The organism is Acetonema longum DSM 6540 (assembly GCF_000219125.1).
In the GTDB taxonomy this organism is placed as follows: Bacteria; Bacillota; Negativicutes; order Sporomusales; family Acetonemataceae; genus Acetonema; species Acetonema longum.
The window spans coordinates 1-57,671 of sequence record NZ_AFGF01000234.1 but is presented as its reverse complement, the minus strand read 5'-3'; the positions used below and the strand labels follow the sequence as shown (position 1 = coordinate 57,671).

The 57,671-nt window shown below is 48.7% G+C and carries 55 protein-coding genes and 2 pseudogenes (1 of these 57 running past the window's edge); 8 read left to right on the top strand and 49 right to left on the bottom strand.

Annotated elements, in window-relative coordinates:
* The 15 genes from pseG to ALO_RS17810 all read right to left on the bottom strand — a co-directional run.
* Window positions 1-210, bottom strand: the 5' portion of a protein-coding gene (pseG, locus tag ALO_RS17885; RefSeq protein ID WP_238528323.1) for a UDP-2,4-diacetamido-2,4,6-trideoxy-beta-L-altropyranose hydrolase. Its footprint begins 837 nt before the window's first position; only the first 210 of its 1,047 coding nucleotides appear in the window; it begins with the start codon at window positions 208-210; its stop codon lies beyond the left edge, outside the window.
* Window positions 107-1,033: a cytidylyltransferase domain-containing protein gene (locus tag ALO_RS17880; protein ID WP_004098943.1), complete on the bottom strand. Its 927-nt coding sequence runs from the start codon at window positions 1,031-1,033 to the stop codon at window positions 107-109. Before ALO_RS17880 ends, pseG begins: the two co-directional genes overlap by 104 nt.
* On the bottom strand, window positions 1,030-2,193 hold the full coding sequence (gene pseC / locus ALO_RS17875) for a UDP-4-amino-4,6-dideoxy-N-acetyl-beta-L-altrosamine transaminase (protein ID WP_040293838.1): 1,164 nt from the start codon (window positions 2,191-2,193) through the stop codon (window positions 1,030-1,032). The genes ALO_RS17880 and pseC overlap by 4 nt, the downstream gene beginning before the upstream one ends.
* A gap of 2 nt (window positions 2,194-2,195) precedes the next feature.
* Window positions 2,196-3,179 carry a UDP-N-acetylglucosamine 4,6-dehydratase (inverting) gene (pseB, locus tag ALO_RS17870; RefSeq protein ID WP_004098939.1) on the bottom strand — a complete coding sequence of 328 codons (984 nt, stop codon included), beginning with the start codon at window positions 3,177-3,179 and terminating at the stop codon, window positions 2,196-2,198.
* 54 nt (window positions 3,180-3,233) lie between these two features.
* Window positions 3,234-3,509 (bottom strand): hypothetical protein, encoded by a 276-nt coding sequence (locus tag ALO_RS17865; protein ID WP_004098937.1) that lies wholly within the window; start codon window positions 3,507-3,509, stop codon window positions 3,234-3,236.
* 7 nt (window positions 3,510-3,516) lie between these two features.
* On the bottom strand, window positions 3,517-5,283 hold the full coding sequence (locus ALO_RS17860; RefSeq protein WP_004098934.1) for a motility associated factor glycosyltransferase family protein: 1,767 nt from the start codon (window positions 5,281-5,283) through the stop codon (window positions 3,517-3,519).
* A 204-nt stretch (window positions 5,284-5,487) separates the two neighbouring features.
* Window positions 5,488-6,759 (bottom strand): flagellin N-terminal helical domain-containing protein, encoded by a 1,272-nt coding sequence (locus ALO_RS23620; protein WP_004098932.1) that lies wholly within the window; start codon window positions 6,757-6,759, stop codon window positions 5,488-5,490.
* Between the two features lie 249 nt (window positions 6,760-7,008).
* On the bottom strand, window positions 7,009-7,236 hold the full coding sequence (csrA, locus tag ALO_RS17850; protein WP_004098930.1) for a carbon storage regulator CsrA: 228 nt from the start codon (window positions 7,234-7,236) through the stop codon (window positions 7,009-7,011).
* A 4-nt stretch (window positions 7,237-7,240) separates the two neighbouring features.
* Complete coding sequence (fliW, locus tag ALO_RS17845; RefSeq protein WP_004098929.1) at window positions 7,241-7,702, bottom strand: flagellar assembly protein FliW; 462 nt, start codon at window positions 7,700-7,702, stop codon at window positions 7,241-7,243.
* Window positions 7,703-7,834: 132 nt separating this feature from the next.
* Window positions 7,835-8,401: a DUF6470 family protein gene (locus ALO_RS17840; RefSeq protein ID WP_004098926.1), complete on the bottom strand. Its 567-nt coding sequence runs from the start codon at window positions 8,399-8,401 to the stop codon at window positions 7,835-7,837.
* A gap of 65 nt (window positions 8,402-8,466) precedes the next feature.
* Complete coding sequence (flgL, locus tag ALO_RS21100; protein ID WP_004098925.1) at window positions 8,467-9,741, bottom strand: flagellar hook-associated protein FlgL; 1,275 nt, start codon at window positions 9,739-9,741, stop codon at window positions 8,467-8,469.
* A gap of 12 nt (window positions 9,742-9,753) precedes the next feature.
* Complete coding sequence (gene flgK / locus ALO_RS17825; protein ID WP_004098922.1) at window positions 9,754-11,652, bottom strand: flagellar hook-associated protein FlgK; 1,899 nt, start codon at window positions 11,650-11,652, stop codon at window positions 9,754-9,756.
* Window positions 11,653-11,707: 55 nt separating this feature from the next.
* On the bottom strand, window positions 11,708-12,193 hold the full coding sequence (locus tag ALO_RS21095) for a flagellar protein FlgN (protein ID WP_004098918.1): 486 nt from the start codon (window positions 12,191-12,193) through the stop codon (window positions 11,708-11,710).
* 14 nt (window positions 12,194-12,207) lie between these two features.
* Window positions 12,208-12,507 (bottom strand): flagellar biosynthesis anti-sigma factor FlgM, encoded by a 300-nt coding sequence (flgM, locus tag ALO_RS17815; RefSeq protein ID WP_004098915.1) that lies wholly within the window; start codon window positions 12,505-12,507, stop codon window positions 12,208-12,210.
* Between the two features lie 100 nt (window positions 12,508-12,607).
* Entirely contained in the window at window positions 12,608-13,024 is a 417-nt protein-coding gene (locus ALO_RS17810; RefSeq protein WP_004098914.1) for a hypothetical protein, read from the bottom strand.
* Between the two features lie 402 nt (window positions 13,025-13,426).
* Here ALO_RS17810 and ALO_RS17805 point away from each other — a divergent pair, with 402 nt between their 5' ends.
* Window positions 13,427-14,092, top strand: a complete 666-nt coding sequence (locus ALO_RS17805; protein WP_083821146.1) for an HD domain-containing phosphohydrolase — start codon at window positions 13,427-13,429, stop codon at window positions 14,090-14,092.
* Here the strand turns inward: ALO_RS17805 and ALO_RS17800 are convergent.
* From ALO_RS17800 to ALO_RS17785, 4 genes are all read right to left on the bottom strand, one after another.
* Window positions 14,037-14,792, bottom strand: coding sequence for a ComF family protein (locus ALO_RS17800; protein WP_139025442.1), 756 nt, complete (start codon window positions 14,790-14,792; stop codon window positions 14,037-14,039). The two genes, ALO_RS17805 and ALO_RS17800, sit on opposite strands and share 56 nt — an antisense overlap.
* Window positions 14,786-16,945, bottom strand: coding sequence for an SF1B family DNA helicase RecD2 (recD2, locus tag ALO_RS17795; RefSeq protein WP_004098909.1), 2,160 nt, complete (start codon window positions 16,943-16,945; stop codon window positions 14,786-14,788). Before recD2 ends, ALO_RS17800 begins: the two co-directional genes overlap by 7 nt.
* Window positions 16,946-17,573: 628 nt before the next feature.
* Complete coding sequence (locus ALO_RS17790; protein WP_004098905.1) at window positions 17,574-18,143, bottom strand: RNA polymerase sigma factor; 570 nt, start codon at window positions 18,141-18,143, stop codon at window positions 17,574-17,576.
* Between the two features lie 289 nt (window positions 18,144-18,432).
* Window positions 18,433-20,352 carry an ABC-F family ATP-binding cassette domain-containing protein gene (locus tag ALO_RS17785; protein ID WP_004098902.1) on the bottom strand — a complete coding sequence of 640 codons (1,920 nt, stop codon included), beginning with the start codon at window positions 20,350-20,352 and terminating at the stop codon, window positions 18,433-18,435.
* A 193-nt stretch (window positions 20,353-20,545) separates the two neighbouring features.
* Between ALO_RS17785 and ALO_RS17780 the strand changes: the two genes are divergently transcribed.
* On the top strand, window positions 20,546-21,130 hold the full coding sequence (locus ALO_RS17780) for a hypothetical protein (RefSeq protein WP_004098900.1): 585 nt from the start codon (window positions 20,546-20,548) through the stop codon (window positions 21,128-21,130).
* A gap of 124 nt (window positions 21,131-21,254) precedes the next feature.
* Here the strand turns inward: ALO_RS17780 and ALO_RS17775 are convergent, their stop codons facing one another.
* From ALO_RS17775 to ALO_RS17755, 6 genes and pseudogenes are all read right to left on the bottom strand, one after another.
* Window positions 21,255-21,695 (bottom strand): glycosyltransferase family 2 protein, encoded by a 441-nt coding sequence (locus ALO_RS17775; RefSeq protein WP_004098898.1) that lies wholly within the window; start codon window positions 21,693-21,695, stop codon window positions 21,255-21,257.
* 307 nt (window positions 21,696-22,002) lie between these two features.
* Entirely contained in the window at window positions 22,003-22,674 is a 672-nt protein-coding gene (locus ALO_RS17770) for a response regulator (protein ID WP_040293829.1), read from the bottom strand.
* Window positions 22,675-22,878: 204 nt separating this feature from the next.
* Complete coding sequence (locus tag ALO_RS17765; RefSeq protein WP_004098895.1) at window positions 22,879-23,067, bottom strand: hypothetical protein; 189 nt, start codon at window positions 23,065-23,067, stop codon at window positions 22,879-22,881.
* A 225-nt stretch (window positions 23,068-23,292) separates the two neighbouring features.
* Window positions 23,293-23,427 (bottom strand): annotated as a pseudogene (locus ALO_RS23615) (hypothetical protein); the annotation flags it as partial.
* A complete protein-coding gene (locus ALO_RS17760) occupies window positions 23,428-24,633 on the bottom strand; it encodes a MalY/PatB family protein (protein ID WP_004098890.1) in 1,206 nt (401 codons plus the stop codon).
* Window positions 24,634-24,651: 18 nt separating this feature from the next.
* Window positions 24,652-25,989, bottom strand: a complete 1,338-nt coding sequence (locus tag ALO_RS17755; RefSeq protein ID WP_040293803.1) for an SLC5/6 family protein — start codon at window positions 25,987-25,989, stop codon at window positions 24,652-24,654.
* A 571-nt stretch (window positions 25,990-26,560) separates the two neighbouring features.
* Here ALO_RS17755 and ALO_RS21565 point away from each other — a divergent pair.
* On the top strand, window positions 26,561-26,782 hold the full coding sequence (locus ALO_RS21565; RefSeq protein ID WP_004098888.1) for a helix-turn-helix domain-containing protein: 222 nt from the start codon (window positions 26,561-26,563) through the stop codon (window positions 26,780-26,782).
* Window positions 26,783-27,255: 473 nt separating this feature from the next.
* On the opposite strand, the gene ALO_RS17745 is transcribed toward ALO_RS21565, so the two are convergent.
* From ALO_RS17745 to ALO_RS17640, 24 genes are all read right to left on the bottom strand, one after another.
* Window positions 27,256-28,731, bottom strand: coding sequence for a hypothetical protein (locus tag ALO_RS17745; protein WP_004098887.1), 1,476 nt, complete (start codon window positions 28,729-28,731; stop codon window positions 27,256-27,258).
* 72 nt (window positions 28,732-28,803) lie between these two features.
* The gene (galU, locus tag ALO_RS17740; RefSeq protein ID WP_004098886.1) at window positions 28,804-29,739 is read right to left on the bottom strand and encodes a UTP--glucose-1-phosphate uridylyltransferase GalU; all 936 of its coding nucleotides are present in this window, start codon (window positions 29,737-29,739) and stop codon (window positions 28,804-28,806) included.
* A gap of 58 nt (window positions 29,740-29,797) precedes the next feature.
* The gene (locus ALO_RS17735; RefSeq protein WP_004098884.1) at window positions 29,798-31,183 is read right to left on the bottom strand and encodes a mannose-1-phosphate guanylyltransferase/mannose-6-phosphate isomerase; all 1,386 of its coding nucleotides are present in this window, start codon (window positions 31,181-31,183) and stop codon (window positions 29,798-29,800) included.
* A gap of 229 nt (window positions 31,184-31,412) precedes the next feature.
* Window positions 31,413-32,708: an N-acetylglucosamine-6-phosphate deacetylase gene (gene nagA, locus ALO_RS17730; RefSeq protein ID WP_004098882.1), complete on the bottom strand. Its 1,296-nt coding sequence runs from the start codon at window positions 32,706-32,708 to the stop codon at window positions 31,413-31,415.
* Window positions 32,709-32,750: 42 nt separating this feature from the next.
* Entirely contained in the window at window positions 32,751-33,653 is a 903-nt protein-coding gene (gene murQ / locus ALO_RS17725; protein WP_004098880.1) for an N-acetylmuramic acid 6-phosphate etherase, read from the bottom strand.
* A 9-nt stretch (window positions 33,654-33,662) separates the two neighbouring features.
* On the bottom strand, window positions 33,663-34,748 hold the full coding sequence (locus ALO_RS17720; RefSeq protein ID WP_004098878.1) for a DUF871 domain-containing protein: 1,086 nt from the start codon (window positions 34,746-34,748) through the stop codon (window positions 33,663-33,665).
* A gap of 11 nt (window positions 34,749-34,759) precedes the next feature.
* Entirely contained in the window at window positions 34,760-36,115 is a 1,356-nt protein-coding gene (locus ALO_RS17715) for a PTS transporter subunit EIIC (protein WP_004098876.1), read from the bottom strand.
* A gap of 84 nt (window positions 36,116-36,199) precedes the next feature.
* Window positions 36,200-37,102, bottom strand: coding sequence for an aldose epimerase family protein (locus ALO_RS17710; protein WP_072031877.1), 903 nt, complete (start codon window positions 37,100-37,102; stop codon window positions 36,200-36,202).
* Window positions 37,103-37,171: 69 nt separating this feature from the next.
* Window positions 37,172-38,539: a phosphohexomutase domain-containing protein gene (locus tag ALO_RS17705; protein WP_004098872.1), complete on the bottom strand. Its 1,368-nt coding sequence runs from the start codon at window positions 38,537-38,539 to the stop codon at window positions 37,172-37,174.
* Entirely contained in the window at window positions 38,532-39,665 is a 1,134-nt protein-coding gene (locus tag ALO_RS17700) for a glycosyltransferase family 4 protein (protein ID WP_004098870.1), read from the bottom strand. Before ALO_RS17700 ends, ALO_RS17705 begins: the two co-directional genes overlap by 8 nt.
* A 23-nt stretch (window positions 39,666-39,688) precedes the next feature.
* Entirely contained in the window at window positions 39,689-40,561 is an 873-nt protein-coding gene (locus ALO_RS17695) for a glycosyltransferase family 2 protein (RefSeq protein WP_004098868.1), read from the bottom strand.
* Between the two features lie 28 nt (window positions 40,562-40,589).
* On the bottom strand, window positions 40,590-41,426 hold the full coding sequence (locus ALO_RS17690; protein WP_004098866.1) for a glycosyltransferase family 2 protein: 837 nt from the start codon (window positions 41,424-41,426) through the stop codon (window positions 40,590-40,592).
* Window positions 41,427-41,496: 70 nt separating this feature from the next.
* Window positions 41,497-42,426: a GDP-L-fucose synthase gene (gene fcl, locus ALO_RS17685; protein WP_004098865.1), complete on the bottom strand. Its 930-nt coding sequence runs from the start codon at window positions 42,424-42,426 to the stop codon at window positions 41,497-41,499.
* A gap of 35 nt (window positions 42,427-42,461) precedes the next feature.
* The gene (gene gmd / locus ALO_RS17680) at window positions 42,462-43,547 is read right to left on the bottom strand and encodes a GDP-mannose 4,6-dehydratase (RefSeq protein ID WP_004098863.1); all 1,086 of its coding nucleotides are present in this window, start codon (window positions 43,545-43,547) and stop codon (window positions 42,462-42,464) included.
* 106 nt (window positions 43,548-43,653) lie between these two features.
* Window positions 43,654-44,763 (bottom strand): glycosyltransferase family protein, encoded by a 1,110-nt coding sequence (locus ALO_RS17675; RefSeq protein ID WP_004098861.1) that lies wholly within the window; start codon window positions 44,761-44,763, stop codon window positions 43,654-43,656.
* Window positions 44,764-44,821: 58 nt separating this feature from the next.
* Window positions 44,822-45,925, bottom strand: a complete 1,104-nt coding sequence (locus tag ALO_RS21090; RefSeq protein ID WP_202945812.1) for a glycosyltransferase family 2 protein — start codon at window positions 45,923-45,925, stop codon at window positions 44,822-44,824.
* Between the two features lie 37 nt (window positions 45,926-45,962).
* Entirely contained in the window at window positions 45,963-47,474 is a 1,512-nt protein-coding gene (locus ALO_RS23320; protein WP_004098857.1) for a glycosyltransferase, read from the bottom strand.
* Window positions 47,475-47,518: 44 nt separating this feature from the next.
* Window positions 47,519-49,711, bottom strand: a complete 2,193-nt coding sequence (locus ALO_RS17660; RefSeq protein ID WP_004098856.1) for a polysaccharide pyruvyl transferase family protein — start codon at window positions 49,709-49,711, stop codon at window positions 47,519-47,521.
* Window positions 49,712-49,746: 35 nt separating this feature from the next.
* On the bottom strand, window positions 49,747-51,120 hold the full coding sequence (locus tag ALO_RS22630) for an ABC transporter ATP-binding protein (protein WP_040293802.1): 1,374 nt from the start codon (window positions 51,118-51,120) through the stop codon (window positions 49,747-49,749).
* 51 nt (window positions 51,121-51,171) lie between these two features.
* On the bottom strand, window positions 51,172-51,972 hold the full coding sequence (locus ALO_RS17650) for an ABC transporter permease (protein ID WP_004098853.1): 801 nt from the start codon (window positions 51,970-51,972) through the stop codon (window positions 51,172-51,174).
* Window positions 51,973-52,027: 55 nt separating this feature from the next.
* Window positions 52,028-52,495, bottom strand: a complete 468-nt coding sequence (locus ALO_RS23315) for a sugar transferase (protein WP_004098852.1) — start codon at window positions 52,493-52,495, stop codon at window positions 52,028-52,030.
* A complete protein-coding gene (locus tag ALO_RS23310; RefSeq protein WP_083821143.1) occupies window positions 52,492-53,508 on the bottom strand; it encodes a hypothetical protein in 1,017 nt (338 codons plus the stop codon). The genes ALO_RS23315 and ALO_RS23310 overlap by 4 nt, the downstream gene beginning before the upstream one ends.
* A gap of 294 nt (window positions 53,509-53,802) precedes the next feature.
* The gene (locus tag ALO_RS23860; protein ID WP_413788509.1) at window positions 53,803-54,087 is read right to left on the bottom strand and encodes an IS30 family transposase; all 285 of its coding nucleotides are present in this window, start codon (window positions 54,085-54,087) and stop codon (window positions 53,803-53,805) included.
* Window positions 54,039-54,842, bottom strand: coding sequence for an IS30 family transposase (locus ALO_RS17640; RefSeq protein WP_050807046.1), 804 nt, complete (start codon window positions 54,840-54,842; stop codon window positions 54,039-54,041). The genes ALO_RS23860 and ALO_RS17640 overlap by 49 nt, the downstream gene beginning before the upstream one ends.
* Here ALO_RS17640 and tnpA point away from each other — a divergent pair.
* The 5 genes and pseudogenes from tnpA (at window position 54,819) to ALO_RS23850 (ending at window position 57,168) form a co-directional block, all read left to right on the top strand.
* Window positions 54,819-55,190, top strand: a complete 372-nt coding sequence (gene tnpA / locus ALO_RS23855; RefSeq protein WP_004098848.1) for an IS66 family insertion sequence element accessory protein TnpA — start codon at window positions 54,819-54,821, stop codon at window positions 55,188-55,190. The genes ALO_RS17640 and tnpA overlap by 24 nt on opposite strands.
* Window positions 55,184-55,540: an IS66 family insertion sequence element accessory protein TnpB gene (tnpB, locus tag ALO_RS17630; protein ID WP_004098846.1), complete on the top strand. Its 357-nt coding sequence runs from the start codon at window positions 55,184-55,186 to the stop codon at window positions 55,538-55,540. Before tnpA ends, tnpB begins: the two co-directional genes overlap by 7 nt.
* An 8-nt stretch (window positions 55,541-55,548) precedes the next feature.
* Window positions 55,549-55,731: a hypothetical protein gene (locus ALO_RS22940; RefSeq protein WP_202945811.1), complete on the top strand. Its 183-nt coding sequence runs from the start codon at window positions 55,549-55,551 to the stop codon at window positions 55,729-55,731.
* Window positions 55,732-55,755: 24 nt separating this feature from the next.
* A pseudogene (gene tnpC / locus ALO_RS23305) lies at window positions 55,756-56,567 on the top strand (IS66 family transposase); the annotation flags it as partial.
* Window positions 56,568-56,604: 37 nt separating this feature from the next.
* Window positions 56,605-57,168, top strand: a complete 564-nt coding sequence (locus tag ALO_RS23850) for an IS66 family transposase (RefSeq protein ID WP_004098839.1) — start codon at window positions 56,605-56,607, stop codon at window positions 57,166-57,168.
* The last annotated feature ends 503 nt before the right edge of the window (window positions 57,169-57,671 follow it).

The window sequence follows — 57,671 nt, the reverse complement described above, 5'->3', positions numbered from 1 at the left end:
TTCGCGGACGTCGTCCGCCCAATTGATATCAGGCCAAATTTTATCTGCATTAATCTGTCCCGAAACCGGTTGTGGCAGCGCTGGGAGCCAACGTACAGTAAAACCTCTATCGTTGATCTGTCGGCCGATATGATCCGGCCAGTCGCGACAAATAAACGTAGGCCTGAAGCCCATTGATCCCAATATTTCGGCCAAAGTGAGGCAGCGCATAACATGGCCTGAACCAATGACATGAGAGGAATCGGCGCGGATAGCTATGGTTTTCCTTGCTGCATCTTTCATCGCAAACTCTCCGTTGAATACTAAACTTTTTTTGTTCAATATGACGGTTGATTAACGCCCAATTCGGGTGCGCCGCAAGTGTTTGCAGACAATCTTTCAGAGAAAAAGTCGGCTTCACCGGATACAAAGATTCCAGCATGCGTCTGATCAGTTCGAAGTCTTCCGGTGTGTCAACGGTCCAACGATGAATACTGTGATCCTGCGAACAGGATATATTAGCGGTCCTGTCCGGCTGGTGCAGTCGCAGGATGTATGGGGTAACATGCTCACGATCCGGTGGCATATCCGCCTGCTTATTCGCCTCTGCCAGCGACGCAAAAGAGAAAACTTCCGTATCCATTCCCCGGGGGTAGGTTCTGGGGAACACATTCGATACATAGCCACAGTCAGGATAACCTTCGTGAAAGCGATGAATCATATTGGAAATGATCTCCGGATCAATCAGCGGGCAGTCGGAGGTCACCCGCACCACGGCTTCAGCCCGGAATAAACTGGCCGCTTCATAATAGCGTGACAACACATCCGCTTCTGACCCACGATAAAACGGAATATCCATTTTTGAACATAGATCCACAATGGGCTGATCGGTTTCATTGGTTGTAGTAGCGATTACGATTTCAGCGGCTGCAGTCACTCGTCGCAGTCGTTCTATCTGATAGGCCAGCAGCGGTTTCCCCAGAACGGGCAATAAGACTTTCCCTGGCAGGCGAGTGGAGGTCATACGAGCCTGAACAATAATGACAGTCCTCATTGTATTGCCTCTTGCAGGGCCTGAATCACCCGATCCTGCATCGCGTCGGTTAAGCCAAAATACATGGGCAAACTAATTGCTTCCTGATAGTACTGTTCCGCCCGGGGAAAATCGCCGGGTTTAAATCCTAAGCGTTGATAGTACGGCTGAGTATGAACCGGGATATAGTGCAGGTTCACGTTAATGCCGGCGCCAACCAATTCTTCAAAGATCTGCCGGCGAGTTTTCCGAAGCTTGCCTGTATGCAAGCGGATGACATAAAGATGATAGGCTGAATAGGCATCAGGATGCTGGTAAGGTATGGTCAAAGGCAGCCGGGATAAAGCCTGATTGTATCTTGCCGCCAGAACCTGCCGGCGGGCTACGAACTCGTCAATTCGCTGCAGCTGACTGCAACCGAGAGCTGCCTGCAAGTCGGTCAAACGATAGTTAAAGCCTAGATCAACTTGCTGATAATACCAGGGACCGTGAGAGTCCCCTACCATCTTGGCCGGATTCCGGGTAATGCCGTGGCTGCGCAGCAACAGCAGCTTTTCGTAGAGGTCCTCCCGATTGGTCAAAACCATGCCGCCTTCGGCTGTGGTAATGATCTTTACCGGATGAAAACTCAGTACGGTCATGTCGGAAAACTGGCAAGAGCCCACTTTGTTATCCTGATAGCAGCCGCCAATAGCGTGGGACGCGTCTTCGATCAGAGTAAAGCCATACTCCTTGGCAAGCTCCCGGATGGACTTCATTTCACAGGATTGACCGGAAAAATCCACCGGGATCACCACTTTCGGCAAGGTTCCCTGCTGCCGGGAGCGGTTGAGTTTTTCTGCCAGCTCAGCTACACTCAGATTGTAGGTCCGCGGGTCTATGTCGACAAAATCTGCCGTCGCACCGCAGTATAAGCCGCAATTTGCAGAAGCGACGAAAGTGTTGGGGGATGTCCATAAGATGTCGCCGGAGCCTAATCCCGCCGCCATGCAGGCAATATGCAATCCCGATGTGGCGCTGTTCACAGCAACGGCGTATTTGGCGCCGCAATAGGCAGCCACTGCTTGTTCAAATCTTTCCACTGCCGGTCCCTGGGTCAAAAAATCAGACTGCAGAACCTGGATGACGGTCTGAATGTCGTCCTGATTGATATTTTGCCTGGCATAAGGGATGCGTTGCATCATCAGATCAACTCCCTAATTGCTTCAACGGTCAGCATATGGGGATTGGTGCCCGAATTGTATTCAAAATCCTGGGATACCGGCCGGCCTGTTTCCCCCAGGCAGTTGGCGCTGTAGTCTACCGGCGATGTGAATGTGATCGCTGGACGAATGACGTAATGGTCGTGAAACTCCAGGGTCAGATGGGAATCGTCAGCCGGGCACATGATCTCGTGTAATTTTTCACCGGGCCGGATCCCGACGATCTTGGTCGGCAGGCCGGGGGCAATGGCTTCGGCTAAATCGACAATACGGCTGGAGGGAATCTTAGGGACGAAGACTTCGCCTCCCTGCATCCGCGCAAACGCCTTTAAAACAAACTGCACGCCCTGGGGCAGGGTAATCCAGAACCGGGTCATACGAGGATCGGTCACCGGCAGTTCCGTGGCGCCGTTAGCCAGCAGTTTCCGGAAAAACGGCACCACCGAGCCGCGGGAACCTACCACATTGCCGTAACGGACGACGGCGAAGCGGGTCCGGCGGCCGCCGGCGATATTATTGGCGGCAACGAACAGTTTGTCGGATACCAGTTTGGTCGCGCCGTACAGGTTGATTGGATTGGCGGCTTTGTCGGTGGACAGGGCCACCACTTTTTCCACTTCATTGTCAATGGCCGCATTAATGACATTCTGGGCACCATCAATGTTGGTCTTGATGCATTCCATGGGATTGTATTCCGCCGCCGGCACCTGTTTCAGCGCTGCGGCGTGAATGACAAAGTCCACGTCCCGCATGGCCTGTTTTAACCGGCTGCCGTCCCGGACATCGCCGATAAAGTAGCGCATGGCCGGCGCAGCGAATTCCTGCTGCATCTCAAACTGTTTCAGTTCATCCCGGGAATAGACGATCAGCCGCTTGGGCTTGTATCGTTCCATAATCATCCTGACGCACTGCTTGCCGAAGGAGCCTGTCCCACCGGTGATCAGCACCGATTTATTATTAAGCATACTGCACCTCTTTCTAAACGCGATCCGTTGCGCCGCATCTTCCAATGGCCAAAGTTATAACTTTTTTAACAGGGGCATCAAGTCATACCATAATACGTCCCGCAACAGGACGTTATCCTTTTTTTCCATGGCTTGCATGGCCTGGGCCAGATGCGGCTGCAGCCGCCGGGCGTAAGGCTTGCCCAGATAAAGCGACAATTGTTCCATATGCTGAAAAAAAGACAGCAAAAAAGGCAGGCAACGCTCGGGCGGCAGTTTAAAACCGGCCCAGTAGTAATTTTCGATGTCGCTCAGCGCCGCTGACGCCAACTCTTTTTTTGTATTTCCCATGGATCGTCTACTCCCTTTCGCCTTCCGGTTGCTCGCCGTCTATTCCCCGCCGTGCCGCTTCGACCAGCGGGGTCAATTCACCAAACAGAATCTCCAGGTTTTTCAGGATTACCTGATAGGCGCAAAACAGACGCGCCGGACTCGGATCGTCTTGATACTCATAAGCCAGCATCTTGATCATCGGCTCAATGTAATATAGGCAATAAGGGTAGGCTTTTAACTCCTTGATCCCGTCAATATATGCCTTCAGATCCCGGTTCAGCCGGTCCAGCGCTTCGCCCCCGTCTTTGATGCTGTCTCTGGCCTGATCGACCATGGACATGCATTCCCGGTTCCGTTCCCGGCTGTCGTTTATCGCTGCACTGATCCCGGCCAGCAGGGCGACTATTTCCGTCTGATTGGCTGACTCGGTCGGGGTGGCTAATTTCTTTACCGTAGCGGCGAAGTCATATTCTGCAGTCAGATGTTGCCCGGCCGCCTCCTGAAGGGAGATGTGCGCCGCTCCGGGAATATAGGCGCCGCCTTCGGTGGCATTTATGAAGGTACGCTCGGGAAAGGCTTTGAAAATATCGGTAAGATAGGCGATAATATCCTTGAACATCAGGTCGGTCTGTACTGTGCCGCCGTAATAGCCGGGAACAAAGGTGACGTTTTCTTTGGGCGACGCCTGCATAACGGTCTGAACGCCGTCGGCATGGTGGGATTCGGAAGTATAGGCCAAATCCTGGCCGATGCAAATCACCGGATTCGCGCCGGTAAATGCCGCAAAATTGAAGGCGGCTGTAGCCACGCTGAAATTAGCCGGAATAACGGCGCTCGGTGACAGCAACCGCCGCACTGCCGCCGGGAAATCATCGGCTGAGTTGGTCGGTATGTAGGACAGAAGCGGACCGGGATGGCAGCGCACCACGTCGTGTCTGACTGATGGACTGGCCAGCAAGGTCATATCAGGCTGCAAGAAATCTTTTACCGCCGTATACATGATCGGCCAAGGGTCCAGAGCAGCCATGACATGAGGGGTGATGCCGTGTTTATGCAGCGCCCCCACCGCCGTGCCTGAGGCAATAATCAGCGCCTTGCCGGTCAGTTCCTTCAGCAGATGGATATTTTTATTAAGGGAAGGGCCGGCGGAAACGATGATGGCCGGCCGGTTGGCGAAAACGTTATAAAAAGCTGCAATGCCAGGGCTTTTATAGAAATAGGGCAGATTGCGCCAAATGTTCTCTATACGGTCAATGATGCCGCCGGTTTCATTACCATCCCGCACCCGGAAATACTCCCTGGATGATTCCATGAATAATTCTTCTATTTCCCGGAAGAATTCCGGCTGCATCGCCATGGAAGGATAGTGCCGGCAAAGGGTGAGCCGTTTTAAATAATGCTGGTTCATGAGAACAACGGTCGCATTGGCTGCGTGCCGGGCCGGCGCGGCAATACTATGGATGCGGACATCGCTGCACCAGCCGTACTGTCCGGGAAAATTTCGGGGCAGGGACTCAGCCAGACACTGGGTCGAGTCCTGCTCCAGCACGACGATGATTGAGTTGTCCGGCAGTTTGTCCAGCAAGACCCGGACATGATAGCCCAAGCCAAAACCCAGCACGATATAGGCGGTATTGGGCAGGAGCTCGAATTGCTTCAGCCAGTCCCCGGCCTCGGCGACCGGGTCATAGGTGCTGTGCAGATGGTAGGCCGCACCGTCGGTTAACGTGACAAAGGCTGTATTATCGCCATTTTTGGCGGGTTTGATGTGAATATTAGACAACTGGGTCATGCTGACACCATCCTGTAGTGAAATCAGTCTAATTCAAATTCAATTCCAACATTGTGTTAAAATTCGCTAAAAAACTGCATTTTTCCTTTCGCTTTGCTATGGTTTTGCTGTTAAAATTCCGATCATAGATTACTTTTCTCCTCAATACAACAAAATGGACCGGCAAATGCCGGTCCATTACAAACAAATGGATTGATAGCGCGCTTATTGCAGCAGTTGCAATACGCTTTGCGGGGTTTGGTTGGCTTGGGCCAACATGGCAGTAGCCGACTGCACCAGGATGTTGTCCTTGGTGAACTGAGTCATTTGCTTGGCCATGTCTACGTCGCGGACGCGGGACTCGGAAGCGCCGAGGTTCTCGCTGGTGGTGCTGAGGTTATTGACAGTGTGCTCCAGACGGTTCTGAGCGGCGCCCAGAGAAGCCCGGATGCCGGAGATCTTTTCGGCCGCCTGGTCAACCAAGGTCAAAGAAGCGCTGGCAGCGTACTTAGTGGTAAGGTTAATCTTATTGTCGCCGGTTTCGGCTTTGAGTTTCAGAGCGGTAGCGCTGGTATCAGCGAAACCGACATTCATGGTCTGACCGGAGTTGGCGCCGATCTGCAGGGTCATGGCTTTTGCAACATCACCCTCAGCCGCTTCTCTTGCCGTGGTGACAATGCTGAAGCTGTCGCCGGCTTTGAATTTGCTAATGCTGCTCAGGTGAACTGTTACAGCGCTGCCGGAAACCAGGCTAGCACCTGCGGCAATTGTAATGGTAACAGAAGAGCCGGCACCAATACTAGCACCGCCATAAGTAATGGTAACGTTGCCACTAACTTTATTGCCCCACTGGTCGCGAATATCCCACATAGAGGCACTGCCGGTGGCTACTTCAATCGATGCTTGAGTATTGGCAGAACCAGTACGGGTAATTGTAAATGCACCGTGACCGACAGCACCTTTTGCAACTACCGTGTTTTCAGGACCACCAACGGAAGCTCCAACACTAAAGGTAATATCAGCTGCGGTGTTTTTGGAAATATTCATGGTGCCTTTGACTTCGTCATGAATGGAAACCACTTCGCCGCTCAGCAGCTTGCGAGTATTGAACTCAGTGGTATTGGAAACACGATCAATTTCGTCCAGTAACTGGTTAACTTCGTTCTGCAGGTGAGCCCGGTCGCTGTCAGTATTAGTGTCGTTGCCGGCCTGTACAGCCAGTTCGCGCATACGGAGAAGCATAGAGTGAACTTCATTCAGGGCACCTTCACCGGTTTGAATCAGTGAAATGCCGTCCTGCGAGTTGCGGACTGCCTGATCCAGGCCACGGATCTGGCCGCGCATTTTTTCCGAAATCGCCAAACCGGCAGCGTCGTCGCCAGCGCGGTTGATGCGGAGACCGGAAGACAGTTTTTCCAGGGATTTGCTGACCTGAGAGTTGTTGAAAGTCAAGCGGTTGTAAGTGTTCTGGGCAGGAATATTGTGGTTGATAATCATGAGATTGCTTCCTCCTTGAATTTTATTGCCAGGCATCCGTGCCCGGTTTGATGAATATCCGGACAGGTCAGCCATCGGCCGCCAGATGACCTGTCCATGTATATTCTCAATAAATATATCGTGAGACCCTTCCGGTCTATTAAGTCAGGTTATGGGTAAAATTTTGCTAATTTCGGTCAAATTGTCCGCTATATTTTCTTTTTCCGTGATCATACGTCAATTTAAGACATATTTCAAGATTGCTGCATTCTATTTCCGAAACTGTTTCAAAAGACCCAGGTCTTCCCGCTGCAGGGTTGTGGCGGCTTGTTTATTTTCTGCCGCAATAGCGTCGTAAAGTTCGCCCCGGTATATTTTCACGTCTTTCGGCGCGTCGATGGCCAGGCGGATGTTATCGCCCTTGACGTCCACCACCGTGATGACGATTTCGTCGCCGATGACAATTCTCTCACCAATTTTTCGCGTCAAGGCCAACATTTTTTTACTCTCCCCCCTTGGGCCACTGAGTGCCTTCAGGAAAAATGCGGTGGCGGGTAGTGTAGGGGGATTTCTCCAAGACATACTGCACCGCCAGCCGGTCCCGCCAGTTGACGATGACCGGCGCCAGCAGGTTTGCGGTCATGTCGGCGGGGTTGGCCGGCACCGTTACGATGTTGAATATCTGGGGGGTATTGTCAGCGGACAGCCCCATCTCCGCGCCTAGCCGGTCATCAATTTCAAAGCTGTAGTCCCGGAACACCGGGAAGGCTTCTACCAGCAAAAAGGTCAGCTGAGGTTCCGTGACAGACTGCAAAAAGACAAAGGGGCTGTCGGGACCGTAAGGTAGGACGGCAAATTGTTTTTCCTCGGGAAATCCTGGCATACCGTGGGGGAATTTCAGGATGGTTTCCTGGGGGACTTCGATGTCGCCGAAGCGGGCGGAACGAATCCGCGTCAGACTCATATTGTTCACCTCGTATAAATGATCGTTCTTTGCATTTTTATGGCATATCCTATCCGCTATTATACCTTACCTAAGATCGAACAGCCAGTAAAAAATACAAGGAAGACGGGTCCTGTCGACCCGCCTTCACGTTCATGTCTGAATATCCAAAGATCCCTTGCTTTCCACTGTCCAGATCCGAACATCGGGACGCGGGTTGACCTCTCCCCGCACATCCCCCCGGTTAAGGGTGAGAGCCACATCGCCGGGGAGGAACCGGGCATTCACCGATGGTTTCGTAAAGCTGATGGCCAGTTTTCCCGGACGATAGTCCATTTTGGGACGGGGCTTGGCCCTCAGAGTGAGCTGTTTTTGCGGACTATCCAACGCTTCCTTCGCCAGTTGGGCAATCATGTTCTGCTTGTTTTCAATATGAGACATGCGCTCGCCGTCGGAGGAAATCTCAGCAATCGCCGCCAGGGCTTTTTGCTGTGAGGCCCGCGCTATATCTTCCGTGAACTGCCCGGCAGTTTTGATGCCGTGGGCGTACCAGCATTGGCTTTGGTCAATATCCAGCTGACCTTCAGTGGAACGCATCTGCAGTTGGGAGTTCTCGGGGTCGAGCTGGATTTCCGCTCTTCTGACGGATAGGTCGATGGCCGGTTCTTTGATCTGCATCTGTAACTGGCCTTGTTGGGTTTCAATCCGGATGCGCAACATGCTGTTCCCTCGCAATCCATACTGTAATTGGACAAAATCGTCAAGGGCGGCGGAATATCCGGGCGCTAAGACAAGAAGTCGACCAGGGATGGCGGAATGATCCGGGCGCCTATTGCCAAAGAGGTGCGATAGAGATTTTCATTGGTCTGAAAATCAATTAACGCTCTAGCCCAGTCCACGTCTTCATTTTTCGCGATGTCGTCGGAAAGCTGAAGATCGTTGTCGGCAAACACATTTTCCATCATTTCATAGAAGGACATGCGGGCTCCCAGGCGAGTAACGGACTTCAGCAGGGCGTCATGAGCGGTGTCCACATTGGCCAGGCCTTCATAATTCACAAAGCCAACGCCGTTGCCGTCCACCATCTTGGTGCCGCTGCCGGGATAGGCGGTCACGCTGATAATATCATTTACCGCGTTGGCCGCATCATCGCCGATCTGGACACTGACTCCGTCGGGCAGGGCAAACTTGCCGTCGGCGTCAGGGGTTATGCCTGAAATCCAGTCAGCGTCGCCCTTTTTGCGGTAACTCACACCGGTAACATTACCGGCGGTGACAGCATCTATTCTGATCTCATATTCCGTGGTAACCCCGGTGGACGGATAACCGCTCACGGTGCTTTCAGCGTTAACCGCCGCGTTGCTGCTCACAGCGATGGACGATTTGGACGGCATGTCTTGCAGCACGTCTTTAATCCGGATCAAATTGGTAAAGACATCGCAGGTGGCTTTATATGTACCAGGATTCGCAGTGTCCTCCACCATGGTCAGAGGCCCGAACAGCTCGGCTCCGTTCAGACCGACACTGTCCTGATAGGGATCGATCGTGCCGGTCTGGAGACGCATGGCTATTTTATTCAGGTCGCCGCAATACACCACCGTGTCCTGACCGTTGACGATCTCGCGCCTGAAAGGCTGGACATGATCACTTTGACCGGCGAACAAATACCGGTCGCCGACCTTGCTGTTGCCCAGAGTCACAAGTTCGTTAATCAAGGTGTCGATCTGATTGCCGATGGCATTCAGAGCCATGTCAGGGTTGGGGTTGCCGGCCTGGACCACCAGTTCTTTGACCCGGATCATGATGGTGCTCATGTCATTCATGGCGGTATCGGAGTTGTTCATCCAGGATAAGGCGTCCCGGTTGGATTCAGTAAGTTTGGTATTTGTGTTCAAGCCAGTATGGAAGGTCAGACTGCGCACGGTTTTGATAGGATTGTCCGATGGACGGTGAAGCGTCTTCCCGTCGGCCAGCTGCTGTTGAAGCTGATACTGACGTACGGTGGTCTTATTTAAATTGCGCAGATGGTTGCTGACTGACATATTATTGCTGATACGCATGATTTATCCTCCTTATCTGCCGACGATGCCGGTGCTGTTGATCAGTTTGTCCAGCATCTCGTCAATCGAGGTCACGACCCGGGATGCCGCGTTATAGGCCTTTTGGAAACGGATCATGTCCGTCATTTCTTCGTCCATATTCACACCGGAAACCGACTGGCGCCACACGTCCACCTGGCTGACCACCAGTTCCTGGCGCTCTACCAGGGTGATCGCCTCTTCAGCCTGTACTCCCAGAGTGCCGATGGCGGATTTGTAGAAGTTGTTCAGGGAAATGCCGGTGCCAAAGGTGAAGTCAGTAAACGCAGGATCAATCGAATCAATAGTATCCCGCACATCACTGCGCAGGGCCTCGGCCAGACGCAGGGCGTTATCGCCGCTGGCGTAGCCCTGGGATACGGTGAAGCTGTACCTGTCTCCAGCCATCGAACCCGCTGCGCCCAGGGTATTGTCCGGATCGGTGGCAATCCGAATAGTCATGTTATCGCTTAGTGTAAACAGATACGGATCAGAGGTCGTGGTGGCCGTGGCAGTCGCCAAACCGCTCCAGGCTCCCCCGTTGGTCCGGGTCCGGTATTCCACAGCAGTTACCCGACCGGAAGCATCCCTGCCGATGATGTACACCTCAAAATCTTTTGTTTGTGAACCGCTGTAGCTGCCGCCGACCGTGGCCGCGCCGCTATTCGGATCTGACTGGCCGACGCTCAGATCTGTACTGTTCGCGGTCTTTGCCGCGATACGGTCCAGACCGCTGACCTCATCGAATAAATCCTTATTAACGGTCAGAGCTTTAATCCAATCGCCGTCGGTCGGAGTGGCGGTGCCGAATAAGGCGGCCCAGTTTGCGGCATCCGTGTAATTGTCGTTAGCAGGAGCAGCGGTTTGCTGCGCGCCAAAGAAATTATATGCGGTAGAGTCATCCCGGCCGTAGCCGACGCGGTGAATGAGGTTGAATTCTTTCAGCAAAAACTTCGACATTGTGGAGATGTTATCCAGTTCATTTTTCGCGTCCACATCGCGGCTTTCAATGAGTCCTTTGAGTTCACCGCCGGAAAAATTCGCAAGCACTTCCGGGCCGGGCGAGTCGACGATAATCGTGGTGCGGACAAAGCCATAATCGGCATCAGTAGGCTCCAGTCCCGGCGTAATTTCCTTATATTTCAGCTTGGTCGTATTTCTCGCATCGACCAGCGTAGCGCCTCCCGCCTGAATAATATAATTGCCTTTTGCGTCTTCAGTGACCTGCGCGCCAGTCAGTTGAGAAAGCTCGTCTACCAGCAGGTCGCGCCGGTCCCGGAGATCGTTGGCATGATCCAGGTCGCCCATTTCAATCCGGGAAATTTGTTTGTTCAATGCCAGGATTTCTTCCGAGATCTCATTGACGCGGGTAACTTTCTGCTTGATCGTCGAGTTAATGTCGGAGATAAGATTATCAAGGTCCTTGGCTGATGTCTGAATAGCGTTCGCCAGGGCTACGCCCTGCTCGCGCAGCACCGTGCGTCCTCCCAGGTCGGCAGGGTTGTCGGCCACGGTCTTCCAGGCCGACCAGAACTTGTCCATCAGAGCCTGCAGCCCCAGGTCGGTGGGCTCGCGGTAAACGTCTTCAACCCGCGCCAGAGCGTCGCTTTTTGCATTGGCATATCCCAGGCTTTTCAACTGAGCCCACATTTGTTTATCGGTAAAGGCATCCCGTATGCGGGTCACCGATTGCACCGACACGCCGGTCCCTATCTGGAATGTGCCGCCCTGCCCGTATATTGTCTGGGGGTAGGTTGTAGTCATGTTGGCCCTTTGCCGGGAATAGCCAGGGGTGTTAGCATTGGCAATATTATGTCCCATAGTTTCCAAGGCCACCTGTTGGGTGTTCAGACCCCGGACCATCGTTCCTAATCCGCCGAAAGTAGATCGCATTGTTCCAACTCCTTATTGAAAATAATCGTCTGCAACATTCGCTTCTTTGGTTCATTCAGACTTTGTGGTCAAACATTCTCCGGTTGACCATGGTTTCCGTCTGTCCTTTGCCGGCATAATTGCTGCCGGCCGCATTCTGGGCCATAAAGTTAATCATGAAGTTGGTATAGGTCAGAGCCTGCTGGGCAAGTTCCATGTTCAACCGGTTCAGAGGCTCCAATTCCTTCATGACAATTTTAAATTCATTTTCAATGGTTTTCAGTTTGGCGGCTATCTCAGGACCGGCCAGCGTCTGGATGGCATCCATCGTCAACGCGGCCATATCTACTTTTTGCGCCTGGGCAATTTCGGCCACTGTCTTTTCTCTGAGCGTCTCCAGCTTGCCGATGTGCAGGACCAGAGGTTCCATCTGTTTGGTCAGGTTATCCAGTTCGGGCGCTTTGCCGGTTGATAAAAGCTGACTTTTCTGCCGGCTGAGAACTAAGACGGCGCGATAGGTTTCCAGCATATCCGTTAAAGAATCAACCAATTTATCCCACACGTTATAGTCCTCCTTTATACAATCCGGTCAATAATAGAGCGTCCGATCATTTTATCGGCGATTTGCTCGGCACTGACCTGGTATTTGCCATCGGCAATTTTTGCGGAAATTTCTTTTACTCTTTCCGGGCGAACTTCCGGTAGGGCCTGCAAGGCCTGCAGCACAGAGCCAAACTCGTGGGCTTTCGAAGACAGCACAACCTCATCCCGCTTGCCGCTCACCGGGTTAGACCGGCCGGGGGATTTGGTTTTGCCTGAAGTTTGTTCTGTATATACTTTCAGGACATCCTGCACTTGCTTGCCGGATATGATCATCTTTTAACACCTCACACCACACTGTAATCCTGATTCATTTCTATTATCGAAAAAAACGGCAGGGATATTAACCCCTGCCGACATGTTTTCGGGAATTTTTTTATTTTTTTTCTTCTTCGGCTTTTTCGTTGGCGTTATTATAGTACATCCGGGTAATTTTGTTCCGATAGGCGTCGGTCATTTCCTGGGCCTTGCTGCGCATTTGTTCCGCCATTTTTTTGCTGCATTTGAGACACAGACGACCATCAGTAATCGGTTCGCCGCAAGTTTCGCACGGATAGGAGATTGCGACCTCCGCGTCCGTAGCAACCCGGCCGGTCTTGATCAGCCGGAGAATGGTTTTATGCTTGACTCCGGTAACTTCATGGATTTCTTCAATGCTGGCGCTTTTGACTTCTCGCAGATACTCGTAAACTTTGATGGCATTTTCTTCATCCACCCGCTGACAGGCATTGCACAGTCCGCTCGGATGATCAGCGCACAGTTTGCCACATTCGGCGCAATATTTAACCCCCATACCTCGTTCCTCCCATTCCATCCTATCGGTCCCGCACGTTCATAATCAGAGTATCATCTTATTTGTTTCATTATACAATTTTACTGTCTTTTTTGCCTAGGTCATTAGTCCTAATTTTAAGGAAAACCTATCTTTTTTCGGGATTTTTAGATTATTTTATACCGCTATTTCTGAAAATCTTCGATAATATCGGCGAACCGACACCCCTCGTCAATGTTCTCCCTTTTCATTCGGCCCATTCTGCGCTATACTATGTCCTGAAGGAGTCAAATCCATCGGTAGTCTCGAATCTGAGACCTTTCAAAAAGGTTCATATGCCAGGTCAGAGAACCTCTTGCCTTTTCGCAGGACTGACGACGCAGATGAGCCTTTTTCAACGGTCTCCTCGAAAGGTCGTTTTGTGTGTATATGGTGACGCTGATGCAAACAACCGAAAATCTGCTCTACCAGAGCGAAAATTTGGACACCATCATCATCAATCTGATGCGTCTGGTGGAAATGAAAAGCGCGAAACTGTTTTTGCATAGTCACCAGGTTGCCAACTATGCTGTCAGTATTGCCGCCAAAATGCGCCTGCCCCGGGAGGAGCTCGAGCGGATCCGTTATGCCGCCATTCTCCACGACATAGGCCATCTGACCGTGCCCAACGCGGTGTTGGCCAAAGTGCCGTATCTGTCGACCCGGGAAATGAGCGTGTACAAGAATCACTGCAACGCCGGCAGTTTTATGCTGGAGAATATCTCCTGCTGCCAGGAGCTGATCCCCTATATCCGCTACCACCATGAACAGTTTGACGGTAAGGGCTATCCCAAGCGGCTGAAAGGAGTCAATATACCGCTAGGCGCGCGGATCATCGCCGTGGCCAACTACTATGACCGGTCCATCAACCCCTGCACCCAGCACTGGGCTAAAATCACCGAAGACGCGGTGCGCGAGCTGCAGAACCATTCCGGGACGGCCTTCGATCCGGAAGTGGTCCGGGCGTTTGTCGAGGCTATGGGCCAGGGACTCATCATGTCGAAAGATGCTGAGAATCCCGGGAGTCAGGCAGAGAGAGCCGAAAGGTAATATTTTCTGCGCCGCTGGCAAAGGCCAGGCCGGTAACCGAAGCTGCGCCGGCTTGTTTCAGAACTGCGGCGCATTGGTCCATGGTCAGTCCGGTGGTAAAAATATCATCCACCAGGAGAATATGTTTGCTCTCCACCGCTTTGGTTCCCCCGGGACGCGTCAGGCAGAACGCGTCCTTTATATTTTGCCGCCGCTGCTCCAGAGACAGCTGCCACTGGGGCTGAGTGGCCCGACTGCGACTAAGGCATTCCTGCCAGCAAAAACCGGAGGCATCGGCCCAGGGCCGAAACAAAAGCTCGGTCTGATTGAACCCCCGTTCAGCCAGCCGTTCCGGATGCAGCGGCACCGGCACAACCAAATCATAACGTGGCATCTCTTGCCAGTGAACCCGCTGGATCAAAAGCCATCGCAACGGCGCCGCCGCTCCCCGCTGAGACTGGAATTTGAGCCGGCGCAGCAGGCTGCGCACAGTTCCCTCATAAGCGAAAAGATAATACCCGGCATTCAGCACCTCCAGCCGTCGCCCCGTCAGCGGAAGCGTCCGCAGGGGTCCGGCCTCCGGACCGCAGTCCGGGCACCATTGACCGTGTACATCCATAAACCGCCGGCAGACCGGACAGCGCGGCGGATAAATCCAGTCCAGGCAAGCCTGCAGCCACCTCCAACAGAAGGACGGTTTCTTTGGGGCAAACACTAGCATAACGCCTCCCCTTGAAGCCGCTCGGCCAGCAGGGTATAGCGCCGGCGGGTGCGGTCATTGGAAAGGGCGGTATAGAGAGCCGCTTGGGTCCCCAGCAGGATGACCTTTTCTTTGGCCCGGGTCACGGCGGTGTACAGGAGATTGCGCTGCAGCATGATATAGTGGCCGGGCACAATAGGCAGCACCACCACCGGGTACTCGCTGCCCTGGCTTTTGTGCACACTCAGGCAGTAAGCCAGCTGCAGCTGGTCAAAGTCACTGCGTTCATAGGGCACGTCATTGTCCGGATAACGCACGACGATCCGGTTGGTGTCGATTTCGGCAATAAATCCAATGTCGCCGTTGAAGACGTTTTTTTCATAATTGTTTCGCATCTGCATGACTTTGTCGCCGCTGCGAAACACCTGGGCCACGCCAGTAACCGTCAGGTCCGGCTCCTTTGGCGGATTTAAGGCGGCCTGGAGCTGTTTGTTCAGATTTTCCACGCCACAGACCTGCCGGTGCATAGGGGAAAGGACCTGCACATCCCTTTGGGGGTTGAAGCCTTCCGCCGCCAGGTCTTGCTTCACCAGCCGGAGGATAGCTGCGGCTACCTGCTCGGCGCTTTCGATTTGATGAAACTGAAAATCGGCGTTTTTTCCACAGTCGGGGGGCTGCCCCCGGTTGATTCTGTGGGCGTTCTGGACAATAATGCTTTCGTTGGCCTGCCGGAAGACCTCGGTCAGCCGGACAACCGGCAGCACCTTAGAGCGGATGATGTCCTTGAGCACTGAGCCGGGCCCTACCGCCGGCAGCTGGTCCACGTCGCCTACCAGCACTACCCGGCAGCCGTCCGGCACGGCCTTAAGAAAATAGTGCGTCAACAGGATATCCATCATCGACACTTCATCGAGTATGACCACGTCGGCATCCAGAGGATTCTCCTCGTCGCGGGTAAACAAAGGGGCCCCTTCCAGGCCGCCGGTGGATTCCAGCATGCGATGAACCGTGACGGCTTCCCGGCCGGTGGTTTCGGCAAGACGCTTAGCCGCCCGGCCGGTGGGCGCTCCCAGAAGGATCTTGAACCCCTGCTGCTCCAGCACCGCCAGAATTCCCTGAACGGTGGTGGTTTTGCCGGTGCCGGGCCCGCCGGTCAGCACCAATACGCCGTGGGCCAGAGCCGCCGCCAGGGCTTCCCGCTGGGCCTGGGCCAGAGAGATGCGGGCGCCGGCTTCCCATTCGGCTACAATTTCCTGATGATCGCCGGCGGAAACCGGCTTGGCCCGGTCCCGCAGCCGCAGCAGCCGGTCAGCCACCCGACGTTCGGCATAAAACAAGTGTCTGGGATATAACAGGGTGGTCCCGTGAAAGTCCTCCCGGCACAATTTTTCTTCCCGTATAAGATGCTGTAGAATGAGGGACACCTCGGCCAACTCGGCAGCCAGCAGTTTGGCGGCCTCCTCCACCAGGGCGCTTTCCGGGACGCAGCAGTGTCCGGCCTGAGCTGTCTGCAGCAGGGCAAACTGAATGCCGGCAGCCAAACGCTCAGGGTGATTGGCGTCAAAGCCCAGGGAACGAGCGATCTGATCGGCCTTGCGAAAGCCGATGCCTTCCACTTCCTCGGCCAGACGGTAAGGGTTTTGCTGCAGGATGGCAACGACCTGCCCGCCATAGCAGGCATAGAGTTTGGCAGCGTAAGCCCCGGATACGCCGTGGGTTTCCAAAAACAGCATGATTTCCCGCATTTCATCCTGTTCGGCATAAGACTGGCAGATCTGGTCGGCTTTCTTTTGTCCAATGCCTTCCACTTCCACCAGGCGATGGGGAAACAGCTCGATGACAGTCAGGGTTTCAGCGCCGAACTTTTTAACCAGCCGTCCGGCCATCGCGGGACCGATCCCTTTAATGGCCCCCGATCCCAGGTAACGTTCAATGCCAGCCAGGCTGGTGGGCTGAATCCGTTTAAAAGAAGCGGCCTTAAACTGCCGGCCAAAACGGGGATGCTCCACCCATTCGCCGGTTAACTCCACCTCTTCGCCTAAAAGAGGCGCGGCAAAATAGCCAACCACCGGTACCAGATTCTTCTGCCCCCGGGGCTGCAATTTAAACACAATAAATGCGTTATCCTGGTTCTGATAAGTGATGGTTTCCACGGTCCCTGTTAGCAGTTCCACGGTTGTACCTCGCGAAGTTAGATTCTAGTGAGAGGTTCGAGGCTGTCCTGTGTTTTCCTCTTTGGTTAGATAATTCGAAGCTGTCTCCTGCAAAATTGGAAAACGGCACTTCTCGGTTTTACGCCGGGTCAGACTTTCTTTACCTTTTGTCAGTTGCGAGACTTTTCTAATGTTTTCTCTCACAACCCGAAAGTCCTTTGTTTTCCGCTCTGCCCCGAGATGCTTTGCATCTCTACTAGGGCTTTATCCTCATTTCGCAAAATTTTGGACAAAATCCTGCAAATTCATACATCAAATAGCAGGAATTTATGAAATAATGTAGTAAGAGTTACAATATAATACAAAATGCGCGGAGGTCGTGTAGTATGAAGGATGAAATGTTTACTTACCACTATTACAAAAACAAAAGCATCTCCAAAGAAAAGAAAACGGGACAATACATTTTCCAAATCATCTTGTTCTGCGGTCTGGCATACCTGGGTACCACATTGTTAGTTTTTCTCCAATAACTGTTTAGCTTGCCGTTCTTACCCATCATACTACAAAAGAGCAGTTTGCTCCAGTCTTTGAGCCAAAGCCGACGCCCTTACAGGGCGTCGGCTTTGGCTCATTTTGGGGGGACATGAAGTTAGACTTGTTCGCTCAGCCTTATTTTTAAATTCGCCAAACCCCGTTTGCGAAAACTGTAGACTGCCTGAGGGGTGATCCCCCAAAGCCGGGCTAGCTCTGCCAGCTTACGCCCATGCATAATGGTTTCCATAACCGCCAGGCGCTGCTTTTCCGGCAGTTCAGCCAAGGCCTGCCGGACTATTGCGTCCAATATGGCCGTTTCGGCTTGAGCCGCCACGTCCACGGGTGCAGCCGCTGCCGCAACCGGGAACGTCCCCGCGTTCGTTTCATCCGTCTCAGTCAGGGGAATTTCCCTGGACCAGCGCCGGCGTTCCCGTTTAAACAGGTTCCATATGCGATATTGGATGCACTGAGCCGCATAGCCGGCAAAGGGTATCTTTAAGTCCTCCCGGTACTGCTGCACCGCCCGGACCACTGCCAGCCACCCCTCAGCTTCAGCCTCCTCCCGCAGGGGCGTCAGATGAGTCTGCCGGGCCTGCTTGCGGATGAGATTACCAAAACGCAGACAAACTGCCGTATACGCATCCATATCCCCGGCCTGAGCCCGTTTGACCAATTCGTTTAACATTTCCTCACCTATGGTGAGGAACCGGTTCCTCGATATTAGCGCTGTATTTACTTTACTACAGCCGCTAAACACCGGCAAAAACCGAGACGGGGCAAGTTAGCCGCCGAGAATCTGCCGGTAACCTGCAAGGACGTTGAAGTTAGGTTATCTGAAAGGATAACTGAGTCGAGTCAGACCAACTCGTTCAGTAAAGAGAAAAAAAACGGTCCGAAGACCGTTAGGGTTCACTCAGGCTGCGATTCGCCCGCCCAAGCTTTTGGATTAGCTGCTTGGACAAGTGGATCGGGACTCAGATTGATTCTTGCGCCGACTCCTCCTGCAATTCCAGCCACTGGTCATAGCATTCGGCCAGGCGGGTTTCCACCTGCTGATAATCTTCCGCCAGAGACCGGCTGGTTTCAGGATTGGCATGAGTTGCCGGGTCATTGAGCTGTTCGGCTAAAACCTTCTGCTGCGCCTCCAGCTCCTGTATCTCCTGCTCCAGCTTTTTAAGCTGCTTCTCCTGGCTCTGCTGCCGCTGCCGGGAAGAACGGGGCTTGCCTTTTTCCGGCGCTGCCGGGAGATTTGACTGGGATTTTCTGAGTTCCTGTTCCTGCTTGGCCGCCTCTTTGACGGCTTTTTCTTTTTGCTCCTGATAATCGCTGAAGCTTCCCAAATACCCGGTGATGCGTCCATCGTCCAGTTCCAGAACCCGATCGGCGATCTTGTCCAGGAAATAACGGTCATGGGAAACGATCAAAAAGGCGCCGGGATAGGCCAGAATGGCATCCTCCACCGCCTCCCGGGAGGGAATATCCAGATGGTTGGTGGGCTCGTCCAGCACGAGAAAATTGGCTCCGGTCAGCATGAGCTTCAACAGGGATAATCTGGCTTTTTCCCCGCCGCTTAAATCCCCGACCCGGCGATACACGTCGTCGCCGCGAAACAGGAAAGCGCCCAGCAGGCCCCTGGCCCGCTCCTCACTGAAGGCAAAGTCCGCCATCAGCTCGTCCAGCACCCGGAAATCCGGCTGCAATCCATGATGTTCCTGGTCAAAATAGCCCATCTTGACTCTGCTGCCCAGTTTTATCCGGCCCTTTACCGGCGTCAACTGGCCGGTGAACAGTTTCAGGAAGGTGGTTTTGCCGGAGCCGTTGGGTCCGACCAGCGCCGCCCGGTCTCCCCGGCGAATGAAGACCGATACCCCGTTGAGCACGATCCGTTCCCCATAACCGGCTGTCACTGTATCGGCCTCAGCCACCCTTTCGGCGCACTCTCCCACGGTCGGAAACTGAAAGGTCAGAACCGGCGCCGTCTCAGGCAGCACGATGCGTTCCAGGCGGTCCAGCTGTGACTGGCGGCCGCGGGCCTGCTTCGATTTGATGCCGGCGCGGTATTTATTGATGTAGGCCTGGGTCTTGGCAATATAGGCCTGCTGTTTTTCGAAACTGGCCTCCAGAGCTGCCAGGCGCTCGGTTTTTTGGATCATATACTCGGTATAGCCGCCGTTATACACCGTCAGGCTGCCATTTTCCAGCTCAAAGGTTCGCTCGGTCACTCTGTCGAGAAAGTAGCGGTCATGGGAGATGATCAAAACCCCGCCGGGATACTCGGCCAAAAATGCTTCCAGCCACTCTACCATGCCGATATCCAAATGATTGGTAGGTTCGTCGAGAAACAGATAATCCGGCTGTCTGAGAAGGGCTCTGGCCAGAGCAATGCGGGTCTTCTGTCCGCCGGAAAAAGCGGCAGTCGGCCGGTCCATATCCTCAGGGGTAAATCCCAGTCCGATGGCGACCCGCCGGATACGATTCTCCATTTCATAGCCGCCGCCCCATTCAAAACGTTCCACTGCTGCCGCATATTCCTTCATCAGCCGGTCCAGCTCGTCCCCGGCAGGCCGGTTGGCAATGGCTGTTTCCAGCCGGCGGATCTTTTCCTGACAAAGCAGCAGGTCCTGATAAGCCGAGCGCAATTCTTCATAAAGGGTACCGCCCCCTTGTCCGGCCGCCTGTTCTACATAGCCGATGATCTCACCGGGGGGCAGGCTGACCTGTCCGTCATCCGGTTTGACGAATCCCAGCAGGCAACGCATCAGGGTGGTCTTGCCGGTCCCGTTGGCGCCGATCAGTCCCACCTTTTCTCCCCGCCGCAATTCAAATCCCACAGAGTGAAACAGGGTGTCCACTCCAAATGCTTTCATTAAATTTTCTGCTTTCAGTATACTCATGTATTGCCACAACCTTGCCGATGCTAATGTTCTATCCTATCATACAACAAATCGCCGCTGCCGTCAGCCTCATTTTCTTTTGCAGCGTCTTAATGCATTGCTACCTTGCCAAAGAAAGGATTTTCTGTTAATATTAAACTGTCTCGAACGGACGTTCTCATCGTGTGACCGCGAACTTTAAGGAGGCTACCTTATGTTTCTACCCAATCCAGGCAAAGGATCCATTTCAGCCATTTTGCCCTGTTATACAGCTGACGGCGACAGCACCGAAATCATTGCCGTCGACGGAACGAACCAGACCATACGGCGCCGGGTGCGCACAGTTCTGCGCCAAATCGCCCGGCAGCAGGCGGTGGATTTAACAGCCCTGAAGCGCCAGACCGCCCGGGCTACAGGCAGCGCCAATCTCCAGGTCCTGCCGCTTACCGCCGCTTTAAGCCTGTTTCCGGTGAAGGTGAGAACACCCCGCGTATCCGGCGACACCTGCACCGGCTATGTGAACGCCCTGGCCGTAAAGGCCGTGGAGAAAAGGCCCTGTTCTCCCTATCCCGCGGCCATTATCCTGACGGGCGGCAGGGAGATCCCCTGCCTATGGACTGCAGCCACTGTGGAGAAGTATCTGCGGGCCGCCCGCCTGCTGGCGGCGCTGCCGCGGCAAAGAAGCGGTGTAGCAGAAACGCCTGCCGGCTATGGAGCGGTGGGAGAATTAAACGTCCTCACCGGCAAACTGATTGATCTGATTACGGATATCATAGCACTGAAAACCGGGCGTTATTAAGAATATTGCAGAATCTATCTTCAACCTCGAACCTGGGACCGTTCAAAAAGGTTCAGATGCCAGGAAGGCCGAGGAAACGCGCTCTCGCAGACCTGACAATGCAGATGAGCCTTTTCAACGGCCCCTAGCAAAATATGTCGTCCAGCGCCGCGAGGCACTCCTCCGGAGTAAGACGGTTTACCATGTCGAAAACGTAGACCGCTCCTCCCCGGCATAAAGGCAGAGCCGCGGCTACCGTTCGCTCTTCGGTTGGCAGGTAAAGCACCCGCAAGGCGTGATATTCACCGACAAACCGGCCGAGAATATGCGGCGTTAAGTCGGTAGAGCCATTTTCCACTACCACCAGGTCCGGATGGATAGCGCAACATTCGATCTTTCTTATAATATGCCGCAGCATAAATTCAATATCCTGTTCGTGGTTTTTTACCACCAATAATAAACTGACACTGGGTAATTTGCTCATCCTGGGTTTTATGTACCAAACCCAGCACTCCAAAATTAGGTGCCAAAATCCATAAATCGCCAGTGACAGGAGCATCACACTCACCGCATACGGGAAAAACAAAATACCCTACCCCCTTTGCTTGGGATAGGATACTATATTCCGGAGCGGATCGTTTGGTGAAGGGACTTCATGTCAAACAGGAAGCGTTCAAAAAGGTCCAGATGCCAGGTAAGAGCAACGCCTGCGTTGCCATGCTGAAGAATTCAGGTGACTTTTCGGCTTAGGAGAAACCATCCGCTACCACCTCTCTCCCGAAAAGTCACAATTCTGATAGCACGACGAGGACGCGCGTGAGACTGTACGTTTGCAGGATACGTCGAACGCGCGCCCGCAGGAGTAACGACGCAGATGGGCTTTTTCAACAGCCCTACTCTAAATGAACGATTTTGTGGCGTATGGCGTAAAGTACCGCCTGAGTCCGGTCAGCCACATTGATCTTGCGGAATATGTTGGTTAGGTGGTTTTTTACGGTTTTTTCGCTTAAGTATAAGCGCTGTGCCATATCATGATTGCTCAGGCCCTGACCGATCAATTGCAGCACTTCAATTTCGCGGGCTGTAAGCCGTTCCGCACTGCCGCGGGCATTGCGGGCCATTTCATAGCGCTTGCTTTTATCCAGGCGATTGAGTTCGCTGAACAGACGCTTGGCCAGGGTGGGATAGATAAAAGGCTCGCCGCCAAAAACTGTCCGGATGGCGTTTACCAGCATGCCGGGTTCAATATCTTTCAAGAGATAACCGGCTGCACCGGATTTAATCACTTCCAGAACATAGTGCTCATCATCATGGATGCTGAGGATGATAATGTTTGTTTTATTGTCCGCAGCCTTCAGGGCTTTTGCCACGCCCAGCCCGTTGAGCTTGGGCATGTTAATGTCAAGCAAAAGGATATCCGGCTCAAATTCCTCCACTTTCTTTATGGCTTCCTCACCGTCAGATGCTTCAGCAATGACCGTCAGATCATCCTCGAGTTCCAGCACTTTTTTGATCCCTTGCCGCAATAGGGCATGATCGTCAGCTATCATGATTCGTATTGGCAACATGCTCACTTCCTTCTCGCATCTTCTCTAGCTATGACTGGCAGCGGGGATGGCTTGAACCCTGAACCCCTACCGCATTTTTCCTCTAAATGTTCACTTCTACAAAAGTGCCAAGATTTCCTACAGGTCAGGATGAGCGAAGGAGAAAAAAGTCGAAATATAATACAAATGTCCTACAAAAGTAACGACGCATCTAAGCCTTGCTCAACGCTGCCCCTCCCGGCGCCAGGGATGCCATTGCATGCCCCCGCACAGGCATTTCAACTCCGGACGGAAGGATTCCCGGCCGAAAAATAATTTCAGACCGCAATAGCCGCAAACCCAGACTCTGGCCCCAGGGTTTGGAGCACCGGGAACCGGCAGTATATGAGCGCCGTTTTTTAAAATTCTCATTTTCCTTCCTCCCACATCAAAAATTATGGCTTTTCAGAGACGTAATACGCCTCTCTTGTCTATTTAATTACATTCTAAATGTTAATTATTGGAAATTCAATTCATTTTTTCTGACAGATAACTGGGACAAGCGACAAGCGCCGGAAATCATAAACTTTTCCTAAACGTAAGAAGGCCTGCTTTCTTTTCTGAAAGCAGGCCTTCCTCTTTTTGGTTGTATCCGATTCACCGCTTCATTTTCATTTCTTTCAGCCTGGGCCCCAGTATCCTCTTATAGGATTCCACGCCAGGCTGGTCAAAGGCGTCCACATTGGCCAGTTCTCCTTCATAAGCCACTGACAGAGCCAAGAGGTACAACAATTATTTTTCGTACTTCAACAACGCTTCTTTAATACGGTTCAGGCCGTCTTGAAGTATCGACCGCGGGCAGGCTACGTTCAGGCGGATGTAACCGTCGGAATTCTGTACGAACATATTACCGCCCTCAAGCAATACACCGGCTTTATCCGCAAAAAATTTCGGCAATTTGTCTTCATCAGGCAAATAGGCGCCAACATCCATCCAGCCCAAATAGGTGGCTTCCGGAATACGGAATGTTGCCTTTGGCAGATGTTCCGCCAAGAAATCACGAATACAGGCGAAATTGCTGTCTAAATAGTCCTTTAATTCCTCCAGCCATTCCGAGCCTTTGGCGTAGGCCGCCTGGACACCGGCAATGCTTAGCGGATTTTCCGTAAGATAGTATCTTTCTTTCCAGCAGGCGCGCAGCTTGTCATTGCGAATAATGATATTAGATAAAGCGGTGCCGGCCATATTAAAGGTTTTGCTTGGCGCCATGCAAGTAACTAATTTATCATAATCTGTCATGATTTTAGCTACAGGAATATGCCTCAAATTTTTACGGATGAGATCGCAATGAATTTCATCAGAAATGAGCCATATATTATTTTTCCGGCAAATTTCACTTATCTTTTTCAGTTCTTCTTCCGACCAAACCCTACCTGTCGGATTATGAGGATTACAAAAAATACACAATGTCGTTTTGGCATCGGCCGCCTTTTGCGCAAAATCCTCAAAATTAATGGTATAATAACCATTATCGTTCATTAAATCAGAGCAAACCAATTCACGTTTATTATAATCGGCAGCATGTTTGAAATACGCGTATGACGGTGTAAGAATCAACACTTTCTCATCAGGCTTGGTAATAAAATAGACGAGCACGTATAATGCAGGAACAATCCCCGCTGATGTAACGATATGTTCCTTTTGGCACGCCCAGCCGTAGTGTTCTTCCGTCCATTTTTTAAAGGCCTGATAATATCCCGGATCAAAGATCTTCGTGTACCCTAAAATCCTTCTGTCCAATCTGGATTTCATGGCATCTAAAATAAATGGCGGGGTGGCAAATTCCATATCGGCGATCCACATGCGGATAAATTCGTCGTCCCGGTATGGAAATTTCATTGTCCCCTCTTCGTCATGGAAGATATAGGAACGAAATCCGTCTGTGCTCATGCAGTTCGTGTTTTTTCTGTCGATAATTTCGTCAAAGTTATACTTCACTTTGGGTTCCCCTCCTTTTTATAACATGGACACAAAAGGTGCAACAATCAATAAAACACCGGCGAGTACAATCAATAGTGCATTGATACTTCGGTATTGCGCTAAGAACGGCACTTTATAAACCAAATAAGCAGGTATGAGACACCCGATAAAGCCGATCAAGGAAGCGCTCGCCAAGCTAATCTTGAGTAATGGGAAGTTTAACAAGATTGCTCCCCAGGCCATTAAAACGGTAAATATTAAAATCCCGTATTCTACAAAACTTTTGTTGATCTTTTCATCCGGCATAATGCGATGGAGAATATTCATCGCTATACCCTGACAAGCTTCGCGAAAGCCGAGAAAAACGCCGAAGAAGGCAGTCATAACGGCAAAGATGTTCAGGATAAGGCTGAATAGTTTTACGGCATTCCCGGACATGCCCTGCGCCGCAATTGTTAATGCGGAAATATTTTGTTGATAGGCGGATACGGCCTGGTCATGCCCCATGGCTAAATTGAACGACATCGCATAAAAGAATACGGTGACAAAAAGAACGCCAAATGCAATATTCATAGCGCGCATTGCCTTAAATCTCGCCACTTCAATGGACTTGTTATGAGCCCGGTACGATATGACCATAGGACTTAAACTTTGTACAAATAATATGGAGTATATGGTGAACGGCAGCATTACAATTGCTTCTTTAATTAGATACCCGAAACTCGGAAAAGCTCCGATATTCGCTATATTCCAGTGTTGCACCATCACTAAGCCCAGGCAGGCGACGATAATAAGTTTGGTTAAAACCATGCCGGTAGAAATCTTAAAAAGCAATTTTTCTCCCCGGGACGCTATCGCAACCAAAAGGCATACAACGGCTAACCCATAAAACGGATTTTGCGACCAGACTTTTTCCGTTAAACCAAAAGAATGTAGATACGATGCACTGTCATTCGTAATTGCCGTTGAGTATACGAATACTGCTGCAATTAACATCAAAAAATACAGTATCCCTAAGAAAAATCCCCAGTTCTTGCCCAAGTACCCGCTGATAGTACTGGGATAGTCTTCACATCTTGGCGATGCGGCCAGTGTATTAATAAATAATCGTTGAAACATATACATTACAGGATAGCCGATAACTGCTGATACCACAAACACCCATATTCCGACCAAGCCTACCTGCACCGGCAATAGCACGATGCCGGCCCCAATAGCCATGCCGATACTCATGATAATCCAGCCCCAATCCATTCCATCAAAACGGATCGCATTGCGCCATTCTTCTTTCGTCATACCCGCCCGTTCCGCTGCGCTTTTCTTCTTAGGAACGAACGACGGAGAAACTATTTCTGCCTGACTTGATACACCCATTGATTACGCCTCCCCTATATCTGGTAGTACGACTAGGATCATACTGTATATAAAATCGGTTGCCTGCGTCAATTCATTATCTGTGATAACCTGATTGTACTCCGTGCCCCCTCTTGCGTTGTTGTCCCTCTTGTCAGTTCTCTTCCATCACATTTTCATTTTCTTCAAATTGCCTTCATTGAAGCCAATCGCTGGCTGCGCTATAATAAAGATAATCTGATATGGAACACACGCCTGTTTTCCGTTTCATTCTCTTCATTAGCACCAGTTGCCGCAATGTAACACTAAGGAACAAGTGTCTTTGTACACGTTTGAGCAGATTTCACCTTTGTCTGGTAACTTACATTGGGTAAGCCTGCTGTGGTTTGAGCCGCTCTTTTTTCGCCTCCTTCTGTAGAACCGAGCTTATACAGGAACAGATAGAAACATAAAGGACAGGCTAAAGGCGTATCCACTCGCGCTTAGGATGTATCTTGCTCCCTTTTCAGTCTTCACGAAAATTGTTTTCGTGCTATGTTTATAGCTTACACGAAATTAATTTTCGTGTCAATACTTTTTGGACGGTGATTATATGTCTTCATATTTTGCGGTTAGGTTAAAAACCTTACGGCAAAGAAAGAATCTAACGCAAAAACAGATGGCTCAACTATTTAAATTAACTGAGCGCGGTTATCAAAACTACGAAATAGGAAAATCTACACCAAATGTTTCACTTCTTACTGCACTCGCAGACTATTTCGATGTATCTATTGACTATTTATTAGGCCGGACTGACGATTCTAAATTACATTGATCACTACCTATCCGGCTTTCATTCTTCAGCAGATATGGTATAATAAATTGCTAAAATGCCATTGGGGCGCACTAAACCAGAGCAGCATGTTGCCTGGTGGCGATTGCTGTTTGTCTGTGATTCACCTCGCCTTTAAGTTTTTGGACATTACATTAGTTTGAAATCAACTCCCTTTTAGCTAAGACCATTAATTCGGCTTCGTGCAGAAACTGGCTTCTCTCAAGATAAATTCGCTAAAAAATCGGTGTATCACCTGGCAACGTTAGTTTTTGGGAATCAGGCATTGTTCTGCCTGGAGCAGTTGCTCTAAAATCAATACAAGGAGTGTCACCGGGGACGAGATTCGTGACAACAGCGCATTCCGTGCTGACACTCCCCTGGTCTCCGACAACAGTACGACACTCAAAGAAGATGATACAAAAAGCAGGCCGCTTTCATTGAAAGTAGGCCTGCTCTCTTTATGCTTCATAAATTTACCGCTTCATTTTCATTTCTTTCAGCCTGGGCCCCAGGATCCTCTTATAAGATTCCACGCCAGGCTGGTCAAAGGCGTCCACATTGGCCAGTTCTCCTTCATAGGCCACTGACAGAGCCAGAAGATACAACAATTCTCCCAAATGATAGGCATCCAGTTTCGGCAGCACAAAAGTGGCGTTAAAGCGATGATCCGCGGCTAAGGCTGCGGCATTGGATTCCAGAGCTGCATCGAGGGCCTGCCCCAGATGCAGCCCCGCAATCTCACTGAGTTTAGCAACGCCGGGGAAGATATCAGGGATGACCGGATCATTTCCCCAATAGGCGACCCGCACGAACTGCAGGACTTTATCATGTTTGCCGTCCTGATGCTGCTGGGTTTGAGAGTGCATATCGGTAGTGCCCACCGCCACCACCGGCGTACGGCCATAGAATACTTCCCTGCCTTCCCGGTCGCAGCGTTTGCCCAGGGACTCAGCCAGAAGCTGAATATACCACTCGGCCACCGACTTGAGGTAATCGCCATAGGGCATAAATACCTCAATGTCCCGGCCGTATTTTTCGGCGGCAATATATTTCAGAGCGGCGTTGAGCATAGCCGGATTGGCGTAAACGTCCGGGGTCCGGCAAAGTATGTCCATGTCTCCTGCTCCGGCCAGAAAGGCTTCCAGGTCAAAGCCGATACAGGCCCCGGTCACCAGCCCCACTTCGGAGAAAATGCTGAACCGGCCGCCTACCCCATCCGGCACGCTGAAGCAGGGCCAGCCCTGGTCATCCGCCAGTTTACGCAGCAGAGTCCGGTCCGCCCCCGCCGCCGGATCGGTCACAGCTACGACCTGCACCTCAATCAGAGGAGCCATAGCTTTCAACTCTTGATAAGCCACCATAAATGTGGACATGGTATCCAGAGTCGAACCGGATTTGGAAATAACGATCAGAGTCACCCGGTATGGCTGATCGCGGTCAGCCGCTCCGGCACGGGCTTCGGACTGAATAAGACTGATGAGTTCGCCGGTACGCCGGGGATCGATGTTGTTGCCGCTGAAATACAGCTTGGGATAGCCGTTTCGTTCCGCCGCAGTCTTAACGTTCCAAAACTCGCCGGCATGAATGTCGAACAGCACCTTGTTACCCAGATACGAGCCGCCGATGCCGAAGGAGATGACCGCATCCACCCTGTTGACCAGGGATTGGCCGAAATCCTTCAGCCGCTGCAGTGATTCCCGGCTATTGATACGGCCTGAGTCGAGATCCGGCAGCCGGGTGAATAAGACTTTTTCCGGCAGCCCGTCTTTAGACAGGTGCCCTTTGACCTCCCCGGTGAGGCGCATCCGCGCTACTGCCTGATGGGCCTCTTCCAGGCGGGAGGAAAGCTCCCCCACATCACGAGCCGTGATCTTGCCCTCGCCGAATAAATTAGTATAGTCGAACTGAAAACCTGATGGGAGAATTACGCAGGGATTGTTTTTAGTCATGCTGTCGCCTCCATATTGAGGCTATTTCAAAACAGACCTTGAAACGGCCCCGTTAATTTATATTTTTGTCCTCTACTTTTCCGACTGTTCTCCGGCCATAACAGCAGCAGCCACTTCATTGTCTTTCAGCAGCGGACCGATAGTTCTAATCAGGTAGCGTAAGAAGGGCTCACGCAGGTCCGGCCGGCGCAAGGCAAATTCAACAGTGGCTTCCAGATACCCTTGCTTGTCGCCCACGTCATAACGGCGTCCTTCAAAATTATATGCATATACCAGCTGTTCTAATGCCAGCCGACGCAAAGCATCCGTCAGCTGGATCTCGCCGCCCCGTCCGGGAGGCGTGTTTTCCAGCAGGGCAAAAATCTCAGGCTCGATGATGTAACGGCCCAGCACCGCCAAACGGGACGGAGCATCTTCCACGGCCGGTTTTTCCACGAGATCCATTGCTTTCCAAAGATTTGGTCTCACAAACTCAGGTTTCACCACGCCGTAGCTGGAGACCTTATTCTGAGGCACCTCCTGAACCCCCAGAACAGTACCGGGGCAGTCCTCATACACATTCATCAACTGCCGCAGGCAAGGCACCGGCGAATCGATGATATCATCCCCCAGCAGCACGGCAAAAGGCTCGTTGCCGACAAACTGCCTGGCGCAAAGCACGGCGTGCCCCAGCCCTTTAGCCTCTTTCTGCCGGATATAGTGAATTGTCACGTTGGATAATTCCTCCACCAAACCCAACAGATCATATTTCCCCTGAGCCTTAAGGGTCAGCTCCAATTCCACGTTACGGTCGAAATGGTCTTCAATGGCCCGCTTGTTGCGGCCGGTAATGATCAGGATTTCTTCGATGCCGGATTGGATGGCCTCTTCTATGATATACTGGATGGCCGGTTTGTCCACGATAGGCAGCATTTCTTTGGGCTGAGCCTTAGTGGCCGGCAGGAAACGAGTGCCCAGACCGGCTGCCGGAATCACGGCTTTTCTGATTTTACTCATACTTTTCTGCATAATCAACCGCCTTTGCCATAATTTCATCCGTTCATGTAACAGCCCTTTTCAACTATTTCTAGACCCGGCCATAGATATCCTCAAACCGTACTATGTCGTCTTCGCCCAGATATTTACCGTTTTGCACTTCGATAATCTCCAAGGGAATCTTGCCGGGATTCTCCATCCGGTGTTTAGTGGATTGAGGCACAAAGACGCTTTCGTTCTCATGGACCATCTGAATCGTGTCGCCAATCGTTACTCTGGCTGAACCGCCGGTGACAATCCAGTGCTCGCTGCGGTGATAGTGCAGTTGCAGGCTGAGTTGGGCGCCAGGATTGACCACTATCTTTTTCATTTTGTACCCTGACCCTTCATTTAATACTGTATAACTGCCCCAAGGACGGTAAATCGTGGTATGTTCGTCCGCTTCCCGGCGACCGGCGGCTTTGAGGATGGTCACCAAGTCCTTGACTTTCTGGGACTCACCTTTATGCGCCACTACAATCACGTCGTCGGTTTCTACCACCAAAAGGTCTTCCAGACCGATACCGGCGATAAGGCGGCTCTGTCCCAGCATCAGAGTATTCCGGCATTCCAAAGGCAGGCAGTCTCCCCTGATGGCATTGCCGGAAGAATCTTTGGGCAGGACATCATAAATGGCATCCCAGGAGCCGATATCGTTCCAATACAGCGACAACGGGATGGTTACCACCCTGCCGGATTTTTCCGCCACTGCATAGTCAATGGAGATGCTGGGCATTTCATCGAACCGTTCCAGGGCCGCATCATAGGGCAGGGAGGCCAAGTCATGAATATCAGGCTGAAAGGATTCCAATTCCTGAAAGAAACGGTTTACCGTAAAAGCAAACATGCCGGAATTCCAATAATAGTTGCCGGCAGCCACATATTTCTCCGCTGTGGCCTGGTTAGGCTTTTCCCGGAAAGACTCGGCAACCAGGCCGCCGCCGGCAAACGGCTGACCGGTCTGGATATAACCATAGCCGGTTTCCGCTGCGGTCGGCTTAATGCCAAAGGTCACAATCCGATCCTGGCCTGCGGCAGCCGCAGCTTGACGCACAGCCGAGACAAAGGCATCGGCTGGCTGAATCACATGGTCAGACGGAGATACAAAGATCACCTCGTCGCCCTGAGCCCCCAGTTTGTCGATGCAATAACGGGCGGCCAGGGCAATAGCCGGGGCGGTATTCTTAGCTACCGGCTCCAGCAGGATGTGGGCGGCATCGGCTCCAGCCGCCGCCAGTTCGGTTTGGACATGATGGCGGTAGTCTTTATTAGTGACGATCAGGATGTCCGCTGGCGCGACTACCGGTAAAAACCGTCGCACCGTCTGGGCTAATAGAGATTCCTTACCGTCTATTTTTAAAAATTGCTTGGGAAATGACGCCCGGGACAGAGGAAACAGACGGGTACCGCCGCCGCCTGCCAGAATGATGATTTTCATGAAAAGTTCTCCTTTATAAACTTAGAATTTTTCCTGTATCACAAAGACAATATAAGTGCCGGCATTGTGCCGTTTAAACCGACTTGCATATTTTATCGAAATTCGCCACACTTCGTCCTACTCCTGCTTAAGTATCTGTATGTGAAGAGAGGCTCATCCCGGAAAAACAAAGAAAAGACCGATGTTATGGTCTTTACGATGCATTAATACACCCTGCGTCAGTACGGCTCTATACCGCCTGTCCTTTGACCCAAACCGAAATCGCAGTCAATTGCCGGTCCAGCCGTACCAGGTTTGCTACCTTGCCGGCTTCGATACTTCCTAAACGATCGGCTACTCCCAGCAGTTTGGCCGGATTCAGGCTGGCATAGCGGACAGCCGCCGGTAGGGTATAGCCCAGAGTGGTAACCAGGGTTTTCACCCCCGCCAGCAATGAAAAGGCGCTGCCGGCAATCGTGCCGTCAGGCAGGGTCGCCACGCCATCCCGGACCAAGGTCATCTGGCCGCCCAGTTCGTACTCGCCGTTGGGCATACCCACCGCCCTGGTGCCGTCAGACACAATCGATACCTTGTCAGGCGGTTTCAGACCCAGGACGACACCCAGCACAGCCGGATGAATGTGGACCCCGTCAGCGATCAGTTCCATATGTACCGCCGGATTCACAAGGGCCTCGGTCAATAGCCCCGGCCGGCGGTGGTGAATGGCGGGCATGGCGTTAAAGGCATGAGTCACCGACTGCAGACCCCAGGCTACGGCCTGTCGCATGACCTCATACTCGGCAGCCGAGTGCCCCACCGAGGGGATGACTTTCTGCCCTTTGCAAATTTCGATCAAATCCCGCGCATCAGACCGCTCCACCGCCAAAGTCAGGACACGGACCAGACCGGGGTAAGCCTCCAAGAGAGAAGCCAGCTGCTGCGCAGCCCCTTCCCCCTGCGGATAAATTCCTGCTGCGGCCTGAGCGCCCTTATAGGCTGTCGCCAGGAACGGGCCTTCCATATGGATGCCCAACAATTCCGCACCATGGGATGAGGGATGCCGCTGATAATCAGCAGCAGAATACAATGCCGCTGCTATAGCGTCTGGCGGAGCAGACATAGTGGTGGCCAAAAAAGCCGTCGTTCCCAAACGGGCCAAGGTCGCGGCCAGTTTTTCCATGCTGTCCGGCCGGGCGTCCATCGTGTCAACCCCGCCGGCTCCATGCACATGCAGATCAATCAGGCCGGGGATCAGCCAGTCGCCCTCACAATCCACCTGCCAGTCACAGGCGACCGTTGAAAAAGGCCCGTCTGCGTCGTTGCTCCTGCGGTTACTTGCTTGCGTACGCTCTGTACGCGGCGCGGCGTAATCCTCGTCGCGCCTAGCAGCTGAACCTTTTTGAACGGTCTCTGTTACAAAGCTGCTGGCTGAGCAATCTCCCTCCCGGCCCAAAGCCGCGATCCGACCGTCCTGGACCAAGCACCAGCTTGGTTCAGTAACCCGGTCGGGACAGACTATAGCGGCATTTCGAATCAAACCTGTCATAATAATCCGCCTCCGGTACTCAATATGGCTTCAGTTTTTCTTTCACTTTCGACAGTTTTCTATAGCTTTAGCAACAAATCCTTCATTGTCAGCCAAAGCCTGTTCCGCTTCTTCACGGGACATCTGCCCCAGCAGCATGGTAATCGCGATTTTAACCGAACCGCCGGCTTGAACCAGTACGGTTTCAGCCTGCTGCCGCTCCACGCCGGTAACCATCATCACGATCCGTTTAGCCCGCTCAATCAGTTTCTGGTTGGTGGCCTGCACATCCACCATCAGGTTGGAATATACCTTGCCCAGACGAATCATGGCGGCGGTGGAAATCATATTCAGCACCAGTTTCTGGGCTGTGCCGGCCTTCATCCGGGTGGAGCCGGTAACGGCTTCCGGGCCAACCTGTACACAGATCGTCAGAGCGGCCGCTGCCTCCATCTCGGATGCCGGTGAACAGGTAACAGCCACTGTCCGGCAACCGATGCCGCTGGCATATTTCAGTCCGCCGATGACATAGGGCGTTCGCCCGCTGGCGGCAATCCCCACAACGATATCGTTGGAGCTCAACTGCCGCTGACGCAAGTCTTCCTCTGCCAGGGTAAGAGAATCCTCCGCCCCTTCCACTGCCCGGAACACTGCCGTCTGACCGCCGGCAATCAGTCCCTGAACTAATTCCGGTGACGTACCGTAGGTGGGAGGGCATTCGGAAGCATCCAAAATCCCCAGCCTGCCACTGGTGCCGGCTCCCAGGTAAAACAGCCGCCCCCCATCCCGGATAGCCGCTACTGTCCAGTCTGCTGCCTGGGCGATCTGAGGCAGAACTTTTTTCACTGCCTGGGGGACTTGACGGTCTTCCCGGTTGATTTTAGTTACGATTTCAAAGGCGGACAGACGGTCAATGTCCAGAGTATTGGAGTTGCGGGTTTCAGTTAAAAGTTTTTCCAGATTCATCGGCTCCTCCTATCGGTCAGGACCGGGACGGAAACAAAATGTCCGGCCTGGCTGGATATACTGCAACAGTCCCATTTCTTCCGGCGCTATCCGGGCCACTACATTCACTCGCTCGTCAGCCGGCAGCGTCTTTATTATAACCTGCAGTTCGCCCATATAGCGGCGGTACAGTTCGTTATCAATGGTCACGTTTCCCGCTTCTCTCATCTGCGTTTTTCGCGGCTTAATCGCCTCTTTCGCCAGGTTGCGGGTTTCACTGGACCGAATGACAGATTCGCCCGGGTCCAGGCGATTCGCGTGTACGGCAAACAGGATCTCCTGCTCCACAGCCGTTAATGCATCCTCCGGCACCACTTCCAGTTCGACGCAATCAGGATCGATTTGCCCCACTGCCGCCAGTTCCTTGGCATCCGCCAGAGGATCACCGAACAGGACGCAATCCACCAGGCCGCTGTAGATCAGTTCCTTAGCAGCCGGTACCAGGCCCAAGACGCGGTGACGTTCCAAAGTAGGCAGTCCGGCATAAATAGGCCCGCGAGGATTCACTAGCGATGGAATGAAAGCAGCCAGGGGAATGCCCTGCTCTCGGAACAGAGCCGATCGTTTGACGAATAGTTCCCATCCCAGTCCGGTATCAGGCCGGGGATAAAAATTGTGACAGGCCCGCAATTTAGCAGTGTCAGCCCCGGCGGCCAGAATAGCCTGCCACAGTTTTTCATCCATGGTGCTGGCGTTCAGTTCCACCGCCAGGCCGCTGGTTTTTGTCCAAACCGCCACTGCCGCCGCATCGAAGCCAAAATCCAGCCGGATTACATCAATGCCCAGTTCTCGTACCGGCTTTAAATGGTCCAAACTTGCCCCCAGCAGCCGAAATGCACGGGGGGAAATATCGGCGGTAATGCCAAAACCCAGTCGTCCGGCCTCACCGGCTATCAGCCGGAACTCCGCCAGCAGAGAGGTTTCATCCGCCTCCGGGATGTGCAAAGAGGTGAACAGGCGGGAAAACCCCGCCTGCCGTGCCTTGCTCAGATACTCAAAGCATTGTTCCGGCGAATAGCCCATGCCGGCATATAGGGATATACCTTTTTCGATCATGATTGATGCCCTCACACCTGTTTTTCGTCCATATCTTTAGGGTCATCGAAGCCAACCAGCCAGGTCACAACAAATCCACCCGCATAGGCGATCAAAATACCGATCAAATAATTTACCACATTGCCCGGCGTAATCAAGAAGGTCAAGGGCAACCCCGACACCCCCAGGCCCACGGTGGATACTTTAGTCATAGCCTGCCAGGCGCCGCCAAAGCCGGCGCCGATACAAGCGGTAATGAAGGGACGTCCCAACGGCAGGGTGACGCCAAAAATTAACGGTTCACCGATACCCAGGATACCTACAGGCAATGAGCCTTTGATGACATTTTTCAGCCGGGCATTCTTAGTCTTCAAGTACACCGCCATGGTAGCGCCCACCTGCCCGCCACCTGCCATAGCCAGGATGGGAAGCAGCGGATTCTCCTTCAGGGTATTTAAAAATTCCATATGCACCGGCACCAGGCCCTGATGCAAGCCAGCCATAACCACGGGCAGGAAGGTACTGGCCAGCACAAAACCGCCAATTGGCCCGCCCAAGCCAATCAGTGTCTTAAAAAACCAGACGATAGCTTCCGACAACCAGCCGCCCACCGGCTGCAGCACGTAATAAGTGGCAAAACCGGTAATTAGCAGAGATAAGGTCGGAGTGACAATGATATCAATGACATCCGGCACATAACGCCGCAATCTCTTTTCGATCACAGTCATAAACCAAGCTACCAACAGCACGCCGACCAAGCCGCCCCGCCCCGGCACCAAAGCCTGATCCCAAATCTTGATACTGGCAATGGCCGGATTAATCAGAAGCACCGCCGCCAAGCCGCCCATGGCCGGGGTGCCGCCGAATTCCTTGGCAGTATTAATGCCGACAAAAATGGCTAAATAGCCGAAAATGCCCCAGCCCATGGCGTTAAGCAGCAATACCAGGGTACCCTGTGGATCGGCGCCGCCGCGAATGGCTATATTAGTCAGGCCGGCCAGCATGCCGGAAGCCACGATGGCCGGGATGAGGGGAATAAAAATACCGGCCAGCTTGCGCAAAAACAGTTTAAAGGGAGTATGGTTCCGGTCGGCATAAGTTGCCTTGATGTCCTGCACTTCGCCCAGAGTGATGCCGGCCAGAGCGGCGAATTCCGCGGCCACCTTGTTGACGACTCCCGGTCCCAGGATGACTTGGAGTTGACCGGCTGACTCCACGACCCCCAAGACTCCGGCAGTGGCCCGCACTTGTGTCGCGTCAGCCTTGGCCATATCCGCCAGGGTCAGGCGCAGGCGGGTCATACAATAGGATGCGCCGCTTATATTCTCTTTACCGCCAGCCAGGGCCAGGATGCTTGCGGCTAAATCCCGCTCTTTTTCGTTTGCCACCGAATCGTCCCTCCACTTCACTTTGATATGGCAATAATCCTTCAATCCAACGCCTTTTTAAAACATGACTTAATTTGCAATTCGTCATATTTGGGTTTTTCCCCTGCCTTGGTCAGGACCCTTCAGGGGAAGAACCGATATCTTGCAGTACGTTTCTACTCGCTCTCCGGGTTTTACCATGAGGAGCTCCTGCTTTAAATTCAATTCATTCGCCTTGCCCATCCATGGTTCTACACAAATGAAATCCTTTCCAGGCTCAGACCAAAACACAATATATTTAAATTCCTGTCCTTGTTCCAATATCACTTTATATTGATGATCTATATCAAAAGTAATGCAATTTGACCTGGAGTCCAAAAGTAATATAGAATCTGATGAGTCGCTCAGGTCAATGCTGCCAAGAAACGGTTTGATTTGCTGATCGGCACAATCCAGATATTGCGTGGCGTCTGTAGCCAAAGGCAGATTCTTGGATGATGTATTAAAATAGGGATGCAAACCGGCGTACAATGGCATGTCAGACGCAGACCGATTCTCGTATGTCTGCCTGATAGTCAAACTGCTTCCCTGCAGGATGTAGGTAAAAATAACCGAAAAATCAAACGGAAATACTTGCCGTGTCTGATCATTACTTGTTAACTCCAGGGCAAGCACCGCTTGTCCCTCTGTGTTGCTTTCAATCACTTTCCATACTTGGTCTCGGGCAAACCCGTGATTTTTCATGGAATAGGTTTGATATTGCCAGGTATATCGCCCATTTTCCAATTGACCACAAATTGGAAACAGGATAGGGATTCCTCCTCTTACATTAGAAGAAGGGTCAAGAAAAGTCTTGGCGTTGAGATATAATACATCTGTCCCATTATGTTCAAAACCATAAATCATGCCGCCTCTTTCCGGCGCAACCCTGACTTTGGCCTGGGAACGGATATCCTCCAACTGGTAGATTCCATACTTTCCGTTTGGCAAGCATTCCACTCGATACATATCATCCAGTCCTTCCATGAAAATGCTTTATGAGAAAAAAGCCCGCCCTGAACAGGACAGACTCAATTTTTATACTGATGCAATCAAACTAAGTATCTCTTCCGTTTTCTTTTCCATAAGCGCTTTGTTATCTTTTGCCTCAATGTTCAGTCGCAGCAACGGCTCGGTATTCGACATCCGCACATTGAATCTCCACTGGTCAAATTCCAGGCTCAGACCATCAGTACGGTCTATTCTTTTTGCACCATTTGCATAGTGATTTTCGATAACCTGCAGGACCACGGCCGAATCACGCACTTCCCGGTTGATTTCTCCGCTGACTGGGAACCGTTTCATGCGATCCCCCACTAGCTGAGATAATGGTCTGTTCTGCTGACATATGCATTCTAAGATAAGAATCCAAGGAATCATGCCGCTGTCACAATAGGCGAAGCTTTTGAAATAGTGATGCGCTGACATTTCACCGCCGTATACAGCATCTTCCTGCCTCATCCTTTCTTTAATAAAGGCATGACCAGTCTTACTGAGCACTGGCACCCCGCCCAATTCCGTCACCTGCTCGACTGTATTCCAAGTCAGTCTTGGGTCATGGATGATCTTAGCGCAGGGATTTTTGCGTAAAAAAGCCTGACCTAAAAAGCCTACGATGTAATATCCTTCGATAAAGCCGCCCTTTTCATCAAACAAAAAGCACCTGTCAAAGTCACCATCCCAGGCAATGCCTACATCGGCTCCGGTTCTTCGAACTTCACTGGCGGTAACTTCCCGATTTTCCGGCAAGAGAGGATTGGGTATCCCATTAGGAAAAGTGCCATCCGGAACATGATTTACCTTGACAAACTGAAAAGGCAGATGAGGCTCTAACGCATCAATCACAGCTCCGGCGTTGCCATTACCGGCGTTAACCACTACTTTTAGCGGTTTCAGTGCCGACGTATTAACATATGTCAAGAGATGTTTCACATAGTCAGGCATGATCTGAAACTCCCTTTCGACTCCCGGAACATCAGCCGCTACAAAGTTTCCCGCCATAACTCGTTCCTCCAGCGCCCGCAGTCCAGTATCGCCGCTGACTGGTCGGGACTCGGCCAGAACCATTTTCATTCCGTTATAGTCCATAGGATTGTGGCTAGCAGTAACCATGATGCCGCCATCAGTCTTCAGGTGAAAGGTAGCAAAATAAACCTGCTCGGTGCCGCAAAGGCCGATATTCAGCACATTGCAGCCCCCGTCCCGCAATCCTTGTGACAAGGCCTTGACCAAGCTGAGACTAGACAATCGTACATCACAGCCCACAACGACTTGTTTAGTGTGGAATTGATCCACATAGGCCCGGCCAATGCGGTAGGCTACTGTCTCGTTTAGTTCGCCGGGAATTTTGCCGCGGATGTCATAGGCTTTGAATATATTTCGGGTTATTGATATTTTCTCACTCATTATCTTTCTCCCCTATGATCGTTCTAATATATCCACTAAATTCTTGCCTAAATCTTTCGGCAGAAAACCGTTCTGCATTCTTGCGACAATACGCAGGCAATATTTGTTCAGTCTCTCTCTCAAAAAGAAAGACTGCGTCACGAATGGATTGAGCAGCCTGCTCTGAAAAAAAGACGCCGGTCGGATGCTCCTGATCCAATCCGGTTATGGTTTCCAGTGCTCCTCCTTTGCCATAAGCGATGACAGGAGTGCCGCAAGCCTGCGCCTCAACCGGAGTAATGCCAAAGTCTTCCTCAGCTGCAAATACGAAAGCCCGAGCTTTTTGCATGTACTCCCGCAATACGGAAGATGGTTGGTAACCTAAAAGTTCGATATTCTTAACCTGCCTAGCCCATGCTTTTATTTTTGAAGAATCAGGCCCATCGCCAATGACGATCAATTTCTTATCAGGCATTCCGGCAAAGGCTTCCACAATACTATCCATTTTTTTATACGCTACCATACGGGAAGCAGTCAGATAATAGTCGTCTTTCGCCGTCTCCAAACTGAAGTTTTCTATATCCACCGGCGGATATATCACCATGGCGTCGCGGCGATACACTTTTCGAATTCGCCTAGCGATAAATTCTGAGTTTGCAACAAAATGGTCCACTCCATGCGCCGTACGCAGATCCCACATTCTCATATAGTGAAGGATTAATTTAGCGACAAGTCCCTTTAATCCTCCGTCCAGACCCGCTTCACGCAGATACTGGTGCTGCAAGTCCCATGCATAACGAATAGGAGAATGAACATAAGAAATATGCAATTGATCAGGGCCGGTAATAGCCCCTTTTGCCACGGCATGGGAAGAAGAAATCACTAAATCATAAGCTGACAAATCCCACTGTTCAACCGCCAAGGGCATGAAAGGAAGATACGACCTATATTTTGTCCTTGCCCAAGGATACCGCTGAATCGATGTCGTTGTCACTGTTTTATTCAATATAAAAGAACGCTGTTTTGCAGACAGAAAATCTACCACACTATATAAATCAGCCCGAGGAAATAATTGCAATATTTGTTCTAACACACGTTCTGCCCCGGCATAAGTTACCAGCCAGTCGTGAATGATCGCCACTTTCATTTCGTGCCTCCAAGTCTCACAGCTTACGGAAAAAACTTAGATATAATTTTCCTTAAACCCCTCATCATAAACATCCACTGCATAGCATACACATTGTGGGGCAAAGCACATTTTTGCGAAAGAGCGAAATAGTTCTTTTTTAAAAAATACCAGTTGTTATATATACACGCCAAATACCAAATCAGCTTACCTTTAGCATGAGCGCCACCGGTAGCAAGAGTCCGTGGCAGGTTGATCTGGATGGCTTTCGGCTCATAAAATATTTTGGCTTCATTAAGATAAGCGCGGACTAAAAAGTCGGTTTCTTCTCGATAGGCGTTTATTTTGTAGTTTTCATCAAACAGGACCTTCTGTGCCCATTCTTTCTTTATCAGGAAACAGGCAGGAGTCACTGGCACTTCAACCGGAAATTCAGTAGAAAGGGTAAAATTAAATTGCAAATTGACCAAATCTGCAATCTCTTGTGTATCGTTCGCTTTATGGTCATAATTCCGGATAAATTGCTCTATATTTGTTAAGTCATCGAGTGAATTCATATATAGTGCTTTGGCTCCGGCTATGTCGGCGTATTGAGTTTTGATGACATCAACCAAGCGTTGTATAGAACCTGGTATGATAAATGAATCATCATCGCCAAAATAGATCAGCGGATACCGAGCGGCATCAATTCCTCGATTCTTAGCGTACATCTGCCTTTGGTTTTGGGGAAGCCTGATATAGCGAATGAGTGGATAACGCTCCTGCAATTTGCCGACTATCTCCGATGTATAATCTGTTGACGCATCATCCACCAGGATCACTTCACCGACACCCGGCTGGATGTACGATGGTACCGTTCTTTCTAATAAATGCGCCCTGTTATATGTGGGGATTACTACTGATATTTCAGTATCCATAACACACACACGCCCTGTTCAACCATTTTTACTGTGTTAGAACAGTTACCCCTTTCCTATGTCTGCGGTAAACAGCCACGACTTGATTCATGCCTAACGTTTGAAGAATGACCCGAAAAAATGATTTTCCTGTTTTATAGACAAATCGCAAAAATGCCCAGGCACCAGGATATCCATATTTTATCGATATAGTCATTACTTCCCAATATCCTATATGGTAATTTCTATCCGAATAGCCTCCCAACCCCATATAAGTCAAAGGCTTGGGAATATATACTCCCCTTACGCCCTGAACAGAAAAACGCCGCAACAACTCATAATCCATAGCAATTTTGTAGTTAGTATCAAACCCGCCATGCTGGATGTAAACTTCTTTACGAACAAAAACGGTCGGATGAGGAGTCGGCGGCATAGTATATCGGATAGCATCATGATAGTCTGGGTTACCATGATGTATGACACTAGGAATTCTATTCCGGTCACAAAATACGAGATCCCCAAAAACGAAGCCGGCATCCGGATTAGCCTTGAAAGCTTCAACTACAGTTGCCACCGTACCTTCCGCATACCAATCGTCTGCGTTTACTATGCCTACCAAGTCGCCGGAGGCCTTAGCAATGCCCTTGTTAAATGCATCAGCAATTCCTTGATCTTTTTCACTGCACCACCAAAATATCTTTTGCGAATACTTCGATATGATTTTCACAGTTCCATCAGTAGATCCGCCATCAATGACAATGTATTCTATGTGCGGATACGTCTGGGCAATAACATTTTTTATCGTATGCTCAATAGTCTCTTTAGCATTAAGACATATAGTAATGATACTAACCTTAATTGGATCTCCTAAAGCACCCTTTTGCATTGATTCGCTCCTTTGCTATCCCACTAATTCGCTACTGCAGCAAAAATAAGCAAAATTATGCGAAACCAGTCTACTTCGTTTGCGATACATACCATTGATAAGTTTCTGCTAGTCCATCCCGTAAAGAAGTAGTAGCCTTCCAGCCTAAATTGGACAGTTTTGTAACATCAAGACGTTTGACAGGGGTTCCATCCGGTTTTGACGCATCATAAACGATTTTTCCGACAAACCCTGTGATTTCGGCTATAATTGCCGCCAAATCAGCAATGGTAATATCCGTGCCCGTACCGATGTTAACAATTTGTTCCCCTTCATATTGGTCCATCACAAAGCAGCAAGCATCTGCCAAGTCATCCACAAAGAGAAATTCACGTCTGGGCGTACCACTGCCCCAAACGGAAACTGATGTGTCTCCCTTATGCTTCGCTTCATGGAACTTGCGAATCAGCGCAGGCAGTACATGAGAAGTTTCCATGTCAAAATTGTCATTAGGACCATAAAGATTGGTAGGCATGACACTAATAAAGTTGCAGCCATACTGACGCCGGTAGGCTTGGCATAATTTAATGCCGGCGATTTTGGCGATGGCATACCACTCATTGGTAGGTTCTAAAGGCCCGGTTAAGAGGTATTCTTCGTTCAACGGCTGAAGCGCCATTTTCGGGTAGATGCAAGAACTGCCCAAAAACAAGAGTTTCTTTACCTCATTTTGATAGGCAGCATGAATAATATTGGATTCCATTATAAGATTTTCGTAAATAAACTGAGCCGGATAAGAATTGTTAGCCAAGATGCCTCCTACCTTGGCGGCCGCGACAAAGACATAATCCGGTTTTTCAGTTTCAAACAATTTCTGCGTCTCTACCTGATTAGTCAAATCCACTTCTTTGCTTGAACGAAACAAAAAATTCTTATAGCCTTCTTGTTCCAACCTCCGAACAATTGCCGAACCGACTAAACCCTTGTGTCCGGCGACGTAAATTTTCGCTTGTTTTTCCACTTATCACACCTCAAAATCTATAAAAATACAAGTAACTACTCGTTAAAAGCAGGAACAGTATAGCCGTTGGCCACGCAAAGCATGTCCTTTTCTGCTGCTGCAAGATCTTCTTGCACCATCATGGCACAAAGTTCTCCTAAAGTTGTTTTAGGGTTCCACCCGAGTTTAGTTTTGGCCTTAGTAGGGTTTGACCATAAAAGATCTACTTCCGTAGGCCGGAAATAGCGAGGATCCACTTCAACCAGAACTCGACGAGAATTTTTATCAATCCCTTTTTCTTCCGCACCGATTCCTTGCCACTCAATTTCGGTGCCAACTTCTTTAAACGCCAATTCAACAAACTCTCTAACAGAATGCGTCTCTCCGGTTCCAATCACATAGTCATCCGGCACATCTTGTTGAAGGATGAGCCACATAGCCTCTACGTAATCCTTGGCAAATCCCCAGTCACGTTTGGCATCGAGGTTTCCAAGATACAGTTTTTGCTGCAAACCTAATTTGATACGAGCCACAGCACGAGTAATCTTCCTGGTAACAAAAGTTTCGCCCCTTAATGGTGACTCGTGGTTAAAAAGAATGCCATTACATGCATATATTCCATAGGCTTCACGGTAATTGACAGTAATCCAGTAGCCATAGAGCTTAGCTGCAGCATAAGGACTGCGAGGATAAAACGGTGTAGTCTCTTTTTGCGGAGTTTCCTGTACTTTGCCATATAGTTCACTGGTGGAAGCCTGATAAAATTTAGTTTTTTTCTCCAACCCTAAAATCCGGATTGCCTCTAAGATACGTAAGGTTCCTATTGCATCTGCATTAGCAGTATACTCCGGCGTCTCAAAGGATACCTGTACGTGACTTTGAGCCGCAAGATTGTATATTTCATCGGGCTGAACTTGTTGAATAATGCGTATAAGATTGGTAGAATCGGTCATATCACCATAATGTAGAAAAAAACGCACATCATCTTCATGCCTATCCTTGTATAAATGATCAATGCGATTTGTATTAAATTGAGAAGCACGGCGTTTCACGCCATGCACTTCATAATTATTCCTTAATAGTAATTCTGACAAGTATGCTCCATCCTGACCTGTAGTTCCCGTAATTAAGGCACGTTTCATTTTTACTTATTCCCCCTGAATTAAATACTCTTTTGAAGACCCAAGATATCTCAAGAATTCGACTCGACTCTTTAAAAAGGCCACAAAAAGTAGCGCGGTAATTTTTTTAGTTAATGCTATGATAAACTTCAGATGAAAGAAAGCTTTCTAAAAAGAATTTCCTTGTCAATTTAGTTCGTCTTTCAGGTTGTTTAAGATACTGACTAGCAGCATACAACAATTGAAAATCATGTGCCTTTTCTATTGCTTCGTTGTATGTTTCATAGTATAGAGGATATTCTGGTCCAAGATATTCAATAACAGCAGGTAATTTATTTACAAGTAAAGGAGTCCCTCTTGCCATACACTCGATCACTGCATTATTCGCACTGGTATCATAAAGATTAATGAACACTATATTTTCTGTGAGCAATGCATCATATTGATCATTGGGCAAAAAAGAGAGGGTCGTCACAGTGTCCAACATCCCATCTTTTAATTTTCCTATCTTTTTTCTATATTCCCCTTCTACTTTAAGTAATTCATCAAACCAAGATTCAGTTCTACTCTTAAGAAAAACCTTACAGTATTTTGATTTAGGTAATTCATAAATCCCAAACATATTTCTTAGCCACCAACCAACTTGAACAATTTTTTTTTCTTGATTCATTTCAAAGCGTTCGATATTCCATTGCGCTTCAGGTATTTCTGTTGGATGATAAAGAACTGATACCGGTACATCCACCATTCTACGCATATAATTTGCATGATATTGTGATAAAGTGAAAAAACCTTTACAGTGAGGTTCACTTACCTTCCATTTCTCAGTTTTTCTAATATTTTCGAAGTACTGAGCCTGTAGATGATCCGGAAGCCACTCAGGAACCATCGGCGGAATGTGAAGAACTCCAATCCAGTCATACTCATGTGGTGGACTACCTTTCTCATCCCAACTAAACGTCTTTTCAATAAAAGAATCTAAAAAAGCAGCGTAAGGATTATGCAATTTTCGTAATGAACTGACTGCATAATTCCAACCGCTTCGGTGTATACCATACACATATTTCATTTGCTCGTTCAAGTTTATCCCATTACCCCAAAGTTGAACCGTTTCCAATAACTTATCATCCGGATAATGACGTTGTGAGATACGATTGTTATAAATTAATGCTTTCATCGCATGGAATCCCGACTTACAAAGATTACGAATATACATTTTAAAATACTCTACTTTCATGTAGTTCTCCCATAAAACATTTTAGTGATTTATTGGAAAAAGATGTTTTAAGAGTCTCTCATCGATCAAATTTATAGCATACATAGTATATAATTTTTTTTATAAAAGTATAAAATCTAGTACCTAAGTGATGATAACTAAATGTCTTACCTACCAAGTGTTTAAATTCTTGGTCTTTTATTGTATAACCGCATTCGACCAAACGATTTAATAAATAATACTTTTGTTTTTGAGTATAATATGGTTTCCTTAAGATGTTTTCAATATCTGAAATGATTTGCTCATTAAATTGCCAATCGAATACCAAAGAGACCAGAGAACACAATTCAGTCTTATTTATAGATGGATGATACTCTCGTAGTACTTGTGCCACTTCCTTGAGCATCATATCTTTATGAATATCGGAAAGGCCAGCTAATTCATAGTAATGGATAGGCTTATTTATTATGCAATGTTTCATTCGGTTATCAGTAATTAATGCTAATTGCATTTTTAAATCAGCTGCGATCTTATAGGTTTCATCATAATAGCCAATTTTTTCATATGCATTACTGCTAATCAGCATTGTTCCATGATTGCAGGGATTTCCCATCACTAATGCTACTTCGTCAAAATGTCGCAATCCATAAAGGAAAACCAAATTGCCCTGCTCATCCACACAATATTCATCTGCTCCTGAATAGTCAGCATTCGAAGCAAGCAGTTCTCGAACCGAATACTTGATAGCGTCATCTATGAGCCAATCATCGGAATTTAAAATGCATATATAGTCTCCGGCAGCAAGGGAAAGACCTTTATTCATTGCATTATAAACACCTTGATCTGGTTCTGAAACGTAGTAATCAATAATATGCTCGTAGTTTTTAATGACTTCTAAAGTGCCATCAGTACTGGCACCATCAATTACAATATATTCAATATTTCTATATGTTTGCATTAACACAGACTTTATAGCTCTCTCCAGCTTGCAGACGCGGTTATAAACGACAGTGATTATAGTAACCAATGGCGCGTTCGACTCACTACGTTTATATGTACCGCGCAAGCGCAGCCCACCTTCAACAAATGGCTTCACATGAGAGGATTCCATTCGAAAGCGCCAGCCACAAACCTGGTTAGGTATCTTTGGTAATGCATTCTGACTTGTATCTACCATATCCATGCAGTTTCGCGGCATATGTGTATCCCTCGCTCCAATATCACTGTTTGAATCTTCTCATTGCACTAATAACTTCCCGTAAAGGTTTCGTTATTTTCCACGATTTTGACCTATAGACTCCTTGAAGTTCTGCTTCAAGGTTATTTTTACAGGTAATCAGCATATCCTGTTTTTGTCTCAATGCATCACACTCCTGTTTTAATGCATCGTGTTCCGCCTGAAGTTCAACCGCTGTCTCACATAGCAGCGGCATCATGACAGAGGCCGATTCTGCGAATATATACGGGATATGTTTTTGCTTAGGCGCTTTAGTAGTTAATTCGGCTATTTCAGCAAAAAGTTGCTGATATCGAGAGGCCTGGATATCCAAACGGTAGTGATCTACAATCAAGCGACGGCAATTATCGTTCATCGGCGGTCCCGAAAATACGGCCATGATTTGTGTTGCAAAGCCTTTAGCATCATTTAACGGAACTAAAAAACCATTATCGCCATCTTTGATAATGTCCGGCATCCCTCCAGTCTTAAATGCAACCACCGGAGTGCCGCAGGCCATACTTTCCAGGATTAAATTAGGCAGATTATCTTCTAGCGAAGGCAATGCGAGTACATCCGCCGCAGAATATGCTAATGCTAATCTTTCATCTTCATGAATATAAGACAAAGTTTTATATGGAATGCCTAGTTGGGTTAATAAGGTTGACGGCTGTCCGAATGTAAGGATATATAATTGTTTATCCTCTATTAGCTTTCTGCCTTCTGTGTCCTGCATCAAGTATTGAATTGCCTGAATTAACTGTTCCAAACCTTTTCTTTTTTCTTTTAGGTCATATGCCCCAAATAATATCACTTTCGCCGTAACTGGAATATCCAGTTGCATTTTGGCGTAAGTTTTTGACATCGGTTTATATAATTCAGTCTCAATCGAATTCGGGATAACTTCAATCCTATTACTCCGGAAAACAGTGCTTTCTCTGGCACAGTCAGCCATCCATCGACTAGGAGTTACTATAATGATATCTTTGGGCAAATATTTAATTTTCGTTTCCAGCATTGACTTTGTGATATTATATTGATTTTCTTTTAATTGCGGACAATCTGAACAATCGATTTTATATTTTTCGCAACCATGAGTATAATGACAGCCTCCCGTCATAGGGTTTTGATCGTGCAAAGTCCAAACAATGGGTTTTCCCATTTGATGAATTTTAGCTATCGCCTCAACCGACACAAACGTCGATATCCAATGTAAATTAACGATATTCGTATCACGTAATAGTGTGAGATAATTAAAACCAACACTAGGGTACATAGCGGAACAAATTGTATTTCCTTCATAGACATTATTAAAGAAATGCTTTATAACTGTTTTATCAAACACTCGGTTAACAATTTCCGCAGAATTTAACTGCATTACATTAGCGGATTCAGCATTTTTCCATTTTACAAACAGTGTACTGTTTTCGCCTGCTATATTTAAGCTTCGGTTTAACCGGAGTGCAGCCTTACCTGCACCCCCGGCATCATTTGTAGAAAAAAGAGAGATTTTCACCCATACCATCCTTTGCCGTTTGTTTTCTGGCATTCTAGTTTAAATTACATATCAACCCAGCAATGACAAAGCTGTTCCGGATCATCAATTATTGACTGCATAGTAACCATATGTTTTAATTGACCAACATCCGAAAGGTAAGCAAGAATCTTCCCGCCGTTGGTATAATCCAAAGCAATGTAATTTGTTTTAAGCGTATTGGCAAAAACGACGGAATGGAATCGCATGCACAGGTTTACATTAGCAGTTTGCATTGCCTTGACAATGCCATCTATCGTCGATAATCGATTTTCCACGTAGTATTCCCGATCCACAAAATACTTTTTAGCAAACTGAAAGTTAAAATCCCGATCATCATTGCCAATCACAAAGTTATGCATAGCGTAAAACCGTGGAACCAAGCCATATTGGGCGCAAAAACGCTGAATGTTTTCGGCCAGCGTTTCTTCAAATTTTTGTTTGAAGACGAAAAATTCGTCCGTGCTCATGGTAGATCGGTATTCAGTTGTAAGTTCCCTCAAAAAGCAGGCCAGTTCGTTTTTTTTCTTGGATTCAACCGGAGCATAATGTTGGAGCAGATAATGGATTGCCGGATCTCCTATGTTTGTTATATCAACTCTATCTGTTAAATTCGCGGCCACACCAACAGAGTTTTCATCACGTAAAAACACTTCATCGGCCATATTTAATATATCCTTAACCGCATTCGTTTTTTCCTTGGAGTATAATGGGCCGATTCCGCTGCCAAAAATAGTCGTTTGAGCCTTTCTCTTTTTCGCAATAGAAAAAGCCCATAAAATAAGCGACAACTCTTCCAATTCCATCAAAGGTCCTCCGCCGACGACCACTTGATCAACTATTGCTGCAGTTTGAAAAAAATTCTCACTGTAAACAGGAACCACTTTTGCATTAATCCGCAACTCATTAACAGTGCGCTCGGTAATAAACGGATACAAAGAACTTATCATATAAGCCGCATCAGGATATTTTTCTCTGCAGCGGTCTATTATACCACCCAGAATAGCTTTATCCCCAATGGTTTCAGTTCCATACCATCCAACAATAAAAATCGTATATTGGAGGGGCTTTTTAATATTTAAACTGTAAATCTTTTTTTCTTTATTCTTGTTAGCATTGAAGGATTGAATAGAAAAGAAACTTTTCCAACGAGCAGTATCTTCAATAGATTGCATTAATACCGGACGCGCCATTGCATGATAGTCATGGATGCAAGAGTCACAATATTTTTGACAAATGCTATGCAGGTGTCCTATATTACGCTGGTATATGGTCAAAAAGGAAGCTTCCTGTAAATTGCCAATGACCTGAGATTTCGGTGCACAATAAGCGATGCCCCCATAACAATCAATATTTACCGCAGTGCCTTCTAGATACGGGCAGCTAATCATCCGAGCGCCGCCACTTAACATATTTTTTATACTACGATAGGTATTCTTAATTGTCTCGTCACTTTCGTAGGCATATTCCAGTTTGGAAAAAAACAACTTCAATTGATATATCTCATCATTATTAAAGCTTCTTATCATATCGGAATTTTGATTATTATCCAGCCTATTGATAAATTCCGCGATACGAAAACGTCCGTATAGTCCGCTTTCTCGTAGATAACCAAGCAATTCATCCAAACCCCACACATTCGTTCTGGTAATGGTGGTTCCCGTGGAAAAAGCAATGCCCATATGCCTTAATTCGTTCATGACCTTTATTACCTTTTCGAAACTACCCGGAATACCCCTGTTTCGATTATGAACGTCCCCCATTCCGTCCAGCGAGAGCATGACCGAGAACTTAATTCCATGGTCATTGCATTTCCGGTTAATCTCTCTGACATGACTTATGACTGATTCAGGAAGCAGCGAATTGGTGATAAGGCTTAATCCTTCCAGCTTTGGCAATTCTATAATGGCACCATAGAAATAATCAGGTAAATTGCGGATAAGGGACGGTTCACCGCCAGTAATTCCTATGTGCTCAACACCCTGTAATCCCGGATCACGTAATATACGCCGGAATTCCTCGGCATTCATATGCTGCTTGAAGGGCTTGTTCCATACATTGCACATCACGCATTTCGAGTTGCAAAAATCATTTACTTGGTAATTAATTACCTTAATGTCAGGCGTGAGACCAATCATATCTTGGGGTACATTTTTAGCTTTTAAACCAAGATTAATCCAATTGGAAAGCATTCTTTTTATTTTTTGACCATTCAACATTTGAAATACCTCATGTTATAAATAATACATTTCCACTATTTTGCATCAATTACAATATCGCCAGGCAGATCTGCTAATCCGTGAAATGGAATCTCAGTAATCGAGTTCCCTAAGCAGGCTGAAATGAAAAATGAACCAACTTTTCCAACATAACATAAATTAGTACGATTCTCATCTAACATTATATAATGCAACTCATTGCGTCGCAAAAACACATCTTTTGCTATAGTAGAAAATCCTAATGAAAAAGTATATTCGCCTGGAGCAATAGCCAGAGTAATTTCTTGTTTAAAACGAACTTTTGCTCCTTTTCTTATTCGCTCAGGTGCTTCGATATCATATTGCAAACTGTTTTTGCCGTGGATAAGAATATTCTTGTCATTGAATAACAAAATACCACCAATAGGAACATCCGCATCTTGGCTCAATTCAAATTCATAATAGAAAATTCCGGTTTCCCCCTGCACGAACATACGAGATGGTTCTCTATTAGAATTACAAAGCGCAACAGATGTACAAATAGCTCCATTATTTATGACTTCACTTTCTCTTGGTAAAGCATAAAATGCATTTGGATTACTCGGCCAATCTATTTTTGTTCTAGACCAGCTATTATTTTCCAGTCTTCCGTTATTTCCCTTTTCATCCACTTTAAGACCATTTTTAAAATTATCCATAGTATTATCCAGGAAAAAGTAATGTTGAACGGCTTCATCTGCACTACCCCAAAAAAGAGTCCGCCCTTGATTTAGTAATAAAGCTCGATTACAGTATTGTCGAATTTCGTTCATTGAATGTGTTACCATAATAATTGATGTATCATTTCGTCTTAAATATTCCATTCTATCAAAACATTTTTGTCGGAAAAATACATCTCCGACAGCCAATGCTTCATCAACAATCAAAATATCAGGCTCCACAATCGTGGATACTGCAAATGCTAAGCGTACGAACATACCGCTTGAGTAATTTTTAACTGGCTGATGGATAAACTCGCCAATATCAGCAAAGTCAAGAATCTCCGGAATTTTTTCTTCCATTTCTAGACGATCTACACCCATAATAGAACCTTGGAGATATATATTTTCAATACCTGTGTATTCAGGATTGAATCCAGCGCCCAATTCAAGTAATGCAGCAATACGACCTTTCACTGTAACTGTTCCTGAGGTTGGAGTAAGAACGCCGGTTATAATTTTAAGCAGTGTAGATTTGCCTGATCCATTTTTCCCGATAATACCAACGCTTTCTCCCTTTTGTATATCAAAAGATACATTATTGAGAGCAAAAAAATCCTGATGATATTTTAAAGAGAATGGATTTAAAGATTCTTTCAATCTATCAATCGGCCTATTGTATAATTTATACACTTTCGAAATATTTTCGATCTTAACCGCTATGTTTGTCATAATTTCCTCACATACAGTTCCTAGTAGCATTGACTTGTTTTTTTAATTTCCTTATAAAACATCAGAAAAATGTGGTTTCATTTTTTTGAAAGTCCATGTTCCTACCACAAAAAAAATAATTGTCAGACCCCAAAAGCAGGCCGCTCCAATTCCATTTTCCCAAAACCATGTCTTACCTATTAATGTGTTACGAAAACCTTCTACAACATAAAACATTGGATTTAAATAAAATAACCAGTGAAACTTTTCTGGAAGCATAGTGTACTTCCACATAATAGGAGTCATCCACATTCCAAATTGGAGAATAATACTGATTAGTTGAGCAGTATCTTTAAAAAAGGGAATAATCGAAGCTGTAAAAAAACTTAAAGACAGAACCAAAACAACTATACAAAAAACATAATACAACAATTGACTGATTATCATATTGGGAAAATATCCGTAGAATATAAATAAAATTAGTAAAAATAGTACTAAAAATACATGAATAAATAGCGAAGAAAGAATCTTAATTATTGGCAAACTACTAATTCTAAAAACAATCTTTTTAACTAAATAACTATACTCTATGAAACTATTCGTTGCACTAGCCCAAGCATCGGCAAAAAAGAACCAAGGAATAAGGCCACTAGAAAACCATAAAATAAATGGAATCTCCTGTATCTTAGCCGTCCTTAGTCCAACTTCGAACACAAACCAAAATACTAATATAGTTATAATTGGCTGTACGAAAGCCCAAAAAATTCCAAAAAACGAACCGGCATAACGAACTTTAAAGTCATTTTTTGCCAATTCAAGAATTAGGCGTCTGGATTGCCATAATTCCTGAAACAAATTGCTTATTTCATTCATTATCTCATATCCTTACATAAATTTAGTGCGTCTGTCGATATAGAACTAACCAGTTTCAATAAGCTCTTTTTCTTCCCGTTACAACCTTCACTGTCTTCGTCAGTATCACCAAATCCAGCCATAACGACCAATTCCTAACATACCACGAATCCATCTGCACCCTGGTATCATAATCCACATCGTTGCGACCATTCACTTGCCAGTACCCCGTAATGCCAGGGCGAACTAAATAATAATCATGAATGGTTTCCCCATATTTCTCAATTTCTTTCTCCACGATGGGTCGGGGTCCAACTAAACTCATTTCTCCTTTTAAGACGTTAATGAGTTGTGGCAGTTCATCCAAGCTAGTTTTTCTGAGCCACCTGCCCATACGAGTAATCCGGGGATCGTCTTTTAGTTTAAAGTCCTTCCGCCATTCTGCCGCAGCATCCGGATTTTGCTCCAGGAATTCTTCCAGTTTTTTCCCGGCATCTACTACCATAGTACGAAACTTATAGCAGAGAAAGCTCTCCCCATTCACACCCACCCGACGATGGACAAAAAAATCGGACCTGGCGAATCAATATAAATAGAAATTGCTATTATTCCCGCAACCGGTAATACAATCAATCCGCCCAATATAGTAGATATAATATCAAAAGTATATTTGAATAACCGGTTATACCCTCGGGCCAGGTTATTCTTTATTCTCAACAATAAGGCCTGCTGATTCGCCACAGTTTCGGCTTCTAAATTAGCCAGCGGTATGCCAAAAAGATTCGGAACAACAATGAGATTACTTACATGAGGCTGTATTTTATAAACAAGATCCAGGAGTTGCTCTCTCGCTAAACCCGGCGCCGCAACCATGACATCCTGTACGCCGCTACGCGCGACAGCCTCTTTTACGTCGGAAAAACTTCCCCAAAGCGGATATTGATGCGCTAAAGGCCGTTCCTGATAATGATCCTCTATAACTCCCGCAACTTTATATCCCATGCCAGGATCATCCGCAAAGGCTTGGACCAATAATTCCGCCGTTTTGCCGGCACCCACAATCACAACTGGCTTTTGCCATAAGCCGAAATACAAAAGCAACCGTTTTAAGGCATACTGTGTTACTACCAGATACGTAAAGGATGTGACCCAAACCAAAGCCACCAATATGCGCGACATGTCTTTCATGATGCCGGTTACAAAAAATACCCCAATAATAAGAACTACTGAATAACTGCACACTTTGAAAACAAGCTCAATATTTTTCCAAAATGGCAACCGCCTAGCGTACATTCTTTCATAGAGAAGAAAACCCATAAATACCATTGGGGTAATATAATAAAAGTAATTGGGAACTGGATAGGACAACAATCCAGGAAAGAGATAGAGAATAATGAATTCGCGCATATAAAAAGCCGACCACATGGCCGAAACTAAGCTTAGGTAATCGGCACCGCAAAGAAACACAGGCGACAGCCATTGCCCTATACGGTTAGAGATAGAAATAGCACTAATAGAATTTGGCGGGTTTAAGGTTATTGTCCGTGAGAAATTCATTAGAAGTCACCTGCTCCTAGTCAGAAAATCTGCTAAACCGTAGTCTAGTTACATCTTTTTACATAATTCGCTGTAAATTAACATTCGCTGTAACTGAACGATTTCCTGCCAAAAGGTCCGACAGATTTCATATAAATTCGGTTAAGCGTGTTTTTAACGGCACAACTTTCATACGATAAGCTACAAAAAGTTTCGCAAAAAGAAAGAAATAAAGAATACTCTTTTAAATTATCAAGTTAAACATGTAGACTGCAATAACAAATGCAACACTTTAGAGAAAAACCGAAATAAAAATTATGAAATCGATAATAGTGCAGCATCGAAGCACTCTTGAGGAGTCTTATACCCCAAGATTTTGCGCGGCAAATGAATGCACCAATCCTGCACCCGTTGAATCGTCTCTGGCGCTATGGTAGAAAGGCAAGCCCCTTTAGGGATAAACCGGCGAATCAGTCCATTGTGCCTTTCATTGGTTCCGCGCTCCCAGGATGAATAGGGATGGGAGAAATAAGCGTGGCTGTTCCATTTTTCTAACTGGACGGCAAGCTCGGAAAACTCTGGGCCATTATCAGCCGTAATGCTTTTAACAACCGATTGAAAGCGCCGACCGAACCGCTTTTTAATGGCTTTAGGGCACCACAGACAGATGGACTCGTTTTGTCAGCTAAGGGAATCGTGATGATCTGCCGGGTTTTTCGTTCGACTAAAGTCAGTATCACCGCATCTTGAGAACGTTTTCCGCAAACCGTATCAATTTCCCAATGACCAAATTCTTCTCGGTTATCTACTAAGGCGGGTCTTTTTTCAATACTGTCCCCCAAGATCCGCTTATTTTTTCGTTGCCGTTGCTGTTTGGGTTTGCGCCGAACTTTCAGGGCTAAATCCATGTTTCGTACTGGTAGGAGGCCTTGATCGATATAGTTATAAAGCGTCTTGGCACAAACGCAAGCCGGACCTTGATTGCTTGAGTGCGTTTTATAAACGCCTACCACTGTATCCGGCGACCCGTGGTCCTTTACGATTTTGCTTTGAGCAAACTGCAAAAAGGCTTCTACTTCCGCTAGCTTATAGGGTGGTCTGCAACTAGACCGTCTTTTTTGGTATACCGCTTGCCCTGTCTCAGGGAAATAGCTTTGATAGTAAGCCAAGTTCGATCGCAATTGGCTCGTCGTTCCTCGTTTGATTTCTGTAAGCGTCAACCCCAAGGGCACCTGTACAGCCAAAATCCCTTCTGAGAAAATGAAGCCAGAGAATTCAAAGGAACCACAGAGTCCGTTAGATTCTCGAAGAATCGAAGGGAGTCCAAGAAAGTGCAGGTACAAAAACTGACGCATGAAGTGAGACTGCAAAAATGGAGCGAAATCATCCGCTCCTGCCGCAATAGCGGCAAACCCATCCAAACCTGGTGCAGCGAAAACAACATAAACCTCAAGACTTACTATCACTGGCAAAAACACGTATGCCAGGCGGCCTGCCGGGAGCTTTCCCTGTCGCAGGAGGCAGCCACGCCATCCGTGCCACAACCAGAAGGCCCCGTCTTTGCCGAACTTCGCCAGCCCACCCCACAGACAGGAACCATTGCCCTCGTCATCCAGCGCCAGGATACGCAAATCCATATCTATCACGGCGCCGATGCGGCCACCGTGCAGGCGGCCTTGACAGCGCTCAACCGTCCATGCTAGGAGATCTCTCCCGGGCTGAGCGGGTTTACCTGGCCTGCGGCTATACCGACCTGCGCCAATCCATCGACGGTCTGGCGGCCACCGTACAGCAACGCTTTCACTTAGACCCGTTATCAAACAGCCTGTTCCTGTTTTGCGGCCGTCGCTGCGATCGCATCAAGGCGCTCTTTTGGGAGGGAGATGGCTTCGTGCTGTTGTACAAAAGGCTGGAAGCCGGCCGCTTCCAATGGCCCAGGGAGGAAAGCGAAGCCAAACATATTACCTGGCAACAGTTTCGCTGGCTGCTGGAAGGCTTGAACATCGAGCAGCCCAAAGCCCATAAGCCGGTGCGGGGAATCCAACTGATTTAAGGCCGGAAATGATAGGGAAATCAGCCAACCTATGCTATACTATGGCTATGAGAACTGTGACGGAACAACCCACTCCCCAGGAAGAAACCATGACCGTGAACCGTGCCCATTATGAGGCCTTACAGGCGGAAAATGCCCAGTTGAACCAAAAGGTCAATTGGCTGATGGCAAATGCGCCTGGCACGCCATAAGCGCCTTGGCTATCCAGTGAGAAAAGTCAATATGATGCCCTGAACCTGTTTAACGAAGCGGAAGTCACTGCGGATCACAAGCTGCCCGAGCCGGACCTGACAGCAGCGCAGACCCATTACCGCAGAAAAGCCAAGGAAAGCACCGAAAGGCTGCCCGCCGACCTACCAGTAGAAGTAGTCGAACACGGGCTGCCGGATGAAGAACAGGCTTGCCCGAAGTGCGGCTCGGACCTGCATGTCATGGGCAAACAAATCCGCCGGGAACTCAAGCTCATCCCCGCCCAAGCCGTGATCGTCGAACATGTGCAGTATGTCTATGCCTGCCGGAATTGCGAGACCAACGCCGTGAGCGTGCCCATCATTCAGGTGCCGGTGGACAAGCCCGTCATCCCAGCCTGCTTTGCCTCACCGGAAGCAGTGGCCCACATCATGACGCAGAAATTCGTCAGCGGTCTGCCGCTATACCGCCAGGAGCAGGAATGGAACCGGCTGGGCATCGAACTGTCGCGGCAAACCATGTCCAACTGGCTGATCCGCTGCGCCACCGACTGGCTGGAGCCCCGCTATGAACAACTGCATAAAAGCCTCTGCGCCCAACACTATTTGCACGCGGATGAAACTGTGCTGCAGGTCCTGCACGAACCGGGCAAGCCGGCCCAGAGCAAAAGCTATATGTGGCTGTACCGGACCAGCGGCAACAGCGACATGCCCATCGTGCTATTTGACTACCAGCCCGACCGAATGCCAAACGCCCCACCGAATTCCTGCAAGGATTTAGCGGGTATCTGCATACCGACGGCTATGCCGGCTGCCACAGCCTGCCGGAAACCATAGTCAGGGTAGGCTGCTGGGCTCATGCCAGGCGCAAATTCGATGAAGCGCTTAAAGCACTTCCCGAAAAAGACCGCCAAGGCTCCGGCGCGGACAGATGCAAGCGCTACTGCGTACCAGCTGTTTGCCATCGAACGGCAGCTAGCCGACTGTACGGCGCCAGAGCGCTATGAAAAACGGCAGGAACTGGCCAGGCCGGTGCTTGACGGCTTTTTGGCGTACCTTCATAGCGCCAAAGCCTCTACCAAGAGCGGCTTTGGCCGGGCCGTCCACTACACCCTGGAGCAATGGCCATATCTGGAACGCTATCTGCTGGATGGGAACCTAGAGATCAGCAACAACCGGGCGGAACGCAGCATTAAACCCTTTGTCATTGACCGCAAGAACTTTCTGTTCGCCAATACCCCACGCGGCGCTAAAGCCAGCGCTATCGTCTTCAGCATCATCGAAACCGCCAAAGAGAATGGCTTGCATCCCTACTCCTATTTGACCTATATTTTCAAGAATGCACCTAACTGGAACATTCATCAGGATAGTGAAGCGCTGCAGAAACTGTTGCCGTCTGCTATTCCTGATTGTTGCAGAACTAAAGCCGCTACCGATTGACTTTGTCTAGGTGGCGGTTTTTTGTCGAGTAGCAAGAGCGTCTCGCGACGCTCAAGCCCTCACAGATCCGTACAGGCGCGATTAACGCACACGGCTCTTCATCTTGAGATTTGCTGACGGTTAGCCGTAGAAAATGCTTACTTGGACGCGCTAGCGGAAATATCTTAAGTAAGTCATTGAATCCTTCCCATGTGTAGCTGCGTTTCTGACTTCTGCGATTCAACCATTTGAAGAGTGCGTGGATCGTCTTAAAGTAGTAAATGTGGATGCTCGGACTATTGTCGGTGATGCCATAGTACTGGTAATGACCTTGTAATTTCAAGTTTAGCGTCGCAAACATCGTACTGATTGGCAGGCGATTCTCTTTAATCCCATACATTCATCTCCGCCAGCCGCAGTCTCATTTTCTTCTTAGACGTCTTTCGCTTGACTCGGAAATAGCCTTTTTGGCTCTTGGAACAGTAATACGTAAATCCTAGGAAATCGAATGTCTCCGGTTTCCT

Bases quoted from the DNA above. Each gene is read 5' to 3' on its own strand.
- ALO_RS17880 (WP_004098943.1), bottom strand. From the start codon at position 1,033: ATGAGGACTGTCATTATTGTTCAGGCTCGTATGACCTCCACTCGCCTG.
- pseC (WP_040293838.1), bottom strand. From the start codon at position 2,193: ATGCAACGCATCCCTTATGCCAGGCAAAATATCAATCAGGACGACATT.
- pseB (WP_004098939.1), bottom strand. From the start codon at position 3,179: ATGCTTAATAATAAATCGGTGCTGATCACCGGTGGGACAGGCTCCTTC.
- ALO_RS17865 (WP_004098937.1), bottom strand. From the start codon at position 3,509: ATGGGAAATACAAAAAAAGAGTTGGCGTCAGCGGCGCTGAGCGACATC.
- ALO_RS17860 (WP_004098934.1), bottom strand. From the start codon at position 5,283: ATGACCCAGTTGTCTAATATTCACATCAAACCCGCCAAAAATGGCGAT.
- ALO_RS23620 (WP_004098932.1), bottom strand. From the start codon at position 6,759: ATGATTATCAACCACAATATTCCTGCCCAGAACACTTACAACCGCTTG.
- csrA (WP_004098930.1), bottom strand. From the start codon at position 7,236: ATGTTGGCCTTGACGCGAAAAATTGGTGAGAGAATTGTCATCGGCGAC.
- fliW (WP_004098929.1), bottom strand. From the start codon at position 7,702: ATGAGTCTGACGCGGATTCGTTCCGCCCGCTTCGGCGACATCGAAGTC.
- ALO_RS17840 (WP_004098926.1), bottom strand. From the start codon at position 8,401: ATGTTGCGCATCCGGATTGAAACCCAACAAGGCCAGTTACAGATGCAG.
- flgL (WP_004098925.1), bottom strand. From the start codon at position 9,741: ATGCGTATCAGCAATAATATGTCAGTCAGCAACCATCTGCGCAATTTA.
- flgK (WP_004098922.1), bottom strand. From the start codon at position 11,652: ATGCGATCTACTTTCGGCGGATTAGGAACGATGGTCCGGGGTCTGAAC.
- flgM (WP_004098915.1), bottom strand. From the start codon at position 12,507: ATGATCATATCCGGCAAGCAAGTGCAGGATGTCCTGAAAGTATATACA.
- ALO_RS17810 (WP_004098914.1), bottom strand. From the start codon at position 13,024: ATGGGGGTTAAATATTGCGCCGAATGTGGCAAACTGTGCGCTGATCAT.
- ALO_RS17800 (WP_139025442.1), bottom strand. From the start codon at position 14,792: ATGCTAGTGTTTGCCCCAAAGAAACCGTCCTTCTGTTGGAGGTGGCTG.
- ALO_RS17790 (WP_004098905.1), bottom strand. From the start codon at position 18,143: ATGTTAAACGAATTGGTCAAACGGGCTCAGGCCGGGGATATGGATGCG.
- ALO_RS17785 (WP_004098902.1), bottom strand. From the start codon at position 20,352: ATGAGTATACTGAAAGCAGAAAATTTAATGAAAGCATTTGGAGTGGAC.
- ALO_RS17780 (WP_004098900.1), top strand. From the start codon at position 20,546: ATGTTTCTACCCAATCCAGGCAAAGGATCCATTTCAGCCATTTTGCCC.
- ALO_RS17765 (WP_004098895.1), bottom strand. From the start codon at position 23,067: ATGAGAATTTTAAAAAACGGCGCTCATATACTGCCGGTTCCCGGTGCT.
- ALO_RS17755 (WP_040293803.1), bottom strand. From the start codon at position 25,989: ATGGGTGTATCAAGTCAGGCAGAAATAGTTTCTCCGTCGTTCGTTCCT.
- ALO_RS21565 (WP_004098888.1), top strand. From the start codon at position 26,561: ATGTCTTCATATTTTGCGGTTAGGTTAAAAACCTTACGGCAAAGAAAG.
- ALO_RS17745 (WP_004098887.1), bottom strand. From the start codon at position 28,731: ATGACTAAAAACAATCCCTGCGTAATTCTCCCATCAGGTTTTCAGTTC.
- galU (WP_004098886.1), bottom strand. From the start codon at position 29,739: ATGCAGAAAAGTATGAGTAAAATCAGAAAAGCCGTGATTCCGGCAGCC.
- ALO_RS17735 (WP_004098884.1), bottom strand. From the start codon at position 31,183: ATGAAAATCATCATTCTGGCAGGCGGCGGCGGTACCCGTCTGTTTCCT.
- nagA (WP_004098882.1), bottom strand. From the start codon at position 32,708: ATGACAGGTTTGATTCGAAATGCCGCTATAGTCTGTCCCGACCGGGTT.
- murQ (WP_004098880.1), bottom strand. From the start codon at position 33,653: ATGAATCTGGAAAAACTTTTAACTGAAACCCGCAACTCCAATACTCTG.
- ALO_RS17720 (WP_004098878.1), bottom strand. From the start codon at position 34,748: ATGATCGAAAAAGGTATATCCCTATATGCCGGCATGGGCTATTCGCCG.
- ALO_RS17710 (WP_072031877.1), bottom strand. From the start codon at position 37,102: ATGTATCGAGTGGAATGCTTGCCAAACGGAAAGTATGGAATCTACCAG.
- ALO_RS17705 (WP_004098872.1), bottom strand. From the start codon at position 38,539: ATGAGTGAGAAAATATCAATAACCCGAAATATATTCAAAGCCTATGAC.
- ALO_RS17700 (WP_004098870.1), bottom strand. From the start codon at position 39,665: ATGAAAGTGGCGATCATTCACGACTGGCTGGTAACTTATGCCGGGGCA.
- ALO_RS17695 (WP_004098868.1), bottom strand. From the start codon at position 40,561: ATGGATACTGAAATATCAGTAGTAATCCCCACATATAACAGGGCGCAT.
- ALO_RS17690 (WP_004098866.1), bottom strand. From the start codon at position 41,426: ATGCAAAAGGGTGCTTTAGGAGATCCAATTAAGGTTAGTATCATTACT.
- gmd (WP_004098863.1), bottom strand. From the start codon at position 43,547: ATGAAACGTGCCTTAATTACGGGAACTACAGGTCAGGATGGAGCATAC.
- ALO_RS17675 (WP_004098861.1), bottom strand. From the start codon at position 44,763: ATGAAAGTAGAGTATTTTAAAATGTATATTCGTAATCTTTGTAAGTCG.
- ALO_RS21090 (WP_202945812.1), bottom strand. From the start codon at position 45,925: ATGGATATGGTAGATACAAGTCAGAATGCATTACCAAAGATACCTAAC.
- ALO_RS17660 (WP_004098856.1), bottom strand. From the start codon at position 49,711: ATGTTGAATGGTCAAAAAATAAAAAGAATGCTTTCCAATTGGATTAAT.
- ALO_RS22630 (WP_040293802.1), bottom strand. From the start codon at position 51,120: ATGACAAACATAGCGGTTAAGATCGAAAATATTTCGAAAGTGTATAAA.
- ALO_RS17650 (WP_004098853.1), bottom strand. From the start codon at position 51,972: ATGAATGAAATAAGCAATTTGTTTCAGGAATTATGGCAATCCAGACGC.
- ALO_RS23310 (WP_083821143.1), bottom strand. From the start codon at position 53,508: ATGAATTTCTCACGGACAATAACCTTAAACCCGCCAAATTCTATTAGT.
- ALO_RS17640 (WP_050807046.1), bottom strand. From the start codon at position 54,842: ATGCGTCAGTTTTTGTACCTGCACTTTCTTGGACTCCCTTCGATTCTT.
- tnpB (WP_004098846.1), top strand. From the start codon at position 55,184: ATGCTAGGAGATCTCTCCCGGGCTGAGCGGGTTTACCTGGCCTGCGGC.
- ALO_RS22940 (WP_202945811.1), top strand. From the start codon at position 55,549: ATGATAGGGAAATCAGCCAACCTATGCTATACTATGGCTATGAGAACT.
- ALO_RS23850 (WP_004098839.1), top strand. From the start codon at position 56,605: ATGAAGCGCTTAAAGCACTTCCCGAAAAAGACCGCCAAGGCTCCGGCG.